We start from the raw sequence: 57,671 nt of genomic DNA on the forward strand, positions 1-57,671 counted from the left end.
TTACTCCCAACACAGTAGCTAGCTCCTCAACACTACTTTGAGTTTGAGTCATTACTGTGCCGACTTTCTGTTTGGATACCCCTTGTCGGGCTAACTGAAGAATTTCCTCCCGACTAGCTCCCCAACTTACCTTACCCCCCGGAGTAGCTGGCGTTGCTGTTTTTCTTGCACGAGATTTTCGACTTCTTTTAGGAGGTTTAGACTGGATTTGTTTCATATGACTAAGATAAGTAATTTTTCCAATTAAAGAGGAATTTTTGCTAAACTCACTTATCAATAGCCACTCGCATCTTTTGCTATTTTCTATTGTTCACTGTTAATTGCACATTGTTCACTTCTTTTATGGCAGATACCATTCAGTACCAGTACGATTCCGATCATCTACAGAACTCTGAGCCTACCAAGTATCAGGCAGAAGATTTAACTTCCGAGCAGATGGTGATCAACATTGGGCCGCAGCATCCGTCTACCCACGGGGTTTTGCGGTTAGAGGTGGTGACAGAAGGTGAGGTCATTGTCGATGTGGTACCACATTTGGGCTATTTGCACCGCTGCTTTGAAAAACACACTGAATCGTTACCCTATAATCAGATTATTCCCTACGTAGATCGGATGGATTATTTGGCAGCGATGAATTCTGAACATGCTTACGCGATGGGAGTAGAACGAATGCTAGGTATCCAGGATCAGATTCCAACGCGAGTAGAATACATTCGAGTGCTGGTGGCAGAGCTGAATCGTTTAGCCTCGCACTTTGTAGCGATTGGTACTTACGCTATGGATATTGGGGCGTACACTCCTTTTCTGTGGATGATGCGCGACCGCGAACATATCCAGCGAATGTTGGAGTGGGTTTGTGGATCACGAATGCTCTACAACTACATTTGGATTGGAGGCTTGTTTTACGATCTGCCCGTTGGCTTTGAAGAACGCTGCCAGGAATTTGTTACCTACTTACGACCCAAGTTAAGTGAGCTAGAACAGTTGGTCGTAGACAACAAAATATTTGTAGAACGTACTGCCAATGTGGGCGTATTGCCACTGGATTTAGCCATTAATTACGGAATCTCTGGACCGATGCTTCGGGCATCGGGACTACGCTACGACCTACGACGGGTAGACGGTTACTCAGTATACCCCGAACTAGAATTTGATATTCCGATTGGTGAAGGGAAAATGGGAGCCGTAGGTGATTGCTGGGATCGTACTTACGTTCGCGTTCTCGAGTGCTACGAGTCGCTACGGATTATTGAGCAGTGTGTAGTCCAATTAACGGGCGACCACAAACGCACTCGAGAATTCGATCCGCGAGCCGTAGTTCCTAAAAAAATCCGTCCTAAACAGCAAGATTTATACGTGCGAGCCGAAAACCCTCGCGGTGAACTGGGCTTCTATTTCCGAGCCGACGGGCGTAGCGATATTCCCTTCCGATGTAAAGCCCGTAGCTCCTGCTTTGTGAACCTATCCATTTTAGCCGAACTTAGCCGGGGTGGCATGATTGCCGATCTGGTAGCCATTCTCGGTTCTATTGATATTGTGTTGGGTGAAGTAGATCGGTAGCCCGACGCTTTTTAGTGTTATTTCTAGCGTAATATGCCAGATGTAACTTAGCCACTCAAATTCAGTATTAAGAGTCTTTTTTAGATTATACTTTTGGTTAAGTATTTATAACCAATGGTGCAGTCTAAACCATAAGATTCATGACATTCGCCCAAGTACTCAATGCGGGTATTCGAGATGACCAGCCCTCTTACCTACAAAAGAAAATACGGATTGCTAATAGTGTGGCACTCATTATCAGCTTTGGAGTAGCGGTTCCATTCATAATTATTTCTGGAATTCATTTTCCGCCCCTAGTTCTGGTTCCTATCATAGGCGTTATCATATCCCTCGGAGTTGTAGGCCTAAACGCCTTGAATAAAACTACGTCCGCAAGACTTATTATTTCACTGCTACCGCTTATGTTAGCTGCCGCCTACAATGTCGGATTGGCCTCAGTAGGTGAGCCACCGGTAACCGGACTATACATGATAGAACTTGGGTTTTCTATTACCGTGTTTCTAGTCTTTGATCTACGGGAAAAAAGATATTTGATCTCTTTGGTTATTATTGTTTTACTAATCATTTTCTCCTTTCCGTACACTCAACATTGGTGGGAACCTAATGTGGATGCAACTATCATCCGAGAAGGATACGTAGGGGTAATCGCTGTCTTAACTAGCATTTTGTATACTTTCGGCAGTGTTTTCATATTGGCACAACAAAATTTCTTCTCTGAAAACAAATTTGCTCAATTGCTTACTGAAGCGAAAGAGACCAATGAAACAGCTAAGCAGTCAGAACAAGAACTCAAAGAAAGCTTGAAGCAGTTAGAAGAAGCTCAAGAAGAAGAGAAACAGCGACAATGGGTGACTGAAGGGCTAACTCAGACGGTAAGTATTCTTCGTGAGAATGATGATTTGCCAAGCATGAGCGAAAAAATTGTTAGCCATATTATTCGCTACATCAATGCCAATCAGGGGGGGCTTTTTATTGTTGATGAGCAGGATAGTGAGAAGTATCTGCGCCTTCAAGCTTGTTATGCTTACGGACGTAAAAAATTTAAGAAAAAGACGGTGGCTATTGGCGAAGGATTACTGGGTCAGGCTTACCTGGAAAAAGAATACAGCTACCTCACTGAAATCCCTCAGAACTACGTGAACATTACTTCCGGATTAGGTAAGGCTACCCCTAGAGCTTTACTTATTATGCCTCTCATTATTAATGAGGAGGTAGAAGGAGTGCTGGAGTTGGCTTCTCTGCAAGAGTTTAAACCACATGAGATTGAGTTTATGCAAACACTGGGCGAAAGCATTGCCGCTACGCTACGTAATGCTCGGATAAGCACTCAGACAAAAGCACTATTGGAAGAGTCGCAACAGCAGGCTGAAGAGATGCAAGCACAGGAAGAAGAGATGCGGCAAAATATGGAGGAGATGCAGGCTACCCAAGAACAGTCGGAGCGGCTACGAACTGAATTAGAAGAAAGCGAAAATTTACTAAAAGAAAAGCTGAAAGAACTAGAAGCAGCTCAGCGCGAAACTGAGGAAGTACGACGAGTTGAACAGCAGCGAACCGAAGAACAAATCAAGTCCAGAAAAAAGATGATGGAAAAAGCGATGCAAAAGTTTAAGGAAAGAGAACAAGAGTTATTGGCTCAACTGGAAGCTGCCAAAAAATAACTCATATCATTCATTTCTTGAACAGTTAGTAAAGTTTGAGTAATCTCTCTATGCAATTGACGAGAATGCTAACTGCTCTTGCATTTCAGACTTTTAAGACAGGCATAAACCATCTGATTTTTGTATTGCACAAATACTTAGCCACCACATTACTAACCAATACCCCCCACTTTTATTCACATAATTAATTTTACAAATGGAAGCAACAGCAATTTCAGTAAAAAATGGATTAGGAAACGATTTTCTGCACATTGAGTACAATGAAGCTAGTAAATGGGTTTATGCCCGCTGGGTTGGTGATGTCACTAATGAAGACGTGAAACATGGAGCTGAAAAAATACTAGAGCAACTACAGCAACACCATTGCCCTCATATACTTAACGACAATCGAGAACTGGTCGGTTCGTGGGATGAAGTTACTGAATGGGTTCAGCAAGACTGGATGCCGCGCGCTATTGGTGCGGGACTACAGAAGTTTGCCCATATAATATCTCCCGATATTTTCGCTGCTATGTCGGTAGAAGAAATGGTAACCCGGGCAAGTGGTTTTGAGATGCGTATTTTTGAAGATGAGGCCGAGGCAAAAGCTTGGTTGGAGTCAGAATAAACTTTTATTTATTTACAGATACTGTAGAAGCGAAGTTAGTGTAGAGCTAGCTTCGCTTTTTTCTTTTTAGAAGAGCATCTTTATACGACAATCTGAAATGTGCCCTATCCGATTTGTGTATTCTTAGCAAGTTGCCCATCTTTACAAGTGCAATTGAAACCGCAGCGGCGGCCGATGGACAATGGATAGTTAGAAAGCTACAATAATGTAAATAGCTATAATCTAGGTATCTTGGATAATCTGTAAAATCTGATTTAAGCGAAGAGAGCATTTACTATTCACCTGCAATTATTAACTTTCCGTTTTCAATTATCCACTATCAACTAGTTATTATGCAGCAGTATCTTGATTTGATGCGTCATATTTTGGATCATGGCGTGAAGAAGGAAGACCGCACCGGAACCGGTACATTGAGTGTATTCGGCCACCAAATGCGCTTTGATCTGCAAGAAGGCTTTCCGGTGACTACCACTAAAAAACTGCATCTGCGCTCAATTATTCATGAGCTGCTATGGTTCTTGCAAGGTGATACCAACATTGGCTACTTAAAAGAAAACAAAGTAAGAATTTGGGATGAGTGGGCAGATGAAAATGGTGATCTGGGTCCCGTATACGGCCACCAGTGGCGAAGCTGGCCTGCCCCCGACGGTCGCTCCATCGATCAGATTAAGCAGATACTACACCAAATCAAAAACACCCCTAACTCCCGCCGAATTATGGTATCGGCCTGGAATGTGGCCGATGTAGAGCGAATGGCCCTACCGCCCTGTCATGCCTTGTTTCAGTTCTACGTAGCTGAGGGAAAGCTTTCCTGTCAGTTGTACCAGCGTAGTGCCGATGTCTTTCTGGGGGTTCCTTTTAATATTGCCTCCTACGCTCTGCTGACCATGATGGTTGCTCAGGTCTGCAATCTGAAGCCCGGTGAGTTTATTCACACCTTCGGCGATGCCCATCTTTATACCAACCATCTTGAGCAAGCCGGACTACAACTTAGCCGGAACCCTCGTCCGTTACCCATCATGAAAATCAACTCCGAAGTGACCGATCTTTTTGCATTTTGCTACGAAGATTTTGAGCTAGTTAATTACGATCCGCACCCTCACATTAAAGCCGAAGTAGCGATTTAGTGCAAGGTTTTCGTACCCCTCCTTCATTCTAATAATTTATCCTACCAAACGAATAGCTAGTTACATAAGTAATGTAAACTGTAAATGCCCATCTATATTTTTTTAAGAAAATGAAAAATAAAAATAGTGCTACAAATTGCACTTTTTCGTCCCTTTGCTTCCTCGCTTGGTAGGTTCGTAGTGGGGATTTTCAACGAATAGTACCTGTCTGAGGTTCGATAACAAACTCAGGATTAAAGTGGTGGAATAGGTGTCAAGTTTGATACAGTTAGGCCGAATGTCTAATTGTTGAACCACCATGAAATATATCAGTCTTTTCCTCCTCAGTATCATCACCCACATTGTTCAAGCGTCTGACCTACCTCAATACGGGGTTTGGTGCTTCGGAAAAATAACGCTAGATAACAATGTAATACTGGAGGGCAAGATTAGTTACGATCTTAAGTTTGAGGCCATTAAAGTTAAAACCGATGATCTGGTAAGAACCTACACCGCCGAAAACATTACTAATTTTGAGATATTCGATCCTATTAAGTACCGACATCGCAAGTACGTAGCAGTAGATCATGTTATGAAAGAAGGATATAAGCGTAAAACCTTTTTTGAGGTGCTCTCTGATGGAAAGATTTCAATATTGAGAAAGAGTAAATACGTGCGTCGTCCGCGGGTAACTGAAGATTACCGGGCACCCCATGTGTATCTCAATGCTGTTTGTCGACATACGTACTACGTTTACCAAGGGGACAAATTTGTAGAAATAGAAGATTTTGTATCGCAGGTAATGCCGATGATGACCTCACACCAAGAGGAGGTAACCAGTTACGTAAAGCAGTGCAAACTGAAACTAAAGGCCATTCACGAGCAAATGCGTGTTATCCATTTGTACAACCAGCTAACGGCTCAGCCAGAAAAATCTTTTTTACTAAGCGAATCAATGAGTGAGGAGTAGCTAGTTTCTACAACTTGCTCTGCCATACTGAGTATGTGCGACTCAAATCGCTAATGTCCGGGGCTTGTGGGAACAAACCATACATGGTAGAACCAGAACCACTCATGCTAGCGTAGAACGCTCCGGCATCGTAAAGTTGCTTTTTAATATCTTCTAGCACCGGATACCGAGCGAATACCGATGCTTCAAAGTCATTCGCTAGATTATCTGTCCATTTCTCAGCCGATTGTTTTATCAGCTCATGGAGTGATGCTGACGGCATGGAGGGATTTACCTGCCGGGGAACTACTTTAGCGTAGGCTTCGGCGGTAGATACTGAAATATCCGGAAATACTAACACGATGTGCTTCCCACTTAGATCCAGTGATATTTCCTGAAACTCGTTACCCGTTCCACTGGCTAACACTGGTTGATTCCGAATAAAAAACGGACAATCGCTACCCAACTGGCTAGCGTAACCTTCCAGCCGATCATCAGTGAGTGACAAAGAAAACAGCTCATTCAGGCTTCGGAGTAAAAAAGAAGCGTTGGATGAACCGCCACCTAACCCGCCGCCCATCGGGATTATTTTATGTAAATGAATTTGAACTGGCGGCAGGTCAAAGTCAGTTTGTAACAACTCATAAGCCCGCACGCACAGATTATCTTCGGGCTTTCCTGGAATTGATAATCCCGAAGTAGTAAACTGAAAGGCTTTACTTTCAATTACCTCCAGAATATCCCGTAGCGGAATGGGCACGAAGCAGGTTTCAATGTTATGATAGCCATCCTCCCGCTTACTTACAACGTGTAAGCCTAAATTGATCTTAGCATTGGGGAAAACTACCATATCTGGAAACCGAAAACCGGAGTCTGGAAACCGGATTCCGGTCCCAGCGGGGAACCGCTCCGCTATCCGGACTCTGTATTTTTATTTGCTCATTTCTTCAATAATGGCCTCACTGATACCGGCGGAAGAGAAACCTCCGTCGTGCATCAGGTTCTGCATGGTAACCATACGGGTAAGATCGGAGAAAAGCGTAATAACGTAATTGGCACAATCATCACCGGAAGCATTACCAAGCGGTGACATTTTATCGGCGTAGTCAAAAAATACGTCAAATCCTGATATACCTATGCCCGCCGTAGTTTTGGTAGGTGACTGCGAAACGGTATTCACCCGGATGTTTTTCAGACGAGCTAAGCGGGCACCGTAGCTACGGGCAATAGATTCTAACACTGCTTTGGCCTGGGCCATGTCGCCGTAGTCAGGAAAGTTGCGTTGGGAAGCAATATAGCTTAGGGCAACAATAGAACCCCACTCATTCACTACGTCCATCTTCTCAGCTACCTGCATCACTTTGTGGAAAGACAAACCAGAAATATCGAGAGTTTTTAGAAACCAGTCGTAGTTCAAGTTACCGTATTCCCGACCTTTCCGAACATTAGGGCTCATGCCAATAGAGTGCAGGATAAAGTCCAGCTTGCCATCTAAAACTTCGGTAGAATCCTGCAATAGTTTCTCTAGATCTTCCAATGAGGTGGCGTCAGCCGGTAGCACTTTGGCATCGCACTGTTCGGCTAACTCGTTAATTTTGCCCATCCGCAGGGCTACGGGGGCGTTCGTTAATGTAAAAGAAGCTCCTTCTTCCCGGGCTTTCAGTGCTACTTTCCAGGCAATAGAGTTTTCGTCGAGTGCGCCAAAGATAATTCCCTTTTTTCCAGCTAATAAATTGTAACCCATAATCTATACGTTTGGTGATGTTGTGTATTTTCTAATTAGCAAAACTACACAATTTCGCTTGGCTTGAGTAGTCTAGTGTACTTTTTCCTCGTAGCCATAGAGTATAAGACTGGTGAAAATGCTGTTTCTGTTTGTATTCTGCCCTGGCTAAAAATACAGTGCCCGTACCTTAAATCCATCTACGCGGTTGTACTCCAGGGCTGGTGCGGGAATTTTAATGTAATTGAGTACCCCTAGAACTTTCCGCAGGTAAGGGTTGGCCACATTTAGTTTAGTCAGGTCAACATCTACCGATAAGAAGTACTGCCGATGGCGCACTAAGTCAGGCATTTGTATTCCTCGTGACACTTCGGGATTACGAAATTCAGCTAGCATTCCGTTGCCACTGTAGCCCCACGCCACGTTTAGCCACGGAGGTAAGCGCGATGAGCGAAATATAGATTTTAGGTTGGCTGATAACCAGTAAGTGTGTCCGTTGTAATCTTGAAAAAAGCGTTCGCCGTGTGTCTCACCCAGCACCCACGGGCGGTACTGAGCGTAACTGGAAGGCGAATAAGAGAACTTCATTCGCACGGCTTGTTCTCCCAGCCAAGCTTGTTGCGTAATGAATAAAGCAGAGCCGGCTGCATTAGCAATCATGTCGCCCCAAGAAAACCCGTAACCTTCGTACAAACCATCGAATACTTCGATAGGGGTTTGTAAAACCAAGCCCAACATGCCGCCGTACCATAATGATTTTTTATGAGATACTCCGGCCCAACGCAAAGCATGGTAACCTATCTCGCTTTCGAAATAAGCGGCATACGTATGCCCGGCTTTGTCTAGCTGGAGCCAACCAGCATTATCGTTGTACCAATGAAAGGGAACCGATTCGTGGTTACGGTACCACACAAACTGCAAGTAGGATAACCCCGCCGCATAAAACACAGACTCCGCCAAAATAACACCACGAAGCCGATCCCGACGAAGTGTGTCGGGGTACGTTGATTGGGCAGAGGTAGTACTAGCTGACAGAAAGGTTGCGAGCAAGAAGAAGCAACTGAATACTATTTTTCTAGCCTCCATAGAAAACGAACGTAACTCTGCGATTTAGCATCTACGAAAACAGAAATTTATTCTAACCTATACACAAATTAATCGCGCTATTTATAAATCAGCATCTACCACTAAGTGCGGAACAGTGGATAAATCCCAATCAATTACTAAACCTTGAGCCAGACTTTCCGCCACTTGTTTTCCGTAAAGATACTCGCAAAGATAGAGGGCGGCTTCAAAGGATTTGGCTCCTCCCGCCGAGGTGATGAATTTACCGTCGTGTACAAAAAGCACATTTTCGTGTACTTCCAGTTGAGGGAACATCTGCCGGTAAGCATCAACATCGCTCGGAAATGTGGTGGAAGCATGACCTTCCAAAATTCCGGTTTTGGCCAGTACAAATGCTCCGTCGCAATGAGAAGTAACGAATTGGGCGTTTTCAGATGTTTTACGCACAAAATTCAGCATAGCTTCATCTTCCAAATCAGTATCCAGATGATGCTCGGCACTGGGCACGACCAGAATATCAATGGGAGGAATGTCACCTTCAAGATAATTATAATCTGGCAGAATCCGCATTCCTTCAAAGGTGGTGATTACTTCGGTGGTATTGGCGACTGTAAATACCCGCATGGGTTTAATGCCCTCGCGGAAAATGGTATGCTGGAAAATATCGTAAGGTGCAGTCAGCTCGGTATTGTACACTCCATCCATAATTAATAAAGCCACATTGTAAGCTTCCGGTGAACTGTCTTTCGGGTCAGGAGTATTTTCAGCGATGGCAGGCTGAGTCGGACCACAAGCTACGCTGTATAGAATAAGTATGAATATGCAAAGGTTGTAAATGAAAGTTTCCATAGTCGAGATAAACCTGCGTTAAGTTAAGATTATTCAAAAATGGGTAAAAATTAGTGTTGCTCGCTCTTCTAATATACCCTTACTTATGAAGCTCCGTAGGCCGAACTAAAGAATACTTTCAGCTTATAAATATCTCGACCGGATAGTTCTAGCCCTGAGCACACCCTTATCACATCAGGAAGTACATTGAATAATTGTTCTAACGCATTATTTTCTCCAGTCACCATACTGTAAAAACTTGCACCATCTATTATTCTTATCTTTTCGTTTTCAGGTAACTTGGCTCCCGTTTTACCATCGGACGGAGTGAATGGCTTGTTGAACCTCTCAGGCTTTTTTGGAATAATAGTAACATAATAAGCGGTGTAATCGCGGTAGCGGCTCGCTTTTGGCATTACCTGACTTTCCATTGATTTGTATAGGTCAGAAAGATTGGAGCCTTTCACTGTATTATGTTTATTTTTTATCTCAGCTAATATTTTCCGATCATCAGACAAAAGATCCATCACATTTCCGGTCTTTAAATTCTCCCACCCTACTACATACCCTAAAATGGTCTGATGAAATTCTCCAATATGATTCTGCAGGGTTTTCTGGGATTGTCGGGCATACTCTCCTAACACCCACTTGTCATAATCAGTATTGAATCCAGCAATTTGGAAGATGGCTGAGAAAGGATCGATGACATTTTTGTTAAAACTTGTCCGGGCTTTGTCTTGTGTAATTTGAGCAACTGTAAGTAACTGCTGTACGCTCGTTTGTAAATCTTGATCGCTGATCCAAGTCAGGTACGCCATACATTTTATTGTAAAATATTTGCTCTAAAACTACTCAAAAGCCAGTTCCATCTGATCAAAATTGGCTGCTTTATCTTTTATGCCATACTCTTGGTAAACTTTATTTAAGAATTCAACAACAGAGTAACCTAACTCCCTTCCCAGATTTACGGGCACAGCATTCCCAATTTGTTTATACTGATTGCTTACCGAACCAGCAAATTTCCACTCATCAGGGAAGGTTTGTATTCGGGCATATTCCCTGACCGTAAATGGTCTGGTTTCATCAGGATGGCATCTTTCCGTTTGCTTTTGTGCCGGACTACAAGTAAGAGTTAACGACGGTTCGTCCCAACTTATTCTTCTGGCCATTCCCGTTTTTCCCCCACCCAGATAAAAGCTCTTTTGCATATACTCTTTCTGAAGGTCTAAAGGGAGGTCACGCCAATAGCCACCAGGAGGTACTAAGTCTAAAATCTCTTTCTTTCTTTTTGGGTAGGCAGAGCCTTCTGATTTGGGAACATCAGTGGAAAATAACTCCCCAGCCTTTAGGGCGTCTGATAAGTTATATATTTTCTTGTGCGGTCTAGGAAACTCAAACGCTATATCAATATCTTTTCTAATCCCAATCAGGATTAATCGCTCCCGTTTTTGGGGTACTTGATAAAATATTGCTTTAAGTATTCGCGGCTCAAGAGGTCGGTAACCAATTTCATCCAAAACTGACTTCATGCCTTCTATCGTCCGCCCATTATCATGATTTAACAGGCCACGGACGTTTTCGCCCACACAAATTAAAGGTTTAGTTTCATTGACTGCCCGGGCAAATTCATAGAATAGCGTGCCCCGAGCATCGTTAAAACCTAGCTTTTTTCCGGCGTAGCTAAATGCCTGACAAGGGAAACCACCAGTTACTACGTCAACCTTCCCAGCATAGCGGGCAAAATCGACGTTTTTAATATCATCCTCAATAACCCTCCACTTTGGTCGGTTTATTCTGAGAGTTTCAGCCGCCCAATGGTCAATTTCATTAAGAGCAACACATTTTAGCCCAGCTTTTTCTAAGCCAATAGCTAATCCTCCTGCCCCAGCAAATAGTTCTAATACTGAATAATTATGCTTAGGCTGGGTGAAGTTGTGGGTATCTGAGGAGCCAAATAAGGAGTTTAACTCCTCAAAAACTCCGAGTTGTTCCTTTCGATAAACACGATAGTTACTCATCGGCTCCCGCATGGCTGGCAGCTTACCATCTCTGTCCCATCGCCGTAGTGTCTCTTTACTTTTTCCTAGTAGGTCGGCAACTTCCGTAATGGTGTAGTACTCTTTCATAAATAACCAAATTTGTAAACATTACACATGGTTACAAATATAGAATTATTTCTCTTGAATCTCATTGATCGTTTGTACGATTTGAGACGCCAATCGTCGCTGATTCTTTTCGGACTCTAAAAAGGCTGACTCCTGAGGGTTAGACAGAAAACCTAAGTTAAGTAGCACCGATGGGCATGGAGTATTTTTCAGCACGAGAAAATCAGCTTGTTTCACTGCGCTTTTTCCAGCTTTGGTGAGCGTGATGTTTTGAATAAACTGCTGGCTATATTTTTCTGACAGGTCACTCTGAGCATTTTGCGTCGAATAATAAGCCTCTAAACCCTGTTGTGCTTCGTCATCGTGCTGATTGATGTGCAGTGAGAGAAACAAATCGGCATTACTCTGATTAGCCACTTCCACCCGGTCGGCTAAAGAAATAGCATTGTCGCCTTCGCGGGTGTAAATTAACCGAACCGAAGAAGTTGAAACCAGTTCATCCATCGCTTGGGCAATCGCTAATACTACATCTTTTTCTTCTAGTTGCCCATTGGTAGTTCCAGCATCTGCCCCACCGTGCCCAGCATCAATTACTACGGTAAATACCGAGCCGTCTGGATAGTACGTCGATTGATTTAACTGAGCCGTGAAGGCAGTCATTACGAATAAGCCTACTGCCGCTAGTGCGGTAAATCCTAGCTTACTGGCGAAAGCCACGGGGGAAGAAACAGTGCGTTGCATCATAATAATTCGGTGTTTAGTTAAAGAATAATGAAAACCACTACCCAGATGGGGGTAAGAGCGATGGTGCATAAAATCTAATAATGTATGACTATAAGCCGAAGCCTCAGATGTCTGGCTGATTACGTAGTTATCAGCGCAAAACTCATGATTAGCCACTAGTGCCCGACGATACGCCCACAGCAGCGGATGAAACCAGCCGAAAATCAAGACTAGCTCCATGAATAAAATATCTAGCGTATGCCTGTGACGAACGTGAAGCGATTCGTGCCGAATAATATCTTGGGGAATACCGCCTTGTAAATATTCATCCTGGTTTGCAACGACATAACGACCGAAACTAAACGGAGCTATGGGTTCTTTCACTAAGCGAAGTAGTGTTTCGCCGTTAGTATGGTGCTCTGCATTTGCCAGTAAGCGGTACATTGCCCAAAGATTTTTAGTAAAGCGAAAAGTCATTCCCAGCACGCCGATTCCGTAAACCAAGTACAGTAGATAAGCTAAGCTGAACTCAGACGACTGGACGGAGGAAGATGCGCCAGTGTTTTCTGTAACTGCCGGAAACTCTAAAGCTTTGGCAGTAAACTGAAGGTGGCTATCGTCAAAATAAGTGGCTTGAAATAAATCTGGTAGCGCAGCCAACGGAATAAGTAGCGAGAAAATGATTGACCCCAGCAAATAGAACCGATTAAACAGAAACCACTTATCCTTTTGGAAGAAAAGATGGTAGCAACCCAGTAGCAACGCCAGGCTGATGGTGGCTTTAAGTAAGTAAAAAATCATTGTTTCTTCTTTTCCTCAATTTGTTCCTGAATAATACCCCGTAGCTCTTCTAATTCCTCGAGCGACAAATCAGCTTTAGCGGTGAAGAAGGAAGCAAACTGAGCCGGAGAATTATTGAAGAAGTTCTGAACGATCTGGTTGAAGTGGCTCTTCATATATTCTCCCTTCTTCAATTTCGGGAAGTACTCTCGCACCTTACCCCGCTGGATAAATCCTACCAATTCCTTATTGATCATGCGGGTAAGTAAAGTAGCAATAGTGGTGTAGGCGGGTTTAGGCTCAGGAAATGCCTCTACCAGATCTTTCATATAGGCCTTCTCCAGCTTCCAGAGGTAGTTCATCAGTTGCTCTTCGGCTTTGGTTAGTTTTTTCATCATAAACTCATTCAAAATTTTAGTGCTGCTTTTACTGAAATGGTTGATAGGTAAGTTTGCGCCATAGCTTTTCCAACGGGCCTTGAGCGAATTTTCTCATCCAAAACCAACTGATACTGAGTTGAAGCAGCCAAATGATTATTACAAACAGTAGTAGTTCAGCGCGTGAATACTGATTATACTTTCCCAGTCCATAGCCGTAGAAGATTAGCCCGCAAATAATGCTTTGCAGTATATAGTTGCTGAGAGCCATTCGTCCGACATAGGAAATAAGGTTTGCTGCAAATCTCTTCAAATACTTTTGATACAAACCATTGAGTAACAGAATATACGCTAGCCCTAAAGTCTCTTTGGGAAAAGTAAATAACCAGCTCTGCCCTAGACTTTTCACGGGCTCGAAATACTCAAATGTCCAGTGATAGTACCGGAAATAATTCATCGTTAGTGCAGCAGCCAAAATAACTAGCGTAATGGGCCAGTAATATTTTACCGAGCGATAATCGTGAAACACGCCCAATTTGTACAGTATTATTCCAAGGACCATCATCAGGAGCGTGCGGAACAGTATGCCCTGGTAAAAGACAGCACCTTTATGGACTTTCGTGTGTTCGGCATTGGCTAGCCAGCTTTGATAAAGCGTCGTTCGCGGTATATCTATATTAGAACGGTCTGCCTCACCGGGCTGAGTTCTTTTCTCCCAGATTTTTATTCTTTTCTGATCTTCTTCAGTTCGTTCTTCCTCAGCTAACTCAACTGCCTGGGTATATTGATGGAATTGTTCTTTCGTCTTACTCGCACGTTTGTAGGAGTTGTAAAGCAGTATTCCAGCAAATAAGAACACCACCATTACGAGCTGATTTACCTTAAATGAACGAAGAGGGAACAGAAAAAAACCGCAGGCAGCGTAGTGATACAAAACGTCACCGTTCCAGATAAGATAAGCGTGAGCCAAGCCAAACAAAAATAGCCAAAGTAGCCGTCGGGCATAAATATCCATTGCCTTCAACCCCAGATCTTTACGCTCCATTCTTTCTAAGAAAACATAGAAGCCCACTCCAAACAGTAAGGTAAACATACTAAAGAATTTACCTTGGGCTAGAAAGAATACCCAAAAACGAACGAGATGGTCAGTCTCACTAGCGAAACCATATTTGTATGGGTTCCAAGGGTCGGGATAGGAAAAAGACTCAATGTTAATGATCAAGATGCCTAGCAACGCAATCCCTCGTAAAAAGTCAAGGGAATTAATTCTTTCAGATGGTGAAGTAGGCTTTAGCACGGACAATATTTACTACCAATAAAGTATAATTACTACAAATGTAGTAATAAAAATTACTTATCAAAATACTGGCTGCTACTCAAGCGAGATTCTTAGCAATTTGCTAACCGTACTTTACAATATAGCAATCACTGTCTGCCCCCATCTATTGTTATATCTTTATCTCTCTAGGACGTTTTTACCTATCGGTAGATCACTGATAGTCAATTTCTGTTTTTATCTTAATGTAGATGAGCTAAATAAGATTATGCGATTATTATAGTATATTGATACCCCTAGCTTTATATCTTCGCAAGTAGTTTTATATTGAATAGAAAATACTTTATAAGTATTATTAACTATTTTAAATAATTTTTTGTCTTTTTATCATATTAAACTTAATTTTATATGATATTTTTTATAATAACAATATTTTGATTGTTCCAAAAACAAATCTACACGTCACTAAAACTTACCTACCCCCTCTGGACGAATACCTATCGTACGTAAGAGAAATATGGGAAGAAGGATGGGTCACCAATAATGGTCGTCTGGTTCAACAGCTAGAGAATCACTTAAAGCAATTTTTAGGAGTATCTTATCTACAGTATGTGAATAATGGTACGGTGGCTCTACAGTTGGCTTTAAATGCACTGAAATTAAAAGGGAAAATCTTAACAACACCCTACTCCTACGTAGCTACATCGAGTGTAATACACTGGGAAAACTGCCAACCGGTTTTCGTTGATATTCACCCTGAAACGTTATGTATCGATCCTAACTTAATTGAGGAGCACATTGATGAACAGACAACTGCTATTTTGGCTACCCATGTATACGGCTATCCCTGTGATGTGGCAGCAATTGACCGGATTGCTAAAAAACATAATCTGAAAGTCATTTACGATGGTGCCCATGCTTTTGGAGTTAAAATAAATGGTACTCCTATTTACCAATACGGCGATATTTCTACCATTAGCTTTCACGCTACCAAAGTATTTCATACGGTAGAGGGGGGGGCTGTAATAACTAATGAGCCAGAGGTAGACGAGCGCGTGTTCTTGTCCAAAGCTTTCGGCCACCGAGGTGATGAGCACTACCGGATTGGTATTAACGGCAAGAATTCAGAATTTCATGCAGCTATGGGGTTGTGCAATCTTCCCCGGATAGGTGAAGCTATTCTACAGCGAAAGCAGTTGTCAGAGCTATATCAGGAACAGCTTAAAGAACTTCCCATAAGAACACTACAGCCAAGTGATTCCTTATCGTACAACTATGCCTACTTTCCGATAATACTTGAGGATTACAACACTATGCAACGCATCAAGCAAGGCTTAGAGGAACAGGGTATTTTTCCCCGACGTTACTTTTATCCGGCTCTGAACCAACTGCCTTACCACCAAGGCTCGCCTTGCCCAGTGGCTGAAGATATTGTTCAGCGAGTACTGTGCCTTCCGCTACACAATACGCTGAAAGAGGATGAAGCAGTGCTCGTAGCGTCGGTCATCAAACAACTATTTTAGCGATGCAAATAGCCGTGATGCAACCCTATATCTTTCCTTATTTAGGATATTACCAATTGGTAGCATCAGCAGATCGGTTTATCTTCTTCAACGATGTTAATTTTATAAAGAAGGGGTGGATTCATCGGAACACAATAGCCGTACAACAAAAGCCCTATCGCTTTACGGTGCCATTGCAACAGGCTAGTCAGAATAAAGCCATTTTGGACACCCTACTTCATCCGGTTGAATACCCTCGTTGGCGCAAGAAGTTTTTAACAACGCTAAATCAATCTTACCAAGAGAGTCCCTTTTTTAATGAAACGTACGCCCTCGTCAGCGAAGTGTTGTATGCTAGTGTTGATTCTATTGCAGATCTGGCGGCCAATAGCATTATCACGGTAACGAAGCACCTGGGTTTAAACCTAGGTTTCACCTATTCTTCAGACCTTCCCTATCATCGAGATGGTGATGGTCAGGATAAAATACTTTCCATTTGCCAATTACAACAAGCCTCAGCATATGTTAACCCCATTGGAGGAAAGGAACTATACGAGCATGAAGCGTTCCAGCAGAATAATCTTCAGCTTAGTTTTCTGCAATCGTTAGATATAACGTATTCGCAATCCGCGCCTACCTTCATTGCTAATTTATCTATTATCGACGTACTGATGCACTGCTCAGTGCCCGAAATTAAGAAGCTTCTGCTCCAATACAAGTTGATTACCAAAACACCAACCTATGAGTCAAGCCAACTATAAAATAGTTATTTTCGGTGATAGTCAATTAGCGAGCTTAGCCCACTTCTACTTTAAGCACGATAGCCCGCACCAAGTAGTAGGGTTCACCGTAGATCGAGCCTACGCTAAGGAGTCAGAATACGAAGGTTTACCTTTGGTGCCCTTTGAAGAAGTCACTCAGCACTTTCCGCCCGATAGCTATCAGATGTTTTTGCCTATTAGCTTTAAGCAGATGAGCTACTTACGCCGAGCAAAATACGAAGCTGCTAAGGAGATGGGCTATACACTGGTAAGCTACGTCAGTTCCAAGGCTACTACTTGGGGCGATTTAACTATCGGTGATAACTGCTTTATTTTTGAGGACAACACTATTCAGCCCTTCGTTACTATTGGTAATAATTGTGTGCTGTGGAGTGGGAATCATATTGGCCATCATTCAGTTATCAAAGACCACGTATTTATTACCTCTCACGTGGTAGTTTCTGGTTGCTGTACTATTGACGAGCATACCTTTCTGGGTGTGAACGCCACCATTCGGGACGAAACTCACGTGGCAAAAGCAACCTTGGTAGGCATGGGAGCCAACATAACCAAAGATACCCAGCCATTTGAGATCCATTTGGGCCAAAGCTCTACCAAAATGCGTAAGCGTAGCATTGATTTGGATAGTCTCTCTCATAAAAGTGGCGGATAAATATGTGGCAAAAAAAAGGAATAATATTTTCTACCGATCATAACCATCCTTGGATGGTGACCCACGCTTGTGTCCCTACCGTACACGTACTCGATGATGATACTTTCCGGATTTTCTTCGCACCGCGTAATGCTCGGGGACAAAGTATTCTGACCTTCCTTGACGTGGACGCCAACAACCCATCCAGGGTAAAGTACTTACACGACAGCCCAATAATGGAACTGGGAAAGTTGGGTACCTTCGACGATGGTGGCATCATGCCCTGCTGCGTGATCCCCACCGAGCGGGGATTGTATTTGTACTACGTAGGATGGAACCCGAGCGGCTCGGTTCCTTACCGTAACGCCATCGGGCTTGCGGTTAGCCATAACAATGGGCAAACGTTTGAGCGAATGTTCGACGGAGCTATCGTAGACCGAAATCAGCACGAACCCTATTTCACCGCTTCACCTTGGATTATGCGAGAAAGCGAGCAGTGGCATATGTGGTACGCTTCCAGTACAGGGTTCGCCGTAATTGACCAAAAGCCTGAACCATTGTACATTATTAAGTACGCTCACTCCATCAACGGCATTGATTGGGTACGAAAAAATATTACCTGTATCCACCCTCACGACGACTACGAAGCGAACGCCAGAGCCACCGTAATAAAAGAGCAGGGTATCTATCGGATGTGGTACGCCTACCGGGGCAGTGTTGACTACCGCGACGGTTCAGGTAGCTATCGGATTGGCTACGCTGAGTCAAGAAACGCCATTGAATGGGAACGAAAGGATCATCAGGCTGGTATTCAGTACTCAGACCAGGGGTGGGACTCTACCATGCAAACGTACCCTTGCGTGGTGGTACACCACGGGAAGAAATATTTATTTTACAATGGCAATGGGTTTGGCCGAACGGGTATTGGCTACGCCATCTATGAAGAATAGCTTATGAAGACGACTATTTTTGACTACGATCAGGAGGAGTACAACTTTGCTGAGATTATCACTGACTATTTAGAAGCAGATGACCTCTCACAACTGCGAGCTTCGTTGAACGGTGAGAAGTTTGAAGCAAACTCGCTTTACAAAAATATGGAGCAGAGTTCAGTCTATCAGCGACTGTATGCTTGCCTAAATTCAGAAGAGGGAAAGCAATTTTATAATACCTACGAGCGATTTGTTCAAGAAGTCATTCGTCCACAGTACGATGAGCCGATTCTTTACCAAAAAAAGCCTACCCACCGTATTCTATTTTTAGATACTCCCGGAATTTCTCGCTTTCATCGGGATCGTGACTACGGACATAATACTGCCGAGATCAATTATTTTGTACCCCAGACTAAAGCGTTCGATACCAATACCGTTTGGATTGAAAGTGAAGAAGGCTTACAAGATTTTAATCCTATGGAATTAGAGATTGGTCAGTTTGCCCGCTTCAATGGAGCCTCCTTAGAGCACGGAGCTGTGGTGAACGCTACCGGAAAAAGCCGGGTTTCTTTTGATTTTCGGATTATTCCGTTTTCCAAAACTCCAGCAAAAATTACGGATACATCCTCGTGGAATGAAGCAGATAAGGAGAACCCCCTATTTCAAAACGCTCATAGCTTCTCATTGTGCCACTAAATTCATTAATTGTTAGTGTGCCTCACCAGCCAAAAAGCGGCAATTCTTGGAGGATTACCCCCAAGGTCAGCGTATCAATCATTACGTATAATCACGAGAAATACATCGCTCAGGCCATTGATAGTGTGCTCAAGCAGCGGGTTACTTTCCACTACGAAATCATTATTGGCGACGATTGTTCTTCCGATGGCACCCGCCAGATACTACAAGCGTATCAGCAGAAGTACCCAGACGTTATTCAGTTGGTATTGCACCCCCACCGCTACCAGGGGGTACCAGGAAGGCTAAACAATATCACTAATCTATACGCTTGCCGGGGACAGTACGTTGCCCTGTTAGATGGGGATGATTACTGGATTAGCGAAGACAAACTACAGCAACAAGTAGACTTTTTAGACAAAAATCATAACTATGCCCTCGCTTTTCACGATGCTGTAATTACCTCCGACGAGAATGCCTTTACGGATTATAATCATAGTGATGAGTTCGATTTTTTGAAAGCGAAAGAATCATTCACTCATTCGGACGTAGCCGAGCGATGGTTCATGCAAACATCTTCTATTATGTACCGGAACAAGCTTTTGGGGGAGTTCCCTAACTGGTTCTGGAATATTTATAGTGCCGACTATGTTATACAGCTACTAATTTCTCAACACGGGAAAGTCCGATATTTTCACAATTTGAAAAGTGTTCGGCGAAAAAATCAAGCTAGTTTTAGTGCTACACAAAACCAATCGCTGCACGGCAATTTAAGGCGAATAGAGGAAATGATTCTTTTACGTAAAGAGTTCAAGCAGGTACGTTCCTCTGCTTCGTTTAGTAGACGGTTGGCAAAATACTATTATCGCCATGCTTCTCTACTCAGAAAGCAGAAGTCCTATTCAAAAGCAGCTAACTATTTACTTAAATGTATCTATGCTGATTGGAAATATTTTACTGCTTCATCTGGAATAGCTAGATTGCCCCTTAGGTTTTAAAATTTGGTTACAGAGTACTTAATGTTAGAGCGTGTTTGGATTTTATTTTTAGAATTTATTATGAGGTGTTTTTCGGACAGACGAGACTCTTTTTGAGGAGGATAGCCTAAGCTATCGTCCGAAAAAAAGGCGAAGTATGGGCGGAAAACAGCCATCAGAAAACTAAAGGATAAAGTTCAAACACGCTCTAAGTCTTGCTATTTCAGTCGCAGCTAAAAAAGCTAACCACAATGCCCCCCAAGGTCAGCGTATCAATCATTACGTATAATCACGAGAAATACATCGCTCAGGCCATTGATAGTGTGCTCAAGCAGCGGGTTACTTTCCACTACGAAATCATTATTGGCGACGATTGTTCTTCCGATGGCACCCGCCAGATACTACAAGCGTATCAGCAGAAGTACCCAGACGTTATTCAGTTGGTATTGCACCCCCACCGCTACCAGGGGGTACCAGGAAGGCTAAACAATATCACTAATCTATACGCTTGCCGGGGGCAGTACGTTGCCCTGTTAGATGGGGATGATTACTGGATTAGCGAAGACAAACTACAGCAACAAGTAGACTTTTTAGACAAAAATCATAACTATGCCCTCGCTTTTCACGATGCAAAAATCACTTTTGACAATAATTCGCGTGAAGAATACCGCTTTAGTAATAGGTTAGATTACCTTCATCAGAACGGTACTTTCACGCAAGAAGATCTTCTTTCTAAAGGGTGGTTTATTCCTACTTCATCTGTCATGTACCGAAACAGTTACTTTGATGAATTTCCTGATTGGTTTTGGGATGTAATGAGTGCTGATACTGCTCTCCATCTACTTTTATCTCAGCACGGCAATATTTATTACGCGTGCCAAGTATATAGTGTGTACCGCCAACATAATCAAAGCTTCATCTCACTGTATTATCACAATACAGAAATTTCGCGTAGTAAAATTAATGATCTAAGAATCTTTAGAGCAAAATTTCTAACCCCGAACTCAAAAAGAAATTTCTTTCAATATTTGGTTCTGAACTATCGAATTGAGAGAAGAATTGCTCATTATAAACACTCGGTACTTCATAAGTTGAAAAGAGAAAAACAGTATGTGTCCATGCTACGATTTTCACTGAAAGTTATATCGTTCTCATTTTGCATTTTTTATCTATTGCTTTACGTAGGCAAGCTAAAACGTTTCGCCTCAAGAATCTATGACGGCTTATTTTCTCGTAGTGCTTTAGTCAGATCATAATTGAACTCCTTCACAATCTTGCTATAGTCGTAGTATTCTACTACAAACTTTTGAGCATTTTGTGCAATCTCTTCTCTTTCTTGCTCGTGGGTTAAGAAGTACGCCACTTTATCTAAAAAATCTCGCTCATCACTATAGGTAGTAAAAACATTATCCGGGAACAACTTTTTGAAGTTAGGGGCTTCTCGGGTAAGCAGAAAGGCACCGCAGCCCATTACCTCAAACATGCGTTGATTAAACCCAATACCATTAGCTGTATCCACGTAATCATTCATTACAATTTTACTGTCTTTGTAGATTTGAAACATCTCCAAACCTGAGGTAAGCCCATGAAAGGTCTGATGCAACGCTGAAAACTCTGCCATACTTCTCCCATCGCCCCCGTACTTCCACCAGTAACCCCACCACTTGAAATTAACTTGTTGGGCAATGCTATCAATGAAGTTCGTCCTCTTAGAAAAATTCTGCGTTCCCAAGCCACCCACAAAAGTCACCTCGTGCTTTTTTTCGCGTATTTTCAGCTCAGTAATAATTCGCGCATCAAAGCCTTGATCGTTAATGATGGTGGGCACTCCGTGTAGCTCAAAAAAAGTTTTAAAGTCCGGTTGGTCAGTATAAATCATATCCCAGTGATTGGGATGCCAATTGAAAGGTAAGCGAGCGGAAAGGCGTGATACAAGCAATGTATTATGGCGGTACTTCTGCCAAAATCTACTGGGCATTGGCTGAGAACGTACAAAAATAACATCAGGCTTAACCTCCTGAATATATTGGTCTATTACGTAGTCGCGCCATTTAGTGGGATTAAACCTAAGTTTAGCGTTTTTACGACCGTGCCACTGCTTTATCAATCTATGATTTGAACCGAAAAGTTCTTGCGCTGTTTTTTCCAGAAAGGTGTCATCTAATAAAAAAAACTCTTCAGCTTCCCAATCACTCGTCTGGTTGAGATGATAAGTATAAAAATCGGAATAGTTGCTCCGCAACCGAATTAATCTATCGGTATATTCCTTACGAGATATAGTTGACAAGTCAGTCCATTCACCTTTCTTCTGTGCTAAGTATTCGGGCGGATGAATAATATCAAATTTTATAAGTTTTCGCTTCATCAGTTAAAAAAATCAGCAATCGTCTGCGAAATAAAATCTACCTGGGACTCGGTCAATTCCGCATACATGGGCAACGATAGAATCTCCGGCTGGTACTGACTGGTAATCGGAAAGTCTTCAGGTTGATGGTTCAAATCCTGGTAGCAAGGCAGAAAAGGTAGTGCCGTAGGATAATGAATTCCGGTCTGAATACCCTGCCTTTGCAACATTTGCTTCAGTTGGTCTCGCTCCGAGGTTCGTATTACGTACAGGTGCCAAGCGTGCTGATAGCCAGCCTGTTCACTGGGGCAGACGATTGGGGCTAATTCCGCTAATCTTTCAGTGTACTGATAGGCGACTTGTTGCTTTTCGCTCAGCCACTGGTCCAGATACTGTAATTTAGCCAGAAGAATTGCCGCTTGTAGTCCGTCTAGCCGACTATTTCGTCCGTGCAATACGTGGTGATGGCGGGTTTGCTGACCATGACGGGCAATTGTACGCGCCTGTTCAGCGTGTTTCTCTTCTCGAAAAGCCATCGCCCCACCATCGCCGTAGCAGCCTAGGTTTTTGCTAGGAAAAAAACTAAAACCTGCTGCATGACCCCAGGTACCTGCTTTCTTTCCGTTAATAGTTGCTCCGTGAGCCTGAGCGCAATCTTCAATTACCCACAGCTTATGCGTTTCGGCAAGCTGCATAATTGCGGGCATATCAGCCGGGTGACCGTATAAATGAACCGGCATAATGGCCTTCGTCCGCTCAGTTATTTTTTGTGCTGCTTCTTGCGGGTTTATGGTGTACGTACCTGGGTTCACATCTACGAAAACCGGTGTCGCCCCCGCGGTTACTACTACCTCCGAAGTAGCCACCCATGACATAGTAGGAACTAGCACTTCATCGCCGGAACCAATGTTCAGCGTTCGCAAAATAATCTCTAAGGCATCAGTACCATTCCCGCAACTAACTACCTGAGATGCGCCTAAGTAACCTCCAAACTCCTGCTCAAACTGGGCTACCGATTCACCGCCAATAAAAGCGGTCTGAGAAATTGTTTGCTGAATAGCCGTATCAATTTCTGGCTGAATACGACTATACTGCGCTTTTAAATCAATAAGAGGAATAGACATACTAAATTCTCTGGTTAATGCTAAAAGATATGCTCTCTGGTTCAAAATTGCTCAACCAAACAGTTTGGCCATCTTGGCAAACAATCTCCACCTGCTCGGTCTGTACCTGGCTAACAAAAGGAGCGGCAACCCCTACATACACACGAGAACCCCAGGAAGCCCGATGAACCTTTACCGTTTGATCATTTATACTTAAAAAAGCGGGATCATTCGTAGAGCGCAATGCCATTACTTTACGAATAATTAGATCACGATCGTGCCATTCGGTAAGCTCACTATCTTGGGGATAACGACGGGCAACATACGTAGCTTCTTGATCGTTGTTGGGCTGAGAGGTAATGCTATCAGCAGCAAAATCAGTTAAAAACGTTCCAAACCCGGCTCGCAGTTGCTCCATAAGATTGGTTCGTAAATCCTGTACCGACATTGCCTCGACAATCGGAATTTCTTTCTGCCAATAAATATCGCCACCGTCAATCTCGTTGGTCATCTGGTGAATGGTTATTCCGAAGGTTTTTTCGCCATTAATGAGTGCCCAGGGCAATGGATGACGACCCCGGTAGCGCGGTAGAGGGGCCAAATGTACGTTGAGTACTTGGTAGCGGTCTAGTAGGGTAGTAAACTTGAAATTGCAAAAGCAGTTAATCAAATACGTTATCGAGTAGCCAGCTAGCCAATCCGCTAGTTTTGCTTGGTTGAAGCCAACCAATAAGCGATCGGATGAAACGTACTGCTCGTACTGCTCTAGTAACTGGGAATCTACGTTCTTCTGCAATCCAATTACTACCGGACTTAGGTTGGTGCCTTGCAAAGATTGAAGTAAGGTGAGTGGCCCGTCGTTATTTCCTACAATTACAAACCTCACGCGAAATAGGGATAGATGACGGAACTTAGTTCACTAGTGGCTTCTACTTCCAGTTTTTGATTAACTATCGTTTGGGTCAGTGCCGTTAGTAGTGCTTTACTTTCTTTCTCAGTACGTTCGTCGTACTCATCTGGAGTTAATGTAAAGTAGGTAATTGGATGCTGAACCCCGCCTATGCTTTCTTTGAAGCGTCGGAGCCCTTCGTAGGACGGTCCGGTTCCGCTAAGTCCTAAATCAATTGTGTGGCACTTTTTTTCTACCGCAATTTCAATAAGCCGATGAAACAAAAGGTTATTGGGACGATACCCTAGAGAGTCAGAAGCTGAACAGCCAAATTTATAGTAGAGCGTAGCTTGATGCCGGAGCACAATAATACTGGCAATCACTTGCTGCTGTCGCGAAGCTTGTAAAACAAACACATGCTCCGCTTCAATAAATGTCTGGTAAATGTTTTGGAAGAATCCGTAGGGTTGAGGAATGCTGTTAAACTTCTCAAGCCGAAGTTGATGATACATCTGATAAAATGTACTTAGAGCGGCCTCATCGGTCCTGACTTCAGTAGTAACTTCTGCTTTTTTGGCTTTCCGTACTCCTCGCCGAAAAGACGATGACTGAGTAATTTGAGAAGGATTGCTAGTATCGATTCGGTGGTAAATCGCGTGGCGAGTAGGTTTACCCAAAGAAGCAGCTACCGGATCATCAGCCGCTAGTTCGGTCTTAAGAACGATTTGGTGGTGAGGGTATTTTTCTCGCAGTGCCAGAACAATGTTGGGTAGCGATTCCCGGTTGGATGGGTTAACTGGCGTATAATCGGAAAAGGGTAAGCTAATAATTTTCCTACCCGTTAGATTGTCGATCACTGTGAACAAAATAAAATATTCACTACTGGTATCCCAGGCGGTGAACCACTGATATCCGTACGTTTTTTGAAGTACGGCTAACCATCGGCTCGAATAGAATAAGTTGTTTACCTTAGACTTGTAGAACGATGACTCTAGCGCATCATACGGAACAATTTCCACCATAAGCTACTTCGCTTCTGCCTGACCGTAAATTTTCTCAATCGCCTGGATGGTTTTTAATCCCTCGTCACCTTCCACCACTCCTTTCCGGCTATCAATAATTTGCTCCGCCAAGCTATGAATCAGCTTGTCGTGATTGGAACTGGAGCCTTGGTAGGTTCCGTACTGATTGGGGGCATCATCAAAATCAATATCCTCGGGCATAGGGTACGACATCACATCCCAAAACTCAATTTTGTTGAGATATTTCCCGCCAATTTTGATAGTACCCTTTTCTCCAATTATCGTGATGCTACCCTCGTAGTTTACATTATACACGCAGGTAGTCCATAGCAGCGACCCAATGGTTCCGCTTTCAAAACGAAGTGCCGAAACCCCACAATCTTCAATCTCAATGTCGTGATTGAGCGTATCGATAATGGTTTTAGCTTCTTGAATATTTCCGAACCACCATACCAGCAAATCCAGGAAATGGCTTACCTGCGTTTGCAGTGCCCCTCCTTCCAAGTGCTTTTTGCCCCGCCAAGGCGACTGCTCATAGTACGCATCGTGTCGATTCCACATCACGTTGCACTGTACCATAAAAACCCTCCCTAGCCGTCCTTCGTCTAGCGTCCGCTTCGTTAGGAGGATAGGGGCATTATAGCGGTTTTGCTTCACTACGTATAAGCTCACCCCATTTTCTTCAGCGGCCTGAATCATGCGTTCGCTCTCAAGGCAAGTCAACGCCATAGGTTTTTCTACCAGAATATGCTTTTTGGCGTAGGCCGCCTGGATACTCATAATGGAATGCAAACCATGCGGAGTGCAAATACAAATAATATCGATAGCGGCCTCCGCCAGCATCCGTTCGTAGTTTGTATAGCTAATTACTTGCGGATAGTCGGCGGATAGCTTTTGCAAAACCTGCTGATCTACATCACAAATGGCTACCATCTCAGCTTGAGATTCTGCCTCAATTACTGCAATGTGCCTTCGGCCAATGTGTCCACATCCTACTACCCCAAATCTAATCTTTCGCATACTACGTGCTAATTACTGGAACATTACTATTCTGATAGAGATTGAAATCTACGTAAAACTGATCCAATCCCCGAGGCTGCGGATCACCCGACCGGAAGAAGTCGTTTCCGAATACGGATAGCTGAAACGCGTTCATGAGCTGGTCCTGCACCAGCGTATCGCCCCGCCCTTCGGCCATATACAGCTCCACCGCATAATCACCTTCGGAAAGAGGCATTCGCTTAATTTCAAAGGTTAGCAGCGTTTCGCCATCCAGCATTACTCGCTTGCCAAACAAAGACGTGGACAGCGTAAACAGCCGGGTACCAAACTGATCGCGAAAGCAGACTGCCGCATAGACCTGCTTGCTACCGACATTTTTACGTGGCACAATACGGGTGTGAATTCTTACTCGAGAGCCGGTAGCTACCTCATTAATTATATGCCCCGCTTCATTTTCTATCTGCACCTCGTCAAATTGGTAATCTCCTAGCCCCTGCCGGTCGGTACGATCGCCGATGAAACGATCAGACATTTGGGCGTTGATATTGGCGTAGGTACGGATGGCTTCGCTGGTGCTGCCATCGTAAATAGTCTTCCCGTGCTTGAGCACCACCCCGCGAGTACACAGTCGGGAGACCGCTCCCATGTTGTGACTGACAAAAAGAACAGTCCGTTTACCACCAGCACTTACCTCCTGCATCTTACCGATGGCTTTCTTCTGAAACGCGGCATCGCCTACGGCTAGTACCTCATCCACAATCAGTATTTCCGGCTCCAAGTGGGCAGCTACGGCAAAAGCCAGTCGTACTTTCATTCCCGAAGAGTAGCGTTTCACTGGGGTATCTACGTAGCGTTCTACACCCGAAAAGGTTACAATCTCATCCAGCTTTGCCCGCACTTCGGCTTTGGTCATGCCGAGGATTGCTCCGTTGAGGAAAATATTCTCCCGCCCAGTTAATTCTTTATGGAACCCAGTGCCCACTTCTAGCAAACTAGCAATACGACCCCGAGCGCGAAATACGCCCTCACTAGGCGCGGTCACTCGCGAAAGTATTTTCAGTAAGGTTGATTTACCGGCACCATTACTGCCAATAATGCCGACAATTTCCCCCTTTTGTACCTCCAAGTTAATATCACGCAAGGCCCAAACGTACTCACTATCTCCGCTTACCTCCTGATTATTCTCCTCGCCTACTTTAAGGTAGGGGTCGTCTTTGCCCCGTACCCGATGCCACCAGCGGTTCAGATCATGCGATAGCGTTCCGGTACCCACTACCCCAAGCCGATACTGCTTACTCATGTGCTGTATTTGAATCGCCGGTTTGCTCATACCGTATCCATAAATGTTTTCTCCGTCCGCTGAAAAACGATTAAGCCTAAAAAGAGAATGAGCAACATGCTTGCCAGACTATAAGACAAATTCATCAGACTAAATGAACCAGCCCCTAAAAATATATGACGGAAGGCTTCTATAATTGCCGTCATCGGATTGGCCAAAATTAGGGTACGGTAGGCTTCAGGAGCAGTTTCTAGTGGATAAATAACCGGAGTGGCGTACATCGCCAGTTGCACGCCAAACTGAATCAAAAAATTCAGGTCGCGGTATTTAGTCGTTAAAGAAGATATAATCATGCCGAACCCTAATCCTAATCCGGCAACCATTAGAATAAGGATGGGGAGTGCCAGCACCTCAGGACGAATATATAAATCGGTTCCCTTGAAGAAGAAGAACAGCCAAAAACCCAAAAACAATAAAAATTGGATTCCGAACTTTACTAAGTTAGCGGTTACAATTGCCAGGGGCATAATGATTCGGGGGAAGTAGACCTTTCCGAATATATCTTCGTTTTTCTTAAAGGCATCCGAGGTAGTTTTTAGGCATTCGGCGAAGTAGTTCCAGGCAATGATGGCCGACAGGTAGAACAGAAGCGGAGGAACCCCAGCGGTAGAAATTTTGGCGATGTTTCCGAAGACAATCGTAAACATCAGCGTAGTGAGTATGGGCTGAATGAAGAACCATAGCGGCCCTAATACGGTCTGTTTGTAAGTAACCACAATATCTCGTTTGATAAACAAGGTGAGCAAATCGCGGTACCGCCATATCTCTCGTAGGTTAATATCTAGCCACCGGGTGCGGGGAGTTACCTCTAAAGTCCAATCTGAGAATTGAGTATTCTTCATAAAAAAAGTAATAGCAAAAATATAAAAATTCGCGAATGCGTTTTGCAGTAGTGAGAAGTAAATAAAGCAAAGTTAATCATAAACCTTACTTAATGGTCACTGATAAAATGAAAGTAGACTTTATGATATTGGGAGCCCAAAAGTCGGCTACCAGTAGTTTGTTTTTAGTACTCAATGCTCATCCGGCTTTGCAAGGAAGCCGGAAAAAAGAGCCCCAGTTTTTCTGTACTACCCCAGACTGGCGGAATAATTTAGCAGCCTATCATCAGCTATTTAGTATTGCTGAAGATACGCTGTACTTTGAGGCTTCTACTACCTATACTTTTTACCCGATAAAAAATCTTACTATTTGGGATGATTTGTACGCCTACAATCCTGCTTTAAAGTTTATTTATATGGTTAGGAATCCGGTGCAACGCATTGTATCAGCGTATATGCACCTGTACGAACGCGGATATACTGACTTTAGCTTATCGGAAGCGATTATTAAGAACCGGTTTTACGTTGACACCTCCCGTTACTACACGCAGATCATACCCTACATCCGAAAGTTTGGCCGGGAGAATGTATTGCTCATTGACTTTGACGACTTTAACCAAAGTCGTAGCTCCGCATTAAGCGATGTTGCTGATTTCTTACAAATAGATCCTGATGGATTTGGTGATTATCAAGGGGTTAAAGCCAACACTACTGCCAAACGGCGCAAGAAGCACCATAAATGGGATAATCCAAGTTTGGCCTTCAGGGCCGTTCGTAAGTTTTTACCGCTGATTTGGGAGCGAATGACTGATAACTCCGACCGAGCCTTTCATAAGAAACCTAAGCTTAATCTTAGGCAGCAACAACTGATTCTGCATATGCTGGAATTAGAAATCAATGAGCTGGAAAAGCTGATGAATAAAGATTTATCACATTGGAAGTTCATAGCGGAGTAAACCCGGTTTATTTTAGAGGATATTCCGATAAACTTCTAAGGTTCGTGTCTTCACGAACCCCGGAGTAAATAATTATCAGAATAAGGTTTTTATTAATACAAAATCTTCGGAGTGTCCGCAAAGAGACATAGATGTTACAACATTGAAGTTTAAACATCGTGTCAATAATTAAGAACCACCCATCCTTGACAAAACTGATGTTCAACCTTTAATTTCTATGTAAATGTCATTACCTCTTCAAGAAGGTCAGTTAGCAAGACTGGCGTTTGGATGAGACTATGCAAAATTTGACTGAGCCAGAAGTCAAAGTGCTTAACAAACTGCTCGCTCGCCTCCGCCAAAATTCCTAACGGCACTTTTCCGAAAGTCAAGCTACTACCTTAAAACTATCTGAGTAAGATTCTGACTTACCATCTTCAGTTATCCATTACCAACTCTCAACTGATATCATGTTACTACAAAACGAATTAGATGCTCGGCAGGCCGACTTTAACCACAAAGCACCGGAAACGACGAAAAAGGCTTACCAGCGCGGAATAGATTTGAGTGTATAACGAATTGGGTGCAGAGGAAAAGCGAGTGGGAATGCAGAGATTCCCTTAATTTTGAGGTCTTCAACCACCATCAAAAAAACTCGCTATGGAAGTAAAGGAAGCAAAAATCAACCAGATAAGACAACACTTAGATCAGATAATAGCCCAAATGGATGCCCGAAGTAAAGAAGGAATGAGAATTCATCAGGTAGAGCGGTCTTTGTTTACCAGTTTATTGCAGTTAGGTTTTCAACTGTTAGAATACTACATTTTGAGTATACAACAGGTAGTCGCTGTTCAGGGGGTTCCCGTTGATCGTGCAGGGGAAAAGATGAAGAACACCGGGCTGCGTAGTCGGCCTTACCGAAGCATTTTTGGCCCGTTATCCATTGCCCGCCCCAAGTATTACTCAACCACTGGTAAGAGCTATTACCGGCTGGACGAAGCGTTGGGCTTACCCAAGAGCAACTATTCTTACGTATTGGATGATTGGTTAGGGTATGGGGCCACCGAGATGGACTTTGCCCAAAGTGCTGAGCAGTTGGAGCGCATCTTAGGTCATCCCCTAAGGGGTATGCAAAGCCAACGGTGTAGTTACAGGCTTTGCGAGCAAGTAAAAGACTTTTATGAGCAACAAGCCTGGGAAAACATAGAAGATGGTACTCATTTGAGCGTAGGCTTTGACGGTAAGGGGGTGCCCATTCGTCGCAGCGAAACTCAGCGAGCTGAGGAAAGTACGGCGGTTCGTCTGAGCAAAGGACAGAAGAAGGGGGTCAAAAAAGAAGCCACAGTAAGCCTGAGCAGTTCGTTTACCCCGCGGCCCCGGCAGGCTCAAGAACTCTTAGAGAGCTTGTTTTGCCCTACCCATGAGCCGCAGAAGCCCGATGGAGGGCATACCTGGCACGAGCACAAGCATCTACGAGCCTTTCTCTCAGACAAGGTAGGGGCCATCCGCTACGGGGTGGAAAACCTACTTCGGCGCGATGCTAGTGCAAAAAAGCCGATCATCGTTTTGATAGACGGTGACCGAGCCTTAGAAAAAGCAGTTCGGCAAGTGGTAGAAGAAAAGAAAGTTACCCATCGGGTAGAGGCCTACGTACTGGATTTTATTCACTTGCTAGAGTACGTTTGGAAGGTGGCTAACGCTCATTGGGGGGAGAAGCATCCCAATCGTTTTGCTTGGGTGAGAAGCCAAGCCGCCTTGTTACTAGACAGCCAGCATGATGAGGTACGACAGCAATGGCAAGTTATCTTGCAACAGGCTACCTTGTCTCAATACAAGCGTGACACTGTCCAACGAGCCATCACCTACCTGACCAACCATCAGCATATGGTAGATTACAAAACCTATCTACAGCTAGGATTTCCTATCACCACCGGAGCGGTGGAAAGTGCCTGTGGACATTTTGTAAAGAGCCGTATGGAGAGAAACGGCATGCATTGGGGAAAACAAGGTGCGCAGAATATGCTCAACCTACGAGCCGTCAGAAAGAACGGCGATTGGGACAACTACCTACAAACAGTAGTCAAACACGAACAACAAGCTCTTTACCAAAAAGCTGCCTGAGTTACACCCTTTTTGTTATACACTCAATAGATTTAGTAGTTAATAGCGGCATATTGCAGCAGGCCCGACAGGAAGGCGACACCGCTGTCGACTTTACCTTACCTAACGCCCGGGGACAGTCGATGAGCCTGAAAGAGTACTTGCAAGAAGGGCCAGTAGTACTAACTTGGTACCGAGGTGGCTGGTGTCCTTACTGTAATATTACCTTGCGGGCATTGCAGCAAGCATTACCCGAATTCAAAGCTAAAGGAGCCAATTTATTAGCCCTTACTCCCGAATTACCCGATAAATCGCTGAGCACTCAGGAGAAAAACGAGTTGGAATTTGAAGTGCTTACTGACCAAGCTAATGAGGTTGTCCGAAAGTACGGCTTAGTCTTTAAACTCACGCCCGAAGTAAGCGAATTGTACAAGAAGAACTTCAGCTTAGCGGAGTATAACGGAAACGATAGCGATGAACTCCCGCTGGCCGCTACCTACGTAATCGATAAACAGGGAATAATTCGGTACGCTTTTCTGGATGCCGAATACCGCCACCGAGCCGAACCCCAAGAGATTATTGAGGTGCTTAAATCTATCCAATAGAAATCTAGTATATCTTTTCTGCTTCCTATCGGCTTTTGTCCGCTGCTTGACCTTCTTTGAAAAAGCTGCTCTCGTACTTTACCAGAAAGAATGGAAAATGGTCAAAACACGTCATATCTTTAGCTGGCTTTTACTGGCTGCTCTACTTGTTCGGTGCATTGGTACCGATGTAGTAGACGATGCTAATGACATTTTTCCGGTAATCATCCAACCCCCCGCACAGAATTCGCTACTGGTAGGTGAAACACTAACGCTGGCTGCCGAACGTCAGACTACGGGTGGCGAAACCATTCCGACGGAATCGTTTACCTGGATCAGCTCCAATCCGGATGTAGCTTCGGTAGGTCCGCAGGGTGCCGTAGAGGCAATTGCTGCCGGGCAAACCCGCATTACTGCCACCGTAGGCAACTCCACCAGCGAACCCTGGCTGCTCACGGTGGTAGCTAACCAAGAAGAGGTAGCCCAAATATCAGTGACGGCCGAACGAACGAGTCTGGAAGTGGGAGAAACACTGCAACTAGCAGCAATGGCCAGAAACGTGTCGGGCGAACTTATGTCCGATCAAATGTTTCGCTGGCAAAGCACCGACGAAAGTGTGGTGACTGTAGATGATGCCGGACTGTTAACGGCTGTCGGGAACGGATCGGCGGAAATAGTGGCTCGAATAGATGAGGTTGAAAGCACACCCTTCTCAGTAATCGTTGGGGCAACCGCTCGCATGGGTACTTTTCAAGGGGTTGGTAGTTACGATGCCAAAGGAATGGGGACTCTCAGTCTGAACGAAGATGGCGAACTTATTCTCACGACCAGCGAGGATTTTGAAACCGAATTTGCAGCGGGTACTTTTTTGTACTTGGCTAACAGCACCGCAGGCGATACCGTCGCTGTGCAAGGAGTGGAGATTGCTGATATTTCCGATAATCTGAGCGGAGCCCAGACCTTCAATATTAGTGACATCAACGAAAATATTGAACTGGATACGTACCGCTATATCATCATTCTTTGTAAACCCTTCCGAATCACTTTTGGTCTGGCCGATTTAGACGCGTAATAACTATGAAATCCATTCGCATACTCTTACTCATTAGCGTGTTTATCCTTCCATCGGTAGTTTTGGCTGGAGGGGGTTGGACGCAACCTCTCAAATCGGGATACTTTAAGCTAGGGCAGAATTTTATTATTGCTAATCAGTTTTATCAGCCTGACGGTGAAATAGTAGATATTACCACTGTTAGCCTTTATACCACCAGTGCCTATTTAGAATACGGATTTACCAGTCGACTGACCGGCACCCTTTACGTTCCCTTTTTCGTGCGTAGCACGCTAAATGAAGTAGAATACACTTCGGGGCGTCCGTCTGATCCCGGTGACGTGGTGAATAGCATCGGGGATACCGATATTGGCCTCAAGTACGGGCTGTTACAAAACGGTCCGGTGGTGCTAGCGGTAGGTCTCACCTTAGGTTTACCTTTAGGCGAAACTGAGGGTGGGGAAACCGGGCTTTTGCAAACTGGCGATGGTGAGTTTAATCAACTTCTTACATTAGAAGCGAGTCGTGCCCTCGGGAATTTCTACGCTACGGCTCTGGTCGGATTTAATAATCGTACTAGGGATTTCTCCGATGAATTTCGCTACGGACTCGAGATTGGTCGCTCCTGGAACGACCGCTGGATTACCCAACTACGATTTTATGGAGTAGAATCGTTTATGAACGGAGATACTGAAGATGGGGGAGGAAACAGTATTTTTGCTAATAACTTAGAGTTTCTAGCGATTACCCCCGAAGTTGCTTACAACATTCGTGATAATTTCGGAGTTATCGTTAATGCTGGGTTTGCTGCATTTGGACGGCGAATACTGGCCAATCCTAACTACGGCGTAGGTTTGTTCTACACATTCTAATCATTCTGATGAAGTACTTCTCATTTTTCTTGCTAACTATCTTATTCACTCAAACCGTTTGGGCCCAAGAAGGTATCACCGTTTGTGGTTCGTCTGATGCCGAAAATACCGAACTGTTTGCTTCCTTAGCCGATGATCCTACCTTTCGGGGAAAGCATGATTTGGTGAAGTATACTCACGAAAATGCGCGGGGCGAAGAAATCACGTTTGCTACGCCCGACGGGCAGCAAGGAACTGCCTATTATTTGGAAGCCAAAGAAGAATCTAATCAATATTTGTTGGTCATACATGAATGGTGGGGACTCAACAGCCACATTAAGCGAGAAGCCGACAAGCTGCATAAAGACTTAGATAACGTCCACGTGATGGCACTAGACATCTACGACGGGAAAGTGGCTACCACTCGGGAATTAGCCCAAAAATATATGCAATCGGTATCTACCGATCGAGCCAACGCAATTATTAACGGAGCGATCGGGCACGCAGGGGAAAATGCCGAAATTGCTACCATCGGTTGGTGCTTTGGCGGTGGCTGGTCGTTGCAGTCTACCATTTTAGCCAATGAGCAAGCTATTGGCTGCGTGATGTATTACGGCATGCCCGTACAGGATATGGCGCAGATTAAAGAGATTGAGACTGATGTACTTGGTATTTTTGCGGAGTACGACGGCTATATCACCCCGCAGGTAGTAGAAGAGTTTGAGCAGAAGATGAAAGAAGCCGATAAAAAGATTACCGTCCACATGTACGAGGCCGATCACGGCTTTGCCAACCCCAGTGGCTCCCGCTACGACGAAGATGCTGCTCGGGATGCGTACGATAAAACGTTAGCTTTCTTGAAGGAACGTTTGTAATTTCCTGCTAAGCCGCTTCCTGTTTTGCTTGAGCAATGCGTTCATTCAGTGCTTGAGTAGTAAGATCTATTTTCTTGTGCCGAAAAAAGTAATTCAGTGACCCTAAAAAATAGAAAGAATCACCTAAATACGGATGTTCTTCTAGTAAATGTACTTGGTGTACGCCGTTCAGCGTTTTCAATTCTACTTTTCGTACCTCGCTGAGCGGAATGATAATATCGTATTTATCTTTCACTAACAGGTGGTCATCGTTCCAAATGACATTACGGTAGCGTTTGAATCTGACAAGCGCGAGAATCAAAATAACAATAAGCGGTATCCAACCACCAATGAATGTAATCGCATCCAATAGATTTTCAGGCGGATCAGTAAGGAAAAGCCAAGTTACAGCCAATACGATCAGAGCGACTCCGGCGCAGGCAAAAATTTTAAACGTAAGTAAGTGACGGCTACTAATTCGTAGGGGAAACTGTAGTTGTTTTTTCATTAGAGAGCAAAATATGCTTCCTAACTTAGAGAAATCAGAACATTTTACAAAATCCCTTCATCAGCAAAGCTTAGATAACTCTGGTCAGTAAAAATAATGTGGTCCAGCACGGGTAAATCCAGATGCTTCCCCGCTTCCTTGAGTTTGCGGGTAAGATGAATATCCGCTTCGCTGGGTTTTAGATTACCCGACGGATGATTATGCACTAGCACAATAGAACTGGCTAGTTTCTCCAGTGCCTCTTTGAAAATCGTTTTGGGGTCGGCTACGGTACCGCTCACTCCGCCTTGACTGATGCAGTGGGTGTTAATGACCATATTGGCGCGGTTGAGCAAAATAATCCAGAATTGCTCTACGGGCTGATCGAGCAGATAAGGCTGCATAATGCGGTAGGCATCTTCCGAGCTTAGAATTTTTTCCCGCTTCACCGGTTCGCTGCCCTTACGTCTTCTTCCCAATTCCAACGCACTTACAATGCTAATGGCTTTGGCCTCACCAATACCGGGAAATTTCTTTAAATCGGCTACCGATAGTTTAGCCAGTTCGTGCAGATTGTGATTAACGCTGTGCAGAATAATTTTTGCTACGTCTACCGCACTCTTATCGCGGGTGCCCGAACCAATCAAAATGGCAATTAGCTCTGCGTCCGACAAAGCCGCTCGGCCCTTCAGCAACAGTTTTTCTCGGGGACGGTCTTCTTCGGCCCAGCTTAATATTCCTCGCTCTCGCAAATGAGTTTCTTTCATAGTGAGACGAAGAAAATAAAAAAGCCTTACGCTTGCTAAGCATAAGGCTCATCTATATGATGTATGTACTTTTTTACGATAATTGGTTTACGTACTTCGCCAAGTGCGACTTCCGATGCGCCGCTTTGTTTTTATGAATAATATTTTTCTTAGCCAACTTGTCAATCATTCCGGCTACTTCTTTGTACAGCTTTTCAGCTTCAGCCTTATCGGTTGTGTTTTCTAACCGCTTAATAAAGGTTCGAGTAGTTTTTAACTGGTAGCGGTTACGAAGCCGCCGGGTTTCGCTAGAACGAATTCGCTTAAGTGCTGACTGGTGATTTGCCATAATTATCTTAATGTATTTATCTCTGTTTGCCCTAGGAAACAGAAAAAAATTTTCTTTAGTTTAAAAGGACTGCAAATTTAGAAATATTTCTAAAAAATACCAACCCTCAGGAAATGATTGATGAATGATGACAAATGATTAATGGACATAAAGCAATCACTCATTAATCATTATCTCAGAGTAGAGTTCATATTCGTCGTATTCGTACTCTCTAATTTTCACCGAATAACCTTTCCTAATTCGGTACTTTCCGGGTTCGTAACGATAACCGTCTATTGGTAGATGAATATCAAAGTCGATAGATGAGCCTTTTTTAAAAATATAGCCTAGATCGTTAAAAAATCTATCGCCAGGGACTTTGCGCCACTCCTGGCTCTCTAGCTTCTCAATGGTGTAACGTTCACCCGTCATAATTTCTTCGTACTGATTATTGGTAATGGTTAGCATAATAGGCTGATCGAGTTCAGAGCGTTTGACAGTATCCCGATTAATTCTCATGAAAACGGTATCCTCTAAATAATTCGCTTCATCAGTCTCAGCCATTTCTTCCTTCTTAGCTCGGTTCTCCGCTGCGGTTGAATCAGCACTTGAAGAATCTCCCATTGCGTTATCTAATGGCTTTTTTTCCGCATTCTGATTACAGGAAAGCAGTAAACAGATAAATAACAAAGTCAGAAAACTCGGTTTAGTATACATTCACGACAGGTTAATATGTCTAGGGTGATAGTACAGATATTTTAGCCAATATTCTATCATTCTGGCGAATTTTCTTGTCTACTACTAACGTTCAAAATCTGCGCTTCGGTCTTCGTTTTCCGGTTTCCGGTCTCCATTTTTTATTGTACCTTGCGTAGCTAAGCCTGACCGTGTATGGATTATTTAGACAGTTTGAACGAACCGCAACGCGAGGCGGTCATTAATACCGAAGGGCCGAGCCTCATTATTGCCGGGGCCGGCTCGGGAAAGACTCGCGTACTTACTTACCGCATTGCCTATCTGATTCAAAAGAAAGGGATAGATCCGTTCAGTATTCTGTCGCTAACCTTCACTAATAAAGCGGCTAAAGAAATGCGCGACCGCATTGAGCGCGTGGTAGGCACGGAAGCCCGCAACCTCTGGATGGGCACCTTTCACTCCGTATTTGCCCGTATTTTGCGAGCCGAAGCAAGCAAGTTAGGTTACCACAGCAACTTTACGATTTACGATACCGACGACTCTAAAACCCTCATCAAAAATATTCTTAAAGAAGTAGGACTGGATGATAAGGTGTATAAACCGAACGTGGTGTTTAACCGAATTTCCAGTGCTAAGAATCGTTTAGTTTCTTGGCGGGCTTATCAGGACAATCCTTCTATTCGGGCGGAAGATGAGGCGGCGGCTAAACCCCAAATGGCGAAGCTCTACCGGCTGTACGTGGAGCGTTGCTTTAAGTCGGATGCGATGGACTTTGACGACCTGCTCTTTAATACCAACGTGCTGTTTCGCGAGCATCTGGATGTGCTAAACAAGTATCAACAGCGCTTTCGCTACGTACTAGTAGATGAGTTTCAGGATACCAACGTTTCCCAGTATTTGATTACCAAGAAGCTAGCCGCGGTTCGTCGTAATATTTCGGTGGTGGGAGATGATGCCCAGAGCATCTACGCTTTTCGAGGAGCGGATATTCAGAACATTCTCAATTTTCAGAAAGACTTTTCTGAGGCTCAAGTATTTAAGCTGGAACAAAACTACCGTTCTACCCAAAACATTATCAACGCGGCTAACTCAGTCATTGCCCGCAACAAAGCCCAGCTCAAGAAGCACATCTGGACAGCTAACGATACCGGCGACTTAGTAGAGGTGATTAAAGCTACTTCCGATCAGGAGGAAGGACGACTCGTAGCCTATTCTATTTTCGAGACAAAGAGCAATGAGAATGCCCGCTACCGCGATTTTGTGATTCTGTACCGCACCAACAGCCAGTCGCGGGCAATGGAAGAAGCCCTCCGCAAACGAAATATCAAGTATAAAGTAGTAGGCGGACTTTCGTTCTACCAGCGCAAAGAAATTAAAGACCTAATCGCCTACATGCGCTACGCCATCAACTCTAATGATGAGCAAGCCTTCCGACGCATTGTGAACCTACCCAAGCGAGGCATTGGCTCCACGTCGGTGGATAAAGTGATTGTAACGGCCTACGAAAACGGTTACAACATCTGGGATGTACTGCAACAATCGGGTGAATTTTTTCCCGGTCGGCTGGGCAACGCTTTAACCCAATTTACCGATATGGTTAAGGGCTTTCGGTTAGAAGTAGCCCGAAAAGATGCTTTCGATGCTGCTTCCCATATCGCCAAGGGTTCGGGACTGCTGCGAGAGTTGTACGAAGATAAGACGGTAGAAGGCTTAAGCCGCTACGAGAACGTACAGGAATTACTGAACGCCATTAAGGAGTTTGTGGATGACCCTGAAGTGGAAGACAAAAGTTTGAACGCCTTTCTACAGGAGGTAGCCCTACTCACGTCTTCCGATCAGGACAAAGATGATGATCCGGATAAAGTAACGCTGATGACCATCCACATGGCTAAGGGCTTAGAGTTTCCTTACGTATATGTGGTGGGGATGGAAGAAGACTTGTTTCCTTCGCAGATGATGCTGGCCAGTCGGCAGGACCTGGAAGAAGAACGGCGCCTGTTTTACGTGGCCATTACCCGATCCATGAAAAAGCTAACGCTATCCTACGCCCTCACCCGCTATCGCTTCGGTCGGTTGAAAAACTGCGAACCCAGTCGCTTTTTAGAAGAGATTGATCCGGCCTACATGATGGTAAACAAAGAGTTGGGTTCTCGCTCGCCCGTAGGGGACACCAAGCACGCCCGCGTACTGCTCAACAGCATTCAGCGCGATCGGCAAAGAACATCTACCCAACAGAAAAGTAATTACAAAGCCTCACCTGACTTTGCCCCTAGCGATACTAGTCAGCTCACATCGGGCATGAAAGTAGAGCACCCTAAGTTCGGATTTGGCCGGGTAGATAATATCGATCATCAAGGTGCCAACCGAAAGGCTAAAGTTATTTTTGATGATTTTGGCGAAAAAACATTATTACTTAGTTTTGCCAAACTGAAGATTCACGAAGAGTAGATAGGATATCATTCAGCAATTTTTACATAAAAATCCGTTTTCTTCGTTATCTTAGCAGCGCACATCTAACCGAATAACTGCTTTAGCATCGGTAATCTATTATTTATATTCAGATTTATCTTGTCATTTCTTCAAAATTGCTTGACAATCTGTACTAGTAACATTCTAAATTTTGCTACCAATTTGAGTTCGCGTAACTCATACGATTCGGAGTGCTGATACCGAAAAGCTACCTAACTTTCAACTATTCATTGTCAATTAATTCCTATGTTAGAATACAATTCCAGCCGGACCGATATTATTTTGAAAGAATACGGCCGCAACGTACAAAAACTCGCCAATTATCTATCCACCATAGAAGATGGTGAAGAGCGAACCCGCTATGCCTACACGCTGATTGAGTTAATGCGTCAGCTAAACCCTAGCGTGAAAGAAAATAATGAGACTACGCAGAAACTGTGGGATGACTTGTTCATCATGACCAACTTTACTCTAGATGTAGATGCGCCTTATCCATCGCCCGAAGTGGATATACTCACCAAAAAACCCGACCGAGTTCCCTATAGCACCGAGCCGGTTCGCTACCGCCACTACGGAAAAAACTTGGAAAAACTGGTTCAGCAGGCCGGAGAGCTAGAAGATGCCGAAGAAAAAAAAGCAGCAACTATCTACTTGGGTAAGCTGATGAAAACATTTTATGGCACCTGGAACCGGGAAAATATAGACGACGAAATTATTCTTCGCGATATGAAAAAGATGTCGAGGGGTAAGCTGAGTATTTCCGAAGAAGAAGTAAAAGAGAAAGGCCTGTTCGAGATAAACCAGCCCAAAACCCGAAATAACAATAACAACAATAATAATAAGGGCCGACGAAATAATCATCGGCGAAAACGATAGCAAATGGCATTTTTCAAAATTGAAGGCGGACACGCTCTGAAGGGCGAAATTATTCCGCAGGGGGCAAAGAATGAATCTTTGCAGATATTATGCGCGGTGCTACTCACCCCTGAGCCGGTTACCATCCACAAAGTACCCAACATCCGCGATGTTAATAAGCTGATTGAACTGCTAGGTTCAATGGGAGTAGAAGTAGAGAAGCTGGATGAGGAATCGTACCGCTTTACGGCTAAAAACGTAGATATTAACTATCTGAATACTCCCGAATATAAACAGCAAGCCGCTTCATTACGCGGCTCCATTATGGTGATGGGTCCTCTACTCGCTCGCTTTGGCGAAGCCTCGCTACCTAAACCCGGAGGTGATAAAATTGGTCGCCGTCGTTTGGATACGCACTTTTTGGGCTTCGAGAAGCTAGGAGCCAAATTCAACTACGATACCCAAGATAGTTACTACACTATTGATGCCTCGAATCTGAAAGGCACCTACATGCTGTTGGATGAGGCCAGCGTAACCGGCACGGCTAATATTGTAATGGCCGCTAGCATGGCCGAGGGCGAAACAACCATCTACAATGCTGCTTGCGAACCCTACTTGCAGCAGCTCTGCGAAATGCTAAACCGCATGGGAGCTAAGATTTCAGGCGTAGGCTCTAACTTGCTTAGAATTGAGGGCGTTTCTTCACTGAAGGGTACGGAGCATACTATGCTACCCGACATGATTGAGGTGGGAAGCTTCATTGGTTTAGCCGCCATGACTGGCTCAGACATCACCATTAAAGGAGCCGGAGTTCATCAACTGGGAGTTATTCCCGCTACCTTCCGCAAGCTGGGAATCAATTTTGATGTGAATGGCAATGATATTCACGTCTACGATAACGAGCACTACGAAATAGACACGTTCATTGATGGCTCCATCATGACTATTGCCGATGCCCCCTGGCCCGGACTGACTCCCGATTTGCTGAGTATTATTTTGGTGGTGGCTACTCAAGCTAAGGGTACGGTGCTTATTCATCAGAAGATGTTTGAGAGCCGTTTGTTTTTTGTGGATAAACTCATTGATATGGGAGCGCAGATCATTCTTTGCGACCCGCACCGCGCTACCGTTATTGGTTTAGACCGTTCCCAGTCGTTGCGGGGGTTGTCAATGACTTCGCCCGATATTCGCGCCGGAGTTTCTCTACTAATTGCTGCCCTTTCGGCCGAAGGAGAAAGCCTGATCTATAATATTGAGCAGATTGATCGGGGCTACCAAAACATTCACCAGCGGCTGCAAAACCTGGGTGCCCAGGTAGAACGCTACGATAGTGCGGTGTTCACCAAATAATCTGCTAGAGAAAGCTGCTTAGTTCAAAAGTATTTTTCTGAGCTTAGCAAATGCATCGTAAGAGAGATGTAACTGACCAGTACTTGGTGCACTAGCTCCATTTTTCTTCTCGAAAAATCCGTACTTAATCTCGTCAATTAATACCTGACCTTCATCATTTTCGTAGATCTGGCTACCACCTGAGATCACTCTTCCGTGTACTCGTTCCTGGCGGCTTAGAGCCTTTACAATTTTTTTCATGGTAGTATAATTAGAGGGCGTTTAATTATTATTAACCTCAATATTTGCTCCTACAAGGGCCAGCTTCTCGGTAATCTCTCGCGAAAACTTAGTCAGTTCTTACATCAGGGGTAAGAATGAGGTGGGGAACAAAACTGTTGAGGGCAATGCTAATTTGATGTCTAACTTATAGATAAACCGCTGAAAAGAAAAATAAATTCTTCTTTCATTCACCAGAAGTACAATTAACTATCATGGTAAATGAACTACTGCTCATCCATTAACTGAAGATCTTTTATTTCCAGTTGTAAGGTAGTTTTGCCATTGTAATGATTCTCAGTTACGGAATACGCCATTTTGAATGGCTGATTCTTCTGCACAAGATCATACAAATGGGGCATCCGGAAGCCAATGGCATTTAGCGGGGCGCAACCGTTTTGGCAAACCTCAAGCTTCAGGTGTTGCTCTCGTAATAAACGAGCTTGGTTGGCAATATGCAGATTTTCACTGACAAACACCGGACGCATATTGCCGGGGCCAAAGGGAGCCATCTGCCGAATAATATTATACAATTTGGGAGTCACCTCCGTAAGCGAAATCATCATATCTACCGGAACCTGCGGCACCCTTTGCTCTTCGGTAATGCGCTCGGCAACAGCCTGCTCAAACCGCTCCCGAAATTTTGATACATTTTCTACCTTCAACGTTAGCCCTGCTGCACTGGCATGACCACCAAACTGCTCTAGCAAATCAGCGCAGGCAGCAATTGCATCATGTACATCAAACCCTTCTACCGAACGAGCCGAGCCAGTAGCTTTTCCGTTCGATTCGGTAAGAATAATGGTAGGACGATAATGCTTCTCGATACAGCGCGAGGCCACTATGCCGACTACTCCTTTGTGCCAGTCTTGATTAAACAAGACCGTGCTCCGCGCCTCCTTCAACTGCTGGTCGGCTTTAATCATACTCAGTGCCTGATCGGTAATACTACTATCGAAGTGGCGACGTTCGGCATTCTTCTGATGCAACGCATCGGCGTACTGAAAGGCTTTTTCCTCATCTTGTTCCAACATTAGTCGCAAAGCAGCATCGGCGTGACCAATGCGTCCGGCCGCGTTGATACGCGGAGCAAAACCAAAGACAACCTTTTCAATAGTTAATGGTGGTTTTATTCCGGCTACTTGTATCAATGCTTGCCAGGCTGGGCGAGGTCGTTGGTTGATTTCCTGAATTCCGCCGTAGGCCAACAGGCGGTTCTCGCCCGTAATTGGTACAATATCCGCCCCAATGGCAATGGCTACAAAATCTAGCAAACGGTACAATGGCTCCAACGATTGTTCAGTCTGCTGGCAAAATCCTTGTAACAACTTAAAGCCTACTCCGCAGCCACACAGCTCTTTGTAAGGATACTTACACCCTGCTTGTTTAGGATTTAAAATAGCGTGGGCCGGAGGCAGCTCATTACCCGGACGGTGATGGTCGCAAACAATACAGTCAATATTCTGCTTACGGGCTTTGTTAATTAACTTAACCGCCCGAATACCACAATCAAGCGTAATAAGTAGGGCTACCTCATTCTCCACCGCTCGTTGAATACCGCGCTCCGATACGCCGTACCCTTCTTGGTAACGGTCAGGAATATAATAATCTACTTTATCGTAAATTTCGCGAAGAAAATAATATACCAATGCTACCGAACAGGTGCCATCTACATCGTAGTCGCCGTACACTAAAATCTTCTCCTCTCGGTGCATGGCCAATACTAGCCGACGTACAGCATGATCCATATCTTTCATCAGGAACGGATCGTGTAACTGGTCTAGATCCGGCCGAAAAAAGTCTTTGGCCTGGTCGTACGAACTCACTCCTCGCTGAGCCAGTAGGGTAGCTAGTGTAGCCGGCACACGAATATCAGTAGTGAGCTTCTCAATAGTCTGCTGGTCTGGTATTTCCTGCAACACCCACTTCTTTCGCATAATATTCTACTATTACTGCTTAATAAACTGGAACCGATACTCAATAGTAAAATCTTCTATATCATTAGGTAGTTCGTCAACCCCCAAGGCCTGTAGGTTAACATCAGCACGATTAATAGAGAATAGTAGGGAAATTTGCTGGTTAGTTAGTGATTCTATAACCATATTTAGCTGATTGAGTCCCAACTCATTCGCAACATCTAAACTGATTGTTTCTTCATTATCGCTAAGCGACCAGGTTCCGCTATCAGTCCCATCTGGGCTAGCAAACGTATAATCGTTGTTATCAGCAAAGCTAACCGTAGTTCCGGCAGGAAATACCACATTGGCTGCATCCTCCAGGTCTTGATCTAACTCGGCCACTTCGGGAATGAGAAGTGCAACAGTTTGAACATTGTCTCGGCCTATCTCTCCATTAATACCATTAATCCTTACTCGGTAATCTACCAATTCACCCGACTGAATTTCCCAGGTGCCGATGAGCATATCGCGACGGTCAGCATCTTCATCATCATCGGTACAGGCAGTGAGGGTAACTGCTATTACTAGGAACGAATAGTGTATCTTACTAATAAATGAATTCATAAGTCGGTTATATTATTTGGTAAAAGTAACTATAAAATCAATCTGATAGTGCACCATCTTAACTTTTGGATGGCTACGAACTGTAGGTATAATGAAAAAGTGGGGGGAATATTATAAAAAGAAAAGCGTACATTCAGGTTAGCCTGATTATGCACGCTTCTATCATACTTATGCTATTTACCTTTTGCTAGTTGACTGAAGCCGCGCTAGAAGGGTTATTGCTTCGTAAATCTTCGAGTACGTCTTTAATCGGCACTCGCCCGCCATCGCGATAAGGAACAATCCAGGCATCTTTTACGCCCATTGCTCGCAAGTACTTCTTGAATTTATCGGCTTCCCAGTAGTCTCGAAAATTACCCAGCGTATACTGTTGAACACCATTACCGGCGGTTTCTTCGGTAAAGTTTTCGCTAGTGTCGTAATTGGATAAATCCTGATTTTGATACGCCCCAATCTGTACTCGAAATACTAATCCCTGATTATACTCAGCGTCTCCATTGGTAGCCACTACCGGTACATTCTCTTGGGCAGCATTAGCCTCAGCTTTTGCCTGCTGTAGCTCGTCTTGTAGTCGGCGTACTTGATCTTTTACTTGTTTCACTTCAGCATCTTTCTGAGAAAGCTCATTTTTGGCGGAGGTAAGCTCACTTTCCAGTTCACTAGCTTTAGCCGCTAACTCTTTGGTTTTATCTTGCTGCTCCCGAAAGGCAGCCGGATCCATTTTTTTGAGCTCCTTTAAACGCTTCTTCTGTTCTTTCTTCAGACGCTTACGCTCCTTTTTAGATAACTTCTGAGCCATAACTACTTCGGGCACTACCGTAAGGCTTACCAGAAAGAGGGCCACTATGCATACATACTTCATCACTGGTATGGTTTAATTGAAAATTAGTTTTAGTCCACGGTCTACAGTCCACCGAAAATGAATGATTGATGACTAATGAATAATGATTGATGAGCAGAGATATATTTTAATCATTAGTCGTTAATCATTATTCATTACTTTAAGCTTCCTACCATATTTTCGGGGACTACCCACTCATCAAATTGTTCATCGGTGAGTAACTCCAGTTCTACTGCTGCCTCTCGCAAAGTAGTGCCATCAGCATAGGCTTTCTTCGCAATTTTAGCTGCATTTTCGTAGCCAATGTGCGGGTTCAATGCTGTCACCAACATGAGCGAATTATTCAAATTAGCGTTAATTACTTCTTGGTTAGGCTCAATCCCTACTGCACAATTATCATTAAACGACTCACAAGCATCTCCCAACAGCCGGGCGGAGGTAAGCAAATTATAAATCATCATGGGTTTGAATACATTCAGTTCAAACTGCCCATTCATGCCTCCCACGCTAATCGCCGTATCGTTGCCAATCACCTGAGCACAAACCATCGTTAGTGCTTCGCACTGGGTAGGGTTCACCTTACCCGGCATAATTGACGAACCGGGTTCATTGGCCGGGATCAGAATCTCTCCTATTCCACAACGTGGCCCTGAGGCCAGCATCCGAATATCATTGCCAATCTTCATTAAGCTCACCGCCAGTTGCTTCAATGCTCCTGACGTTTCCACAATAGCATCGTGAGCAGCTAACGCTTCAAATTTATTTTTAGCCGTTACGAACGGATGACCACTATATTCCGCTATCTTCTCAGCCACCGTTTCGGCGTATCCCTGCGGAGTGTTCAGTCCCGTTCCTACTGCGGTTCCACCTAGCGCTAATTCTGCTAAATGCGCGAATGTATTTTTTATCGCAGCGATTGCGTGATCCAATTGGGCAACATAGCCGCTAAACTCGTGTCCTAGCTTTAGCGGAGTAGCATCCATGAAGTGGGTTCGCCCAATTTTTACAATATCTCCGAAGGCTTGCACCTTTTCATCTAGCGTATTTCGTAGTTTTTCTACCTTAGGTAAGGTTTGTTCTACAATCATCGTATAGGCTGCAATATGCATAGCCGTTGGAAAGGTATCGTTGGATGATTGCGACTTATTCACATCATCATTCGGATGAATTTTCTTCTTTTCGTCAGCTAGTGCTCCCCCGGCTAATACGTGAGCCCGATTAGCAACTACCTCGTTCACATTCATGTTACTTTGCGTGCCTGACCCGGTCTGCCACACCACTAACGGAAACTGATCGTCTAGTTCGCCCGACCGTATTTCATCGCACACCTGAGAAATCATGTCGGCTTTTTCTTGATCCATTATTCCTAGAGCCGTGTTCGTTTGCGCCGCTGCCTTCTTTAAAATGGCAAAGGCGTGGATAACCTCTAGCGGCATTTGCGTGGCAAGGCCACCGATTTTAAAATTTTCCCGAGAGCGTTGTGTCTGCGCTCCCCAGTACTTGTCGGCAGGTACTTGTACCTCGCCCATTGTGTCTTTTTCAATACGATAATTGTTCATGTTCGCGGTTGGTAGTATTTGAAATTGTGTTTAAACAAATTTAGAAAAAAATAAGAAGCGACTATTTTCACGTAGGTACTCAGGATGTAGGGTATTGCCAGAAACTTTCGCTAATTTTTTACAAAAAGTCATAAACAGCAGAAAGCCCACATCCCTTACAGTCTGTTAACGTAAAAAAGCCTATCCAGATTTGAGATAGACCTTCCTTTTCAAACTACTTAGTTTAGCCGATGGCGGTGCCAAGTACTCATCATTCTAAAATCTAACATAAGCTGATACATTAAATGCACGAGTTGGTTGATTTTGGACGGCATTATAGTTAGCAAACAGAATTTCAGGATTGTATACTGTTTCATTAAGTAAGTTGATTCCGTCTAGTATGATGCCCGTTTTAGGGCCATCAAAACCAAACACATTATTCAACCTAATGTCCACCCGAGCCGTGAGCCAGCTAAAGGCACTTAACTGGCTTTCTTCGGTGTCTTGAAAGTCTGGCTTGTCGTATGGTTTAGAATAATAAGCATTAAAGACGCTTAAGCCAACTATATCTCTGATATTGACGTGCCCTCCAATTTTGAGCATGTGATTAGGTAACCTAAAGACGTTCTCATTGCCGTCGCCATCCTCCGAAGTGCTGTAAGCGTACGAACCATCCATGTAAAAACTTTTGCTAAATACGTAACGGCCTTCTAATTCAAAGCCCTGGGAGCTAAGTGTGTTAGCGTTGGTATATATCAAGGCAAACCTGGGATCTGGGTTGGGTATTCTGGTAATAAGGTCCTGCTGATTACTGCGAAAGTACGTGGCGGCTACCCTTCCTCTAGATCCGGCATAAAATAGCTGCCCCTCAAAAGTATTGATAGTTTGTGGTACTAAATCCGGATTACCCGCCAGTGAAGGCGGCGACACTATGCTGGTTTCAAGAGCATAAGGAGCGCGAAATGCTGCCCCGTACATAATTTTGGCCCCTAAGCCCGACGAAAATGAACCAATAGCTGCTAAACGAGGCACAAAGTTTACATCAATATCAGCAACTTTATTAATCTGTCCGCCAACAACTAGATTTAGCCATTCGGTAGGCTGGTAGTTAGCCTGAAGGTAACCGTGGTACCAATTGGTTTGATAGGGTTCAATAGAGTTAAAAGTGTCATTAACGGCTAATTCGCCCGCCAATAAGTAAGCCGAACCACCAAGCACTATATCTACTTTCTCAGCAATATTTATAAAATTAGTCAGCTCAAACACTACGTCGTTAACTTCCGGCAAACGGGGTGACGTAGCGTTTTGCAGACCATTGTCATACGCATCATCTAACCGATTGTAAGTAACATTAGCACTAAGTTCGTATACATCCTCTACAATCGATTTACTATAACCTACATCTAAGAACGTTCGCTGACTTTCGTATACTTCGGCGGCTGAATTAACCAGCGCAACATTATCAAAATTGTTGGTACCATGAAATCCTGTAACCTGTAGGTCTTTATAATTGAGCTTAAGGTAAGCACTAACAATTTCTTCCCCGAAAGAGTTAGTACCGGCCAACCTTCTGGGCCCCGCAATACGGGTAGAATCTGAAAACAGCCAACCCTCTGACTGATGATAGGTAAGCCCGGCATTGATCTTCAGGTCTTCTCCTATAACAGTTCCGCCACTCACCTGCACATTTGTAGTATTAAATGTTCCGTAACCAGCCTGCATATTCAGGTAAGGCTCGGCCGTATCTTTGGTAATGATATTCACTACTCCGGTGTAGGCATTGGAGCCATACAATACTGAACCTGGTCCGCGTATCACTTCTATTTGTTTGATCGACTGTACTGGGAAGGTGGTGAGAATACCTATATTGTTGCCTCCGAACACACTCTCCCGGAAAGGACGACCGTCGATAAGGAATAAAATATTAGGACTGATGTGTGAAGGTAGGTCTCCCCGCAAACCCAGTGAAGCTCGTCTGAAAACAAATGATGCTAAACCGTAGAAGCCAGGGGCACGCTCTAGAATTTCATATAAAGAATTACCACCGAAATCTTCGATATCTTGCGCCGATATTGTCGTGATCACTGAAGGAGCATCAAACACTTTTTCTTCTGATTTAGAAGCACTGGTCACGGTCACGTTCAACAATTCTTCTAATGATAGCTCGAAGAGGTCAACATCACTTTCACTTTGTGCCTGTAGTCTGTCAACACTTGTTAATGCCAGTATGAGGCCAATGAAGAAAATTAGTAAAGTAGATTTCATATGTGATGAGAGTTTACTATTATTTGACCGTTTTGTAGCGACAAATTTATGTTTACTCTCTCTAACTGCTCTACTATTTGATATAATAAACCTACTAGGTAAGCTTTGATAAAAACAAACCCTATCTATCTGAAAAACAGTATATTAACATGGATGATTGGTATATTTACCAGTTCCATATTCTGATAAATAGATCACCTGACTACCAAAATAAGCATCTATAGTACAAAGGAATATTCTTATCATCTAACATTCTAAATAGTTTTGTGTACAATTATATATTTACTGCTGTTCTTCTCCAGAGAATGGCGTAAAACTGCGTAGCAGCTATGGTATAAAGAGCATCTACTAAAAAATGCCCTCAATTCTAAAGGATCAAAACATTCATTACATTATGAAACCTGCTTGTTTAAGGCTACTTTCATATTCTTATGAAGAAAAGAAATAACAAGCTAGTAAAACAGGCCAAAGCAGACTCGGCACCTCCTTCTGATCTTATTCGCCTCAATCGCTACATTGCTAATGCCGGAGTATGCTCGCGCCGGGAGGCCGATAAATTGATAGAAGAAGGCCAAATTAAGGTAAACGGTAAAATTGTTACTGAATTAGGCACTAAAGTAAAGCGTACTGATAAAGTACAGTATCAGGGGAAAATACTCAATCCCGAAAAACTGGTTTACGTGCTTCTGAACAAACCTAAAGATTTTATTACTACTACAGACGATCCTCAGGAGCGCAAAACGGTGATGCAGCTAGTAGCCAATGCGGCCGAAGAACGGATTTACCCGGTAGGACGCCTAGATCGCAATACTACGGGTCTACTGCTACTCACTAACGATGGAGAATTAGCCGAGCGGCTTACTCACCCTTCGTATGAGATACAGAAGCTGTACCAGGTAGATATTGATAAACCAATTACTGACGAAGATTTTATCAAAATTGAGAACGGGGTAATGCTAGAAGATGGAGCTGCACCAGTGGATGAGATTGGGTTAGTTGGTCCGGAGCGAACTAGTTTGGGGATATCTCTTCACATTGGCCGCAACCGGATTGTACGCCGTATTTTTGAACATCTGGGTTACGAAGTTATTCGTCTTGACCGGGTAATGTATGCTGGGCTAACTAAGAAAGATCTATCTCGAGGAAAGTGGCGTTACCTAAACAAAGCCGAACTAATAAAGATTAAGCACATGGGCCGAAAAAAGTAATTGCCCAACCTCTATAAAAAGAAAAGGAGGGCCCATCAGATGCGGATACCCTCTTTTACTACACTACACAACCTAACCTAAATCTTAAATGTCTTGGATTAGGGGTAAGGTAAAGGAGGGGCCATCTAAAATGTGGCCCGTCTCTTTTACTACACTACACAACCTAACCTATATCTTAAATTTTCTTAGTTTGTTAGGAAGAAGGGTAAAGGAGGGGTCATCTAAAATGTGACCCACCTCTTTTACTACACTACACAACCTAACCTATATCGTTTAATGCGTTGATTAAATAAGAATTGCTAAACTCAGCAAGCTACTACTTGCCTGTAAGCCAGTCTTCTTTAATGCTAGCTGATTAATCTTGAATCGTAACTTAGAACCATCCACTACAAAGCTTACGGGTGCTCCCTCACTAGCCAAATCTTCTTCGGTAACAATCAATACGCCAGCATCATTTATTTGTGATACCAGTGCAGCTAACTGCGATGAAGCCGACTTCGGCACGTAAACTATATTACACGCTTTCGCTTCGCTTGGCGAGCTGATGGTTTTTACTGCAATCTCACTCTTATTCTTCAAATTACCCTGCAACTCATTGGCTATACTCTTCTCCTGAAGTACTCCTATCACATAGCCACCCGAGGCAGCCGGAAAATTTATATACTTAGTAAAGTTATAAAGATAAATTGCCTCTAACTTTCGGGTTGAGATCTGGGCGTTGACATGTAGGGAACATAACAACCCTACCGCCAAAAGCACCAAACTACTTATCTTCACTTGTCTCACTACGCTATTCCTTTTTGCTTTAGACATATACAAATGTATTAGCTAGCTTTATTAATAAGAATCGGGCTTTGGCGAAATACCTACATATGTAATTTTGATCTTAGTTCTTACATAAATTATGACTTTTGGTAGCGTATCTTTGATCAAAGTATTAATATTCAAACAAAGAAATGACTGTTATCAAAAGCCTATGACTTGTATTGGTTTAAACACAAGCTCTTTTCATTTGCTACATTTTCAATGGTTATTAAGATATCGACTGATAAATTTCTGATATGGTAAATTATTTGCTATTATCTTTCGTTATTGAAAATAGTATGCTTGCATAACAAATTTTATAATTACTATATTTGCCAGAAGCGGTCTTGGGAAATTCGCATGTAGTAAAGAGAGAGGTATTATGAAAGAAATGAAGAAAAATTACCTAAAAACAAAAAAAGCCTTCCTGCGAAAAGCAGAAAGGCTCAGAAGAAATGGTGATGAGTGGGCTCGAACCACCGACTCACGGATTTTCAGTCCGATGCTCTACCAGCTGAGCTACATCACCGTAACGGGCTACAAAACTAGATAAAATTCTGAATGCTGCAAAAAATTTAACGAAAGTTATATACTATGATAGCTTATCTCGGACAAATTGCATTTATCGTAATAGTAGGAATTGCTTCAGTTATTCTGACCAAGCGGATTCGGCGAATTCGGCAAAATATTTTGCTGGGTAAAGACACTGATAGAGATGACCAACCCTCAGCCCGTTGGCGTACTATGTTACTGGTGGCCTTTGGTCAGCAGAAAATGTTTAAGCGAATTATTCCCGCTTTCTTTCATTTCCTTATATACGTAGGCTTTATCGTCATCAATCTGGAAGTGCTAGAATTTGTAATAGATGGCTTGCTGGGAACCCATCGCTTATTTATGCCCTACTTGGGCGATGTGTACTTGGTAGCTATGAATATTTTCGAAACATTGGCGGTGCTGGTCGTTCTGGCCTGCGTAGTGTTTTTGTGGCGAAGAAATGTGCAGAAGGTACGGCGTTTCCATGCCCAGGAAATGACTAAGTGGCCCAAATTAGATGGTAACTTAATATTGGTTATTGAGATTATTTTGATGTTTGCCATCTTAACCATGAATGCTACCGACCAGCTGTTACAAACCCGCCCTGATAGTGGCTACGCAACTACCGGAACACTATTCTTCAGTTCGCTGCTAATGCCGTTGTTTGCCGGGCTAGATACTAGCACATTAATATTCGTTGAACGCTTTGCTTGGTGGTTCCACATTATTGGCATTCTAGCCTTCGCCGTTTACGTTACCTACTCAAAGCACCTGCACATCTTTCTGGCTTTTCCGAACACCTACTATTCGCGACTGGTACCCAAGGGGCAAATGGACAACATGCCTGCGGTTACTAAAGAAGTACAAATTATGCTGGGTACTCAACCTGAGAACGGAGAAAGCGATACTGAAGAAGAGGTAGGCCGGTTTGGAGCAAAAGATGTGAACGATTTGATGTGGACCGACTTAATGGGAGCCTACGCCTGCTCAGAATGCGGTCGGTGTACGTCGGAGTGCCCAGCCAATCAAACCGGAAAAAAACTATCGCCTCGCAAGATAATGATGGATACTCGCGATCGGTTAGAGGATGTGGGTAAGCAGCTTGATAAAGGAGAAAACGGATTAGAGGACGGCAAATCTTTACTTGATGATTACATCAGCCGGGAGGAACTCAATGCCTGTACCACTTGCAATGCTTGCGTAGAGGCTTGTCCTATCAATATCAACCCGCTATCTATTATTCTGCAAATGCGACGCTATGTAGCCATGGAAGAAGCACAGTCTCCGGCTTCCTGGAATGCAATGTTTTCTAACATTGAAAATAACTTTGCTCCTTGGAAGTTCGCTCCCACCGATCGGTTCAACTGGGCGGATGAATTAGTTACAGAAAACCGGAAAGCGGAGACCGAAGACCGGACTAATGACTAATAACTATTTAATAATCAGCAATTAAGCAATTATGAATAAAGAAGTAAGAGTACCAACAATGGCCGATCTGGTAGCACAGGGCGAAACTCCGGAAATATTGTTTTGGGTGGGCTGTGCTGGCTCTTTTGATGATCGGTACAAACGAGTGACTAAAGCATTTGTGAAAATTCTGAATGCAGTAGGCACTAAGTTCGCAGTGCTGGGTACGGAAGAGGCTTGTACGGGTGACCCGGCACGACGAGCCGGAAATGAATTTCTGTTTCAGATGCAAGCGGCCGCTAACATTGAGGTGCTAAATGGCTACGAGATAAAAAAAATAGTGACGGCTTGCCCCCACTGCTTCAATACCATTAAAAACGAGTATCCCGAATTGGGTGGAAACTACGAAGTAATTCATCACTCTACTCTTCTTCAACAATTGATTAACGATGGTAAAATCACGATGAAGGGGGGAGGAAGCTTTAAGGGGCGCAAGATCACGTATCACGATTCTTGCTATCTGGGCCGGGCTAACAATATTTACGAAGCTCCCCGCGAAGTGCTGGAAGCGTTGGATGCCGATTTAATAGAGATGAAACGTTGCCGAACCAAAGGGCTTTGCTGCGGGGCGGGTGGTGCTCAAATGTTTAAGGATGCTGAACCTGGCAATAAAGAAGTGAATATTGACCGAACCGAAGAAGCACTAGCTACTGGAGCCAAAACTATCGCCGTAGCTTGCCCCTTCTGCATGACCATGATGAGCGACGGAGTAAAGAATAAAGAAAAAGAAAGCGAAGTGGCCGTAAAAGACCTTGCCGAGTTGATTGCTGAAAATAATCAGCTATAAACTAACGAAACTCCTTTACCGCTCAGTGGAATAGGGTGCTGAGTAGCGGACGAGCATCGGTTGCTTCCCAGAAAATAAATCCAGTAACTCCAACATAGATCATGGCAAATAGCCACGTCCATACACGGGAGTTTTGCCAGTTTTGTTGCTCAGTTTTGTAAGCAAAAAGCGGAATAATCTGTAGGCTATGGATACCAATAAAATGAGCGATTCGTAAATCGCCACCTTCGGTACTCCAGTTTACAAAAGGTAGTCCTGACCCGCCGTCAGCCACACCAACACTATGCGAAACCTGTCCAACCATCATTCCGCCTACCGCACTGGCAAACAGAAATAGTAGCAAGGCTAAGCGAATAGCTAACAGATAGGTAGGTGACAGCTTAATTTTCCCCACAAAAAACAACATCGTCATCCAGGTGAAAAGTAGCGTATTGGTTACAATGGCAACTCCCATTGTGTAGTAAATTTTCGCGTCCAGCATTGTCGCGCCATTAAAATGGGATTGCACTCCCCGCGCTGCCTGGAATACTATGCAAACAATCTCAATAACCATAGTAGCTGCGATTCCCCAAGCAATAATGCGAACCGAGCGAGGGTAAGCCGACAGATATTCTAGAAACCAGCCCACTGTCCACAAATAAATGACAATAGACAAGGCAAACTTCATCGGCTTAATCCAAACATTAATGCCCATAACCGTACGTTCGTCAATAAAAAACAGTGAGAGCAGAACAAGAAATAGTACCGCATGTGTGAAGCCTACGTAGGCTAGCATTCGATTTCGCCGAATTAGCTCCTGATAAAATTTAAGCCAGTTCATGCGACAATCGTTTAGTATAAATAGTTCGGAGAATCAGATAGAGCAGCAGGCCAATAGGTCCTAATAAGAATGTAAACAGCAAACAGGGAATAATCAGCCAACGCGATATTCCTAACTTTTGAGCATTTTCCACCTCCCAACTGCCTACAAAAAGATCAAAAGCCAAGTAATGCACCCAACCCGCCAACAGTGACCAGGGATTCTCAAAAAGTTGGCTCACTTCGGCTAGCGAACCAAAGCCACCTTCTGAATCACCGAGGTGAGTAATAATTAGAATAGTGTACAAAGCGGAAAGCAGAAGCACTACTCCGAGGCGAACCAGCGTAAGAGTATATTTCCAGCGGAAAGCCACGATTAGCAGAACCCAGCCGATAAGCACAAAGGTGTTAGCAAAAGAAAAGATGGTTTCGGGTTGCATGATTACAATTGAGAGTGAATAATGAAAAATTGATAATGAGTAAAGCTCAGCTTAGAATTTTCTGTACTGAAGGCACAAAAGGAAAGTGAAAAATCGTAGGCAGTCGGCCAATGAGTAAGGTAAACCGTAAAATAATCAAGATGAACGATTAGCGAGCGGATCGAGTGATACGTAGTGCCACCATATGTTCAAATTCAGGTAATTCAAATTGGATGGTTTCACCGCTACCAGAAATATTTCCCGTATCAATAGCTTCTCCCGTAAAAGGAGAGATAAACTCATAGGTGAAATTTCCCTGAGGCAAATTTAGTTTCACCCAATCCGTAGCTTGACCCGTGAAGAAGATAGCGTACTGCTGACCCGCTTCAGCTAAACACTGAGTCTCTAGCCCGGGAGAATGAACGACCGTAGAAAAGTCAGGGCTCATACGAATATAGTCCAGTGACTCCACAAACTCATGCAAGTAGACTAGTTGTTGACGCAAGGTAGTACTACCGCCACCCGGAGCATCGTTACTTCCTTTCCCGTCTTCGTGCCCCACGTAAAACGAATAATCAAGATTGTTAAATACACTACCACCCGCTACAATAAACTGCCAAGCCTGACGCAGATAGGTGGTATCTGAACTCCCCGCAAACCCAGATTCATCGAAGCTGATAGGTCGATCCCAGGCGTAGTTCATCCAAACGGCTTCGGGCCAAGCGTAGTGGAAGTTGAGAATATTCACGCCATCTTGTACTTCTTCTAAAGAGTGACGGAAGTTGCAGTAATTCTGAGCAATGAGGTGCTTACTAGTTAACTCTTTTTCAGTGGCTACAATTTGATCAACCATGATCTGCTGCCACTCGAGCGACGCTTCAGAAGCAGTATGCGCCCACTTAGCCCAGGTTAATTCTTTGGGGTCTAAAGTTTTGAGTGTCCGCAGAGCATCTTGCGGATCGTCTGACCAAGGTTCATTCTGAATTTCGTAGAAAATATTGTTGAACGAATTAAGCTCAGTAACAATCTTTGCAACCAGTTTTTTCTGATAATCAGTCAGCGAGCCATTCGCCAGCGTATTAGACTTCTTTCGATCTATTTTGGGAACACCGTTTATGTTGTTACCGGAGTTGAACGGATTTCGTTCCCAAGATTCATCCGCATAGGTTGAGCAAAAGAAGGTTACTTCTACGATGATATCTCGCTGATCAGCCTCGCGAATGAAACCCGTCAATCTCTCAAAATACTCCGGATTCCATTCATCCAGGTCAAATTTCTTTTCCCCTTGGTACAGCCCTTCTTCATCAGTACGTTTCCAGGGAGCAACAAAACGATTTACTGCGGGAGCCAGCGTATTATTTCCAATATTAAAGCTACCAGGAATTTCTACGTAAGAACCTACGAAAATTCGGGTGTAGTTCATTCTTTCCTGTTGCATTGTCTCCAGATAGGCTCGATAATCAAAGTCCAGATTAAGTACCGCCCCATAGTGTTCACCGGAAGTAATTAGCAACGTGGGTTCATCTTGATAGATGAAGTAGTGAGGATTATCTGGGTGTAACGCAATGGGTTGAACAGCACTCGTTTGAGCCACACCTGACTGAGCCATAACTGATTGAATTACAAATACACTGAATGAAATAAGTGATAGCGCAACAATACGCGAAGAAGAAAACATGTTAGGTTATTGAAGTTAGTGTAGCAGAATATATGTTATTCTAATTTAGTAGTGACGTTTCGTAAATACATATCGGTAATTACTAGTGCCGCCATCGCTTCCACAATTGGAACCGCTCGAGGCACCACGCAAGGGTCATGACGACCTTTTCCCGAAACGGTTACCGTCTCACCGGCTTCATTCACACTATCCTGATCCTGCATAATTGTCGCTACCGGTTTGAAAGCCACCCGGAAATAAATATCCTCGCCGTTAGAAATACCTCCTTGTACGCCACCGGAGTGATTCGTTTTAGTCCGTATGGCTCTTCCATCGTTATATATCTCATCATTGTGCTGCGAACCACGTAGAGTAACTCCGTCAAAACCGCTGCCGTACTCGAACCCCTTAACCGCATTAATACTTAGCATCGCTTTTCCCAGCTCAGCGTGCAGCTTATCAAATACCGGCTCGCCTACCCCCGCTGG

General features: G+C 43.9%; 56 protein-coding genes and 1 tRNA gene (2 of these 57 only partly in view). 24 read left to right on the forward strand and 33 right to left on the reverse strand.

The genetic code is table 11. From position 1 onward, the window contains the following. Nucleotides 1-217: the beginning of an Xre family toxin-antitoxin system antitoxin gene (locus P0M28_RS09155; RefSeq protein WP_302209539.1), read on the reverse strand. 257 nt of this gene lie to the left of the window's left edge; only the first 217 of its 474 coding nucleotides appear in the window; it begins with the start codon at nucleotides 215-217; the stop codon falls past the left edge of the window. Between the two features lie 125 nt (nucleotides 218-342). Here P0M28_RS09155 and P0M28_RS09160 point away from each other — a divergent pair, with 125 nt between their 5' ends. From P0M28_RS09160 to P0M28_RS09180, 5 genes are all read left to right on the forward strand, one after another. Beyond that, nucleotides 343-1,560 (forward strand): NADH-quinone oxidoreductase subunit D, encoded by a 1,218-nt coding sequence (locus P0M28_RS09160; protein ID WP_302209540.1) that lies wholly within the window; start codon nucleotides 343-345, stop codon nucleotides 1,558-1,560. 140 nt (nucleotides 1,561-1,700) lie between these two features. Further along, complete coding sequence (locus tag P0M28_RS09165; RefSeq protein WP_302209541.1) at nucleotides 1,701-3,221, forward strand: GAF domain-containing protein; 1,521 nt, start codon at nucleotides 1,701-1,703, stop codon at nucleotides 3,219-3,221. 196 nt (nucleotides 3,222-3,417) lie between these two features. After that, the gene (locus P0M28_RS09170; protein WP_302209542.1) at nucleotides 3,418-3,828 is read left to right on the forward strand and encodes a SpoIIAA family protein; all 411 of its coding nucleotides are present in this window, start codon (nucleotides 3,418-3,420) and stop codon (nucleotides 3,826-3,828) included. A 332-nt stretch (nucleotides 3,829-4,160) separates the two neighbouring features. After that, the gene (locus P0M28_RS09175) at nucleotides 4,161-4,955 is read left to right on the forward strand and encodes a thymidylate synthase (RefSeq protein WP_302209543.1); all 795 of its coding nucleotides are present in this window, start codon (nucleotides 4,161-4,163) and stop codon (nucleotides 4,953-4,955) included. 298 nt (nucleotides 4,956-5,253) lie between these two features. Then, on the forward strand, nucleotides 5,254-5,904 hold the full coding sequence (locus P0M28_RS09180) for a hypothetical protein (RefSeq protein ID WP_302209544.1): 651 nt from the start codon (nucleotides 5,254-5,256) through the stop codon (nucleotides 5,902-5,904). A gap of 7 nt (nucleotides 5,905-5,911) precedes the next feature. On the opposite strand, the gene ispE is transcribed toward P0M28_RS09180, so the two are convergent. The 9 genes from ispE to P0M28_RS09225 form a co-directional block, all read right to left on the reverse strand. Then, nucleotides 5,912-6,733: a 4-(cytidine 5'-diphospho)-2-C-methyl-D-erythritol kinase gene (gene ispE, locus P0M28_RS09185; RefSeq protein WP_302209546.1), complete on the reverse strand. Its 822-nt coding sequence runs from the start codon at nucleotides 6,731-6,733 to the stop codon at nucleotides 5,912-5,914. Between the two features lie 81 nt (nucleotides 6,734-6,814). Further along, nucleotides 6,815-7,627 carry an enoyl-ACP reductase FabI gene (locus tag P0M28_RS09190; protein WP_302209548.1) on the reverse strand — a complete coding sequence of 271 codons (813 nt, stop codon included), beginning with the start codon at nucleotides 7,625-7,627 and terminating at the stop codon, nucleotides 6,815-6,817. A gap of 147 nt (nucleotides 7,628-7,774) precedes the next feature. Further along, nucleotides 7,775-8,692: a DUF2279 domain-containing protein gene (locus P0M28_RS09195; protein WP_302209550.1), complete on the reverse strand. Its 918-nt coding sequence runs from the start codon at nucleotides 8,690-8,692 to the stop codon at nucleotides 7,775-7,777. Between the two features lie 81 nt (nucleotides 8,693-8,773). Next, nucleotides 8,774-9,520 carry a DJ-1/PfpI family protein gene (locus P0M28_RS09200; RefSeq protein ID WP_302209552.1) on the reverse strand — a complete coding sequence of 249 codons (747 nt, stop codon included), beginning with the start codon at nucleotides 9,518-9,520 and terminating at the stop codon, nucleotides 8,774-8,776. Nucleotides 9,521-9,603: 83 nt separating this feature from the next. Next, nucleotides 9,604-10,317, reverse strand: a complete 714-nt coding sequence (locus tag P0M28_RS09205) for an Eco47II family restriction endonuclease (RefSeq protein WP_302209553.1) — start codon at nucleotides 10,315-10,317, stop codon at nucleotides 9,604-9,606. Between the two features lie 30 nt (nucleotides 10,318-10,347). After that, a complete protein-coding gene (gene dcm / locus P0M28_RS09210; RefSeq protein WP_302209555.1) occupies nucleotides 10,348-11,625 on the reverse strand; it encodes a DNA (cytosine-5-)-methyltransferase in 1,278 nt (425 codons plus the stop codon). Nucleotides 11,626-11,670: 45 nt separating this feature from the next. Further along, complete coding sequence (locus tag P0M28_RS09215) at nucleotides 11,671-13,128, reverse strand: N-acetylmuramoyl-L-alanine amidase (protein WP_302209556.1); 1,458 nt, start codon at nucleotides 13,126-13,128, stop codon at nucleotides 11,671-11,673. Next, the gene (locus P0M28_RS09220) at nucleotides 13,125-13,505 is read right to left on the reverse strand and encodes a BlaI/MecI/CopY family transcriptional regulator (protein ID WP_367281907.1); all 381 of its coding nucleotides are present in this window, start codon (nucleotides 13,503-13,505) and stop codon (nucleotides 13,125-13,127) included. Before P0M28_RS09220 ends, P0M28_RS09215 begins: the two co-directional genes overlap by 4 nt. Nucleotides 13,506-13,533: 28 nt before the next feature. After that, nucleotides 13,534-14,577, reverse strand: coding sequence for a DUF418 domain-containing protein (locus P0M28_RS09225; protein ID WP_302209557.1), 1,044 nt, complete (start codon nucleotides 14,575-14,577; stop codon nucleotides 13,534-13,536). 617 nt (nucleotides 14,578-15,194) lie between these two features. On the opposite strand from P0M28_RS09225, the gene P0M28_RS09230 reads away from it, so the two are divergent. The 7 genes from P0M28_RS09230 to P0M28_RS09260 all read left to right on the forward strand — a co-directional run bounded on the left by P0M28_RS09230 (nucleotide 15,195) and on the right by P0M28_RS09260 (nucleotide 21,515). After that, nucleotides 15,195-16,283: a DegT/DnrJ/EryC1/StrS family aminotransferase gene (locus P0M28_RS09230; RefSeq protein WP_302209559.1), complete on the forward strand. Its 1,089-nt coding sequence runs from the start codon at nucleotides 15,195-15,197 to the stop codon at nucleotides 16,281-16,283. 2 nt (nucleotides 16,284-16,285) lie between these two features. Then, nucleotides 16,286-17,023, forward strand: a complete 738-nt coding sequence (locus P0M28_RS09235) for a WbqC family protein (RefSeq protein WP_302209560.1) — start codon at nucleotides 16,286-16,288, stop codon at nucleotides 17,021-17,023. Beyond that, nucleotides 17,004-17,696 carry an acetyltransferase gene (locus tag P0M28_RS09240; protein ID WP_302209561.1) on the forward strand — a complete coding sequence of 231 codons (693 nt, stop codon included), beginning with the start codon at nucleotides 17,004-17,006 and terminating at the stop codon, nucleotides 17,694-17,696. The genes P0M28_RS09235 and P0M28_RS09240 overlap by 20 nt, the downstream gene beginning before the upstream one ends. A gap of 2 nt (nucleotides 17,697-17,698) precedes the next feature. After that, nucleotides 17,699-18,625, forward strand: coding sequence for a hypothetical protein (locus P0M28_RS09245; protein ID WP_302209562.1), 927 nt, complete (start codon nucleotides 17,699-17,701; stop codon nucleotides 18,623-18,625). 3 nt (nucleotides 18,626-18,628) lie between these two features. Next, nucleotides 18,629-19,303: a hypothetical protein gene (locus P0M28_RS09250; protein WP_302209563.1), complete on the forward strand. Its 675-nt coding sequence runs from the start codon at nucleotides 18,629-18,631 to the stop codon at nucleotides 19,301-19,303. Continuing rightward, nucleotides 19,294-20,280, forward strand: coding sequence for a glycosyltransferase family 2 protein (locus P0M28_RS09255; RefSeq protein WP_302209564.1), 987 nt, complete (start codon nucleotides 19,294-19,296; stop codon nucleotides 20,278-20,280). The genes P0M28_RS09250 and P0M28_RS09255 overlap by 10 nt, the downstream gene beginning before the upstream one ends. 230 nt (nucleotides 20,281-20,510) lie before the next feature. Further along, nucleotides 20,511-21,515 (forward strand): glycosyltransferase family 2 protein, encoded by a 1,005-nt coding sequence (locus tag P0M28_RS09260; protein ID WP_302209565.1) that lies wholly within the window; start codon nucleotides 20,511-20,513, stop codon nucleotides 21,513-21,515. Here the strand turns inward: P0M28_RS09260 and P0M28_RS09265 are convergent. The 7 genes from P0M28_RS09265 to P0M28_RS09295 are packed head-to-tail and all read right to left on the reverse strand — an operon-like array spanning nucleotide 21,473 to nucleotide 28,800. Then, complete coding sequence (locus tag P0M28_RS09265) at nucleotides 21,473-22,624, reverse strand: glycosyltransferase family protein (RefSeq protein WP_302209566.1); 1,152 nt, start codon at nucleotides 22,622-22,624, stop codon at nucleotides 21,473-21,475. The genes P0M28_RS09260 and P0M28_RS09265 overlap by 43 nt on opposite strands. Continuing rightward, nucleotides 22,624-23,727, reverse strand: a complete 1,104-nt coding sequence (locus P0M28_RS09270; protein ID WP_302209567.1) for a DegT/DnrJ/EryC1/StrS family aminotransferase — start codon at nucleotides 23,725-23,727, stop codon at nucleotides 22,624-22,626. Before P0M28_RS09270 ends, P0M28_RS09265 begins: the two co-directional genes overlap by 1 nt. A gap of 1 nt (nucleotide 23,728) precedes the next feature. After that, nucleotides 23,729-24,592, reverse strand: a complete 864-nt coding sequence (locus P0M28_RS09275; protein WP_302209568.1) for a formyltransferase family protein — start codon at nucleotides 24,590-24,592, stop codon at nucleotides 23,729-23,731. After that, complete coding sequence (locus P0M28_RS09280) at nucleotides 24,589-25,617, reverse strand: GNAT family N-acetyltransferase (protein ID WP_302209570.1); 1,029 nt, start codon at nucleotides 25,615-25,617, stop codon at nucleotides 24,589-24,591. Before P0M28_RS09280 ends, P0M28_RS09275 begins: the two co-directional genes overlap by 4 nt. A 3-nt stretch (nucleotides 25,618-25,620) precedes the next feature. Next, on the reverse strand, nucleotides 25,621-26,637 hold the full coding sequence (locus P0M28_RS09285; protein ID WP_302209571.1) for a Gfo/Idh/MocA family protein: 1,017 nt from the start codon (nucleotides 26,635-26,637) through the stop codon (nucleotides 25,621-25,623). A gap of 1 nt (nucleotide 26,638) precedes the next feature. Then, nucleotides 26,639-27,919: an ABC transporter ATP-binding protein gene (locus tag P0M28_RS09290; protein ID WP_302209572.1), complete on the reverse strand. Its 1,281-nt coding sequence runs from the start codon at nucleotides 27,917-27,919 to the stop codon at nucleotides 26,639-26,641. Between the two features lie 26 nt (nucleotides 27,920-27,945). Continuing rightward, on the reverse strand, nucleotides 27,946-28,800 hold the full coding sequence (locus tag P0M28_RS09295) for an ABC transporter permease (RefSeq protein WP_302209573.1): 855 nt from the start codon (nucleotides 28,798-28,800) through the stop codon (nucleotides 27,946-27,948). Between the two features lie 92 nt (nucleotides 28,801-28,892). Between P0M28_RS09295 and P0M28_RS09300 the strand changes: the two genes are divergently transcribed. The 6 genes from P0M28_RS09300 to P0M28_RS09325 all read left to right on the forward strand — a co-directional run bounded on the left by P0M28_RS09300 (nucleotide 28,893) and on the right by P0M28_RS09325 (nucleotide 35,175). After that, nucleotides 28,893-29,735 (forward strand): sulfotransferase, encoded by an 843-nt coding sequence (locus P0M28_RS09300; protein WP_302209574.1) that lies wholly within the window; start codon nucleotides 28,893-28,895, stop codon nucleotides 29,733-29,735. Between the two features lie 639 nt (nucleotides 29,736-30,374). Further along, nucleotides 30,375-31,835 (forward strand): ISKra4 family transposase, encoded by a 1,461-nt coding sequence (locus P0M28_RS09305; protein WP_302204760.1) that lies wholly within the window; start codon nucleotides 30,375-30,377, stop codon nucleotides 31,833-31,835. A gap of 53 nt (nucleotides 31,836-31,888) precedes the next feature. Further along, nucleotides 31,889-32,419, forward strand: coding sequence for a peroxiredoxin-like family protein (locus P0M28_RS09310; RefSeq protein WP_302209575.1), 531 nt, complete (start codon nucleotides 31,889-31,891; stop codon nucleotides 32,417-32,419). A 97-nt stretch (nucleotides 32,420-32,516) separates the two neighbouring features. After that, nucleotides 32,517-33,470, forward strand: coding sequence for an Ig-like domain-containing protein (locus P0M28_RS09315; protein ID WP_302209576.1), 954 nt, complete (start codon nucleotides 32,517-32,519; stop codon nucleotides 33,468-33,470). A gap of 5 nt (nucleotides 33,471-33,475) precedes the next feature. After that, entirely contained in the window at nucleotides 33,476-34,321 is an 846-nt protein-coding gene (locus P0M28_RS09320; RefSeq protein WP_302209577.1) for a transporter, read from the forward strand. A gap of 8 nt (nucleotides 34,322-34,329) precedes the next feature. Then, nucleotides 34,330-35,175: a dienelactone hydrolase family protein gene (locus tag P0M28_RS09325; RefSeq protein WP_302209579.1), complete on the forward strand. Its 846-nt coding sequence runs from the start codon at nucleotides 34,330-34,332 to the stop codon at nucleotides 35,173-35,175. A 7-nt stretch (nucleotides 35,176-35,182) separates the two neighbouring features. Here the strand turns inward: P0M28_RS09325 and P0M28_RS09330 are convergent, their stop codons facing one another. The 4 genes from P0M28_RS09330 to P0M28_RS09345 all read right to left on the reverse strand — a co-directional run bounded on the left by P0M28_RS09330 (nucleotide 35,183) and on the right by P0M28_RS09345 (nucleotide 37,432). Beyond that, complete coding sequence (locus P0M28_RS09330) at nucleotides 35,183-35,662, reverse strand: hypothetical protein (RefSeq protein ID WP_302209581.1); 480 nt, start codon at nucleotides 35,660-35,662, stop codon at nucleotides 35,183-35,185. 44 nt (nucleotides 35,663-35,706) lie between these two features. Beyond that, nucleotides 35,707-36,408 carry a RadC family protein gene (radC, locus tag P0M28_RS09335; RefSeq protein WP_302209582.1) on the reverse strand — a complete coding sequence of 234 codons (702 nt, stop codon included), beginning with the start codon at nucleotides 36,406-36,408 and terminating at the stop codon, nucleotides 35,707-35,709. A gap of 73 nt (nucleotides 36,409-36,481) precedes the next feature. Continuing rightward, nucleotides 36,482-36,736: a 30S ribosomal protein S20 gene (rpsT, locus tag P0M28_RS09340; protein ID WP_302209583.1), complete on the reverse strand. Its 255-nt coding sequence runs from the start codon at nucleotides 36,734-36,736 to the stop codon at nucleotides 36,482-36,484. Nucleotides 36,737-36,892: 156 nt separating this feature from the next. Beyond that, nucleotides 36,893-37,432 carry an immunoglobulin-like domain-containing protein gene (locus P0M28_RS09345; RefSeq protein WP_302209584.1) on the reverse strand — a complete coding sequence of 180 codons (540 nt, stop codon included), beginning with the start codon at nucleotides 37,430-37,432 and terminating at the stop codon, nucleotides 36,893-36,895. Between the two features lie 174 nt (nucleotides 37,433-37,606). Here P0M28_RS09345 and P0M28_RS09350 point away from each other — a divergent pair, with 174 nt between their 5' ends. The 3 genes from P0M28_RS09350 to murA all read left to right on the forward strand — a co-directional run bounded on the left by P0M28_RS09350 (nucleotide 37,607) and on the right by murA (nucleotide 42,085). Continuing rightward, on the forward strand, nucleotides 37,607-39,859 hold the full coding sequence (locus tag P0M28_RS09350) for an ATP-dependent helicase (RefSeq protein ID WP_302209586.1): 2,253 nt from the start codon (nucleotides 37,607-37,609) through the stop codon (nucleotides 39,857-39,859). A gap of 267 nt (nucleotides 39,860-40,126) precedes the next feature. Then, on the forward strand, nucleotides 40,127-40,756 hold the full coding sequence (locus P0M28_RS09355) for a DUF4290 domain-containing protein (RefSeq protein ID WP_302209588.1): 630 nt from the start codon (nucleotides 40,127-40,129) through the stop codon (nucleotides 40,754-40,756). A gap of 3 nt (nucleotides 40,757-40,759) precedes the next feature. Next, nucleotides 40,760-42,085 (forward strand): UDP-N-acetylglucosamine 1-carboxyvinyltransferase, encoded by a 1,326-nt coding sequence (gene murA / locus P0M28_RS09360; RefSeq protein WP_302209589.1) that lies wholly within the window; start codon nucleotides 40,760-40,762, stop codon nucleotides 42,083-42,085. Nucleotides 42,086-42,103: 18 nt separating this feature from the next. Here the strand turns inward: murA and P0M28_RS09365 are convergent, their stop codons facing one another. From P0M28_RS09365 to P0M28_RS09390, 6 genes are all read right to left on the reverse strand, one after another. Then, complete coding sequence (locus P0M28_RS09365) at nucleotides 42,104-42,325, reverse strand: hypothetical protein (RefSeq protein WP_302209590.1); 222 nt, start codon at nucleotides 42,323-42,325, stop codon at nucleotides 42,104-42,106. Between the two features lie 245 nt (nucleotides 42,326-42,570). Next, nucleotides 42,571-44,280 (reverse strand): single-stranded-DNA-specific exonuclease RecJ, encoded by a 1,710-nt coding sequence (gene recJ / locus P0M28_RS09370; RefSeq protein ID WP_302209591.1) that lies wholly within the window; start codon nucleotides 44,278-44,280, stop codon nucleotides 42,571-42,573. 12 nt (nucleotides 44,281-44,292) lie between these two features. Beyond that, nucleotides 44,293-44,865: a hypothetical protein gene (locus P0M28_RS09375; RefSeq protein WP_302209592.1), complete on the reverse strand. Its 573-nt coding sequence runs from the start codon at nucleotides 44,863-44,865 to the stop codon at nucleotides 44,293-44,295. A gap of 187 nt (nucleotides 44,866-45,052) precedes the next feature. Beyond that, nucleotides 45,053-45,727, reverse strand: coding sequence for a coiled-coil domain-containing protein (locus P0M28_RS09380; RefSeq protein WP_302209594.1), 675 nt, complete (start codon nucleotides 45,725-45,727; stop codon nucleotides 45,053-45,055). Nucleotides 45,728-45,861: 134 nt separating this feature from the next. After that, nucleotides 45,862-47,265: a class II fumarate hydratase gene (gene fumC, locus P0M28_RS09385; protein WP_302209595.1), complete on the reverse strand. Its 1,404-nt coding sequence runs from the start codon at nucleotides 47,263-47,265 to the stop codon at nucleotides 45,862-45,864. Between the two features lie 255 nt (nucleotides 47,266-47,520). Continuing rightward, nucleotides 47,521-49,509 (reverse strand): TonB-dependent receptor plug domain-containing protein, encoded by a 1,989-nt coding sequence (locus P0M28_RS09390; protein WP_302209596.1) that lies wholly within the window; start codon nucleotides 49,507-49,509, stop codon nucleotides 47,521-47,523. Between the two features lie 431 nt (nucleotides 49,510-49,940). On the opposite strand from P0M28_RS09390, the gene P0M28_RS09395 reads away from it, so the two are divergent. Then, nucleotides 49,941-50,717 carry a pseudouridine synthase gene (locus tag P0M28_RS09395; RefSeq protein WP_302209597.1) on the forward strand — a complete coding sequence of 259 codons (777 nt, stop codon included), beginning with the start codon at nucleotides 49,941-49,943 and terminating at the stop codon, nucleotides 50,715-50,717. A gap of 285 nt (nucleotides 50,718-51,002) precedes the next feature. Here P0M28_RS09395 and P0M28_RS09400 read toward each other — a convergent pair whose 3' ends face one another. Together P0M28_RS09400 and P0M28_RS09405 are read right to left on the reverse strand one after the other, a co-directional pair. Continuing rightward, nucleotides 51,003-51,530: a YfiR family protein gene (locus P0M28_RS09400; protein WP_302209598.1), complete on the reverse strand. Its 528-nt coding sequence runs from the start codon at nucleotides 51,528-51,530 to the stop codon at nucleotides 51,003-51,005. A 447-nt stretch (nucleotides 51,531-51,977) separates the two neighbouring features. Then, nucleotides 51,978-52,050, reverse strand: a tRNA-Phe gene (locus P0M28_RS09405). Nucleotides 52,051-52,118: 68 nt separating this feature from the next. Here P0M28_RS09405 and P0M28_RS09410 point away from each other — a divergent pair. After that, a complete protein-coding gene (locus P0M28_RS09410) occupies nucleotides 52,119-53,483 on the forward strand; it encodes a 4Fe-4S dicluster domain-containing protein (RefSeq protein ID WP_302210876.1) in 1,365 nt (454 codons plus the stop codon). Between the two features lie 31 nt (nucleotides 53,484-53,514). After that, nucleotides 53,515-54,309 (forward strand): (Fe-S)-binding protein, encoded by a 795-nt coding sequence (locus P0M28_RS09415; protein WP_302209600.1) that lies wholly within the window; start codon nucleotides 53,515-53,517, stop codon nucleotides 54,307-54,309. A 22-nt stretch (nucleotides 54,310-54,331) separates the two neighbouring features. Here the strand turns inward: P0M28_RS09415 and P0M28_RS09420 are convergent, their stop codons facing one another. The 4 genes from P0M28_RS09420 to aroC form a co-directional block, all read right to left on the reverse strand. Next, nucleotides 54,332-55,129, reverse strand: a complete 798-nt coding sequence (locus P0M28_RS09420; RefSeq protein WP_302209602.1) for a hypothetical protein — start codon at nucleotides 55,127-55,129, stop codon at nucleotides 54,332-54,334. Next, nucleotides 55,116-55,547 carry an ABA4-like family protein gene (locus P0M28_RS09425; RefSeq protein WP_302209603.1) on the reverse strand — a complete coding sequence of 144 codons (432 nt, stop codon included), beginning with the start codon at nucleotides 55,545-55,547 and terminating at the stop codon, nucleotides 55,116-55,118. The genes P0M28_RS09420 and P0M28_RS09425 overlap by 14 nt, the downstream gene beginning before the upstream one ends. A 148-nt stretch (nucleotides 55,548-55,695) precedes the next feature. Next, nucleotides 55,696-57,204 (reverse strand): hypothetical protein, encoded by a 1,509-nt coding sequence (locus P0M28_RS09430; protein WP_302209604.1) that lies wholly within the window; start codon nucleotides 57,202-57,204, stop codon nucleotides 55,696-55,698. 35 nt (nucleotides 57,205-57,239) lie between these two features. Beyond that, on the reverse strand, nucleotides 57,240-57,671 hold the 3' portion of the coding sequence (gene aroC, locus P0M28_RS09435; RefSeq protein WP_302209605.1) for a chorismate synthase. Its footprint extends 648 nt past the window's final position; 432 of the gene's 1,080 nt are visible here — the last part of the coding sequence; its start codon lies off the right edge, out of view — the gene reads right to left on this strand; it ends in the stop codon at nucleotides 57,240-57,242.

Origin of the sequence: Tunicatimonas pelagia, from assembly GCF_030506325.1 — a bacterium.
In the GTDB taxonomy this organism is placed as follows: Bacteria; Bacteroidota; Bacteroidia; order Cytophagales; family Cyclobacteriaceae; genus Tunicatimonas; species Tunicatimonas pelagia.

Coding starts and splice junctions, on each gene's coding strand:
- P0M28_RS09160 (WP_302209540.1), top strand. CDS start 343: ATGGCAGATACCATTCAGTACCAGTACGATTCCGATCATCTACAGAAC.
- P0M28_RS09165 (WP_302209541.1), top strand. CDS start 1,701: ATGACATTCGCCCAAGTACTCAATGCGGGTATTCGAGATGACCAGCCC.
- P0M28_RS09170 (WP_302209542.1), top strand. CDS start 3,418: ATGGAAGCAACAGCAATTTCAGTAAAAAATGGATTAGGAAACGATTTT.
- P0M28_RS09175 (WP_302209543.1), top strand. CDS start 4,161: ATGCAGCAGTATCTTGATTTGATGCGTCATATTTTGGATCATGGCGTG.
- P0M28_RS09180 (WP_302209544.1), top strand. CDS start 5,254: ATGAAATATATCAGTCTTTTCCTCCTCAGTATCATCACCCACATTGTT.
- ispE (WP_302209546.1), bottom strand. CDS start 6,733: ATGGTAGTTTTCCCCAATGCTAAGATCAATTTAGGCTTACACGTTGTA.
- P0M28_RS09190 (WP_302209548.1), bottom strand. CDS start 7,627: ATGGGTTACAATTTATTAGCTGGAAAAAAGGGAATTATCTTTGGCGCA.
- P0M28_RS09195 (WP_302209550.1), bottom strand. CDS start 8,692: ATGGAGGCTAGAAAAATAGTATTCAGTTGCTTCTTCTTGCTCGCAACC.
- P0M28_RS09200 (WP_302209552.1), bottom strand. CDS start 9,520: ATGGAAACTTTCATTTACAACCTTTGCATATTCATACTTATTCTATAC.
- P0M28_RS09205 (WP_302209553.1), bottom strand. CDS start 10,317: ATGGCGTACCTGACTTGGATCAGCGATCAAGATTTACAAACGAGCGTA.
- dcm (WP_302209555.1), bottom strand. CDS start 11,625: ATGAAAGAGTACTACACCATTACGGAAGTTGCCGACCTACTAGGAAAA.
- P0M28_RS09215 (WP_302209556.1), bottom strand. CDS start 13,128: ATGATTTTTTACTTACTTAAAGCCACCATCAGCCTGGCGTTGCTACTG.
- P0M28_RS09220 (WP_367281907.1), bottom strand. CDS start 13,505: ATGATGAAAAAACTAACCAAAGCCGAAGAGCAACTGATGAACTACCTC.
- P0M28_RS09225 (WP_302209557.1), bottom strand. CDS start 14,577: ATGTTTACCTTACTGTTTGGAGTGGGCTTCTATGTTTTCTTAGAAAGA.
- P0M28_RS09235 (WP_302209560.1), top strand. CDS start 16,286: ATGCAAATAGCCGTGATGCAACCCTATATCTTTCCTTATTTAGGATAT.
- P0M28_RS09240 (WP_302209561.1), top strand. CDS start 17,004: ATGAGTCAAGCCAACTATAAAATAGTTATTTTCGGTGATAGTCAATTA.
- P0M28_RS09245 (WP_302209562.1), top strand. CDS start 17,699: ATGTGGCAAAAAAAAGGAATAATATTTTCTACCGATCATAACCATCCT.
- P0M28_RS09250 (WP_302209563.1), top strand. CDS start 18,629: ATGAAGACGACTATTTTTGACTACGATCAGGAGGAGTACAACTTTGCT.
- P0M28_RS09260 (WP_302209565.1), top strand. CDS start 20,511: ATGCCCCCCAAGGTCAGCGTATCAATCATTACGTATAATCACGAGAAA.
- P0M28_RS09265 (WP_302209566.1), bottom strand. CDS start 22,624: ATGAAGCGAAAACTTATAAAATTTGATATTATTCATCCGCCCGAATAC.
- P0M28_RS09270 (WP_302209567.1), bottom strand. CDS start 23,727: ATGTCTATTCCTCTTATTGATTTAAAAGCGCAGTATAGTCGTATTCAG.
- P0M28_RS09280 (WP_302209570.1), bottom strand. CDS start 25,617: ATGGTGGAAATTGTTCCGTATGATGCGCTAGAGTCATCGTTCTACAAG.
- P0M28_RS09285 (WP_302209571.1), bottom strand. CDS start 26,637: ATGCGAAAGATTAGATTTGGGGTAGTAGGATGTGGACACATTGGCCGA.
- P0M28_RS09290 (WP_302209572.1), bottom strand. CDS start 27,919: ATGAGTAAGCAGTATCGGCTTGGGGTAGTGGGTACCGGAACGCTATCG.
- P0M28_RS09295 (WP_302209573.1), bottom strand. CDS start 28,800: ATGAAGAATACTCAATTCTCAGATTGGACTTTAGAGGTAACTCCCCGC.
- P0M28_RS09300 (WP_302209574.1), top strand. CDS start 28,893: ATGGTCACTGATAAAATGAAAGTAGACTTTATGATATTGGGAGCCCAA.
- P0M28_RS09305 (WP_302204760.1), top strand. CDS start 30,375: ATGGAAGTAAAGGAAGCAAAAATCAACCAGATAAGACAACACTTAGAT.
- P0M28_RS09315 (WP_302209576.1), top strand. CDS start 32,517: ATGGTCAAAACACGTCATATCTTTAGCTGGCTTTTACTGGCTGCTCTA.
- P0M28_RS09320 (WP_302209577.1), top strand. CDS start 33,476: ATGAAATCCATTCGCATACTCTTACTCATTAGCGTGTTTATCCTTCCA.
- P0M28_RS09325 (WP_302209579.1), top strand. CDS start 34,330: ATGAAGTACTTCTCATTTTTCTTGCTAACTATCTTATTCACTCAAACC.
- P0M28_RS09330 (WP_302209581.1), bottom strand. CDS start 35,662: ATGAAAAAACAACTACAGTTTCCCCTACGAATTAGTAGCCGTCACTTA.
- radC (WP_302209582.1), bottom strand. CDS start 36,408: ATGAAAGAAACTCATTTGCGAGAGCGAGGAATATTAAGCTGGGCCGAA.
- rpsT (WP_302209583.1), bottom strand. CDS start 36,736: ATGGCAAATCACCAGTCAGCACTTAAGCGAATTCGTTCTAGCGAAACC.
- P0M28_RS09345 (WP_302209584.1), bottom strand. CDS start 37,432: ATGTATACTAAACCGAGTTTTCTGACTTTGTTATTTATCTGTTTACTG.
- P0M28_RS09350 (WP_302209586.1), top strand. CDS start 37,607: ATGGATTATTTAGACAGTTTGAACGAACCGCAACGCGAGGCGGTCATT.
- P0M28_RS09355 (WP_302209588.1), top strand. CDS start 40,127: ATGTTAGAATACAATTCCAGCCGGACCGATATTATTTTGAAAGAATAC.
- murA (WP_302209589.1), top strand. CDS start 40,760: ATGGCATTTTTCAAAATTGAAGGCGGACACGCTCTGAAGGGCGAAATT.
- P0M28_RS09365 (WP_302209590.1), bottom strand. CDS start 42,325: ATGAAAAAAATTGTAAAGGCTCTAAGCCGCCAGGAACGAGTACACGGA.
- recJ (WP_302209591.1), bottom strand. CDS start 44,280: ATGCGAAAGAAGTGGGTGTTGCAGGAAATACCAGACCAGCAGACTATT.
- P0M28_RS09375 (WP_302209592.1), bottom strand. CDS start 44,865: ATGAATTCATTTATTAGTAAGATACACTATTCGTTCCTAGTAATAGCA.
- P0M28_RS09380 (WP_302209594.1), bottom strand. CDS start 45,727: ATGAAGTATGTATGCATAGTGGCCCTCTTTCTGGTAAGCCTTACGGTA.
- fumC (WP_302209595.1), bottom strand. CDS start 47,265: ATGAACAATTATCGTATTGAAAAAGACACAATGGGCGAGGTACAAGTA.
- P0M28_RS09390 (WP_302209596.1), bottom strand. CDS start 49,509: ATGAAATCTACTTTACTAATTTTCTTCATTGGCCTCATACTGGCATTA.
- P0M28_RS09395 (WP_302209597.1), top strand. CDS start 49,941: ATGAAGAAAAGAAATAACAAGCTAGTAAAACAGGCCAAAGCAGACTCG.
- P0M28_RS09400 (WP_302209598.1), bottom strand. CDS start 51,530: ATGTCTAAAGCAAAAAGGAATAGCGTAGTGAGACAAGTGAAGATAAGT.
- P0M28_RS09415 (WP_302209600.1), top strand. CDS start 53,515: ATGAATAAAGAAGTAAGAGTACCAACAATGGCCGATCTGGTAGCACAG.
- P0M28_RS09420 (WP_302209602.1), bottom strand. CDS start 55,129: ATGAACTGGCTTAAATTTTATCAGGAGCTAATTCGGCGAAATCGAATG.
- P0M28_RS09425 (WP_302209603.1), bottom strand. CDS start 55,547: ATGCAACCCGAAACCATCTTTTCTTTTGCTAACACCTTTGTGCTTATC.
- P0M28_RS09430 (WP_302209604.1), bottom strand. CDS start 57,204: ATGTTTTCTTCTTCGCGTATTGTTGCGCTATCACTTATTTCATTCAGT.